This is a genomic window from Paenarthrobacter sp. TYUT067, from assembly GCF_023656375.1.
Taxonomy (GTDB): Bacteria; Actinomycetota; Actinomycetes; order Actinomycetales; family Micrococcaceae; genus Arthrobacter.
This window is the reverse complement of sequence record NZ_JAMOIT010000021.1, coordinates 1-57,334: the sequence shown is the minus strand read 5'-3', so window position 1 is coordinate 57,334 and position 57,334 is coordinate 1. Positions and strand designations below refer to the sequence as shown.

55 protein-coding genes (1 of these 55 cut by a window edge) are annotated in these 57,334 nt (G+C 62.3%); 43 read left to right on the top strand and 12 right to left on the bottom strand.

All coding sequences use genetic code 11. From position 1 onward, the window contains the following. The 24 genes from MOD31_RS17850 to MOD31_RS17735 form a co-directional block, all read left to right on the top strand. Nucleotides 1-489, top strand: the 3' portion of a protein-coding gene (locus MOD31_RS17850) for a sugar phosphate isomerase/epimerase (protein ID WP_250821253.1). 372 nt of this gene lie to the left of the window's left edge; only the last 489 of its 861 coding nucleotides appear in the window; the start codon falls outside the window, past its left edge; it ends in the stop codon at nt 487-489. Between the two features lie 42 nt (nt 490-531). Beyond that, nucleotides 532-1,698: a Gfo/Idh/MocA family protein gene (locus MOD31_RS17845; RefSeq protein ID WP_250821252.1), complete on the top strand. Its 1,167-nt coding sequence runs from the start codon at nt 532-534 to the stop codon at nt 1,696-1,698. A gap of 75 nt (nt 1,699-1,773) precedes the next feature. Next, a complete protein-coding gene (locus MOD31_RS17840; RefSeq protein WP_250821251.1) occupies nt 1,774-2,820 on the top strand; it encodes a LacI family DNA-binding transcriptional regulator in 1,047 nt (348 codons plus the stop codon). A 92-nt stretch (nt 2,821-2,912) separates the two neighbouring features. Beyond that, on the top strand, nt 2,913-4,319 hold the full coding sequence (uxaC, locus tag MOD31_RS17835) for a glucuronate isomerase (RefSeq protein ID WP_250821250.1): 1,407 nt from the start codon (nt 2,913-2,915) through the stop codon (nt 4,317-4,319). Continuing rightward, entirely contained in the window at nt 4,316-5,680 is a 1,365-nt protein-coding gene (locus tag MOD31_RS17830; protein ID WP_250821249.1) for a mannitol dehydrogenase family protein, read from the top strand. The genes uxaC and MOD31_RS17830 overlap by 4 nt, the downstream gene beginning before the upstream one ends. Before the next feature lie 363 nt (nt 5,681-6,043). Next, nucleotides 6,044-7,402 (top strand): glucuronide transporter, encoded by a 1,359-nt coding sequence (gene uidB / locus MOD31_RS17825; protein ID WP_250821248.1) that lies wholly within the window; start codon nt 6,044-6,046, stop codon nt 7,400-7,402. A gap of 78 nt (nt 7,403-7,480) precedes the next feature. Next, entirely contained in the window at nt 7,481-8,710 is a 1,230-nt protein-coding gene (gene manD, locus MOD31_RS17820; protein WP_142936842.1) for a D-mannonate dehydratase ManD, read from the top strand. Between the two features lie 7 nt (nt 8,711-8,717). Beyond that, nucleotides 8,718-10,988, top strand: coding sequence for a gluconokinase, GntK/IdnK-type (locus MOD31_RS17815; RefSeq protein WP_250821247.1), 2,271 nt, complete (start codon nt 8,718-8,720; stop codon nt 10,986-10,988). A gap of 289 nt (nt 10,989-11,277) precedes the next feature. Beyond that, nucleotides 11,278-12,426 (top strand): multiple monosaccharide ABC transporter substrate-binding protein, encoded by a 1,149-nt coding sequence (chvE, locus tag MOD31_RS17810; RefSeq protein WP_142936840.1) that lies wholly within the window; start codon nt 11,278-11,280, stop codon nt 12,424-12,426. Between the two features lie 129 nt (nt 12,427-12,555). Next, entirely contained in the window at nt 12,556-14,085 is a 1,530-nt protein-coding gene (gene mmsA / locus MOD31_RS17805) for a multiple monosaccharide ABC transporter ATP-binding protein (RefSeq protein ID WP_142936839.1), read from the top strand. Nucleotides 14,086-14,090: 5 nt separating this feature from the next. Continuing rightward, on the top strand, nt 14,091-15,374 hold the full coding sequence (gene mmsB / locus MOD31_RS17800) for a multiple monosaccharide ABC transporter permease (RefSeq protein WP_250821246.1): 1,284 nt from the start codon (nt 14,091-14,093) through the stop codon (nt 15,372-15,374). 99 nt (nt 15,375-15,473) lie between these two features. Further along, on the top strand, nt 15,474-16,457 hold the full coding sequence (locus MOD31_RS17795) for a LacI family DNA-binding transcriptional regulator (protein WP_250821271.1): 984 nt from the start codon (nt 15,474-15,476) through the stop codon (nt 16,455-16,457). A gap of 5 nt (nt 16,458-16,462) precedes the next feature. Beyond that, the gene (pyrE, locus tag MOD31_RS17790; protein ID WP_250821245.1) at nt 16,463-17,035 is read left to right on the top strand and encodes an orotate phosphoribosyltransferase; all 573 of its coding nucleotides are present in this window, start codon (nt 16,463-16,465) and stop codon (nt 17,033-17,035) included. A 15-nt stretch (nt 17,036-17,050) separates the two neighbouring features. Then, nucleotides 17,051-18,175 carry an alpha/beta hydrolase gene (locus MOD31_RS17785; protein ID WP_142936836.1) on the top strand — a complete coding sequence of 375 codons (1,125 nt, stop codon included), beginning with the start codon at nt 17,051-17,053 and terminating at the stop codon, nt 18,173-18,175. Nucleotides 18,176-18,284: 109 nt separating this feature from the next. Continuing rightward, a complete protein-coding gene (locus tag MOD31_RS17780; RefSeq protein ID WP_223941654.1) occupies nt 18,285-19,259 on the top strand; it encodes an ABC transporter ATP-binding protein in 975 nt (324 codons plus the stop codon). Then, on the top strand, nt 19,256-20,170 hold the full coding sequence (locus MOD31_RS17775) for an ABC transporter permease (RefSeq protein WP_142936834.1): 915 nt from the start codon (nt 19,256-19,258) through the stop codon (nt 20,168-20,170). Before MOD31_RS17780 ends, MOD31_RS17775 begins: the two co-directional genes overlap by 4 nt. A gap of 187 nt (nt 20,171-20,357) precedes the next feature. After that, on the top strand, nt 20,358-21,467 hold the full coding sequence (lxmK, locus tag MOD31_RS17770) for a class V lanthionine synthetase subunit LxmK (RefSeq protein WP_142936833.1): 1,110 nt from the start codon (nt 20,358-20,360) through the stop codon (nt 21,465-21,467). Further along, on the top strand, nt 21,464-22,465 hold the full coding sequence (locus tag MOD31_RS17765; RefSeq protein WP_166841243.1) for a T3SS effector HopA1 family protein: 1,002 nt from the start codon (nt 21,464-21,466) through the stop codon (nt 22,463-22,465). Before lxmK ends, MOD31_RS17765 begins: the two co-directional genes overlap by 4 nt. A 112-nt stretch (nt 22,466-22,577) precedes the next feature. Beyond that, on the top strand, nt 22,578-22,751 hold the full coding sequence (locus tag MOD31_RS17760; RefSeq protein WP_165450138.1) for a hypothetical protein: 174 nt from the start codon (nt 22,578-22,580) through the stop codon (nt 22,749-22,751). Nucleotides 22,752-22,843: 92 nt separating this feature from the next. Beyond that, nucleotides 22,844-23,017, top strand: coding sequence for a hypothetical protein (locus tag MOD31_RS17755; RefSeq protein WP_165450137.1), 174 nt, complete (start codon nt 22,844-22,846; stop codon nt 23,015-23,017). A gap of 109 nt (nt 23,018-23,126) precedes the next feature. Continuing rightward, nucleotides 23,127-23,765 (top strand): flavoprotein, encoded by a 639-nt coding sequence (locus MOD31_RS17750; protein WP_243753164.1) that lies wholly within the window; start codon nt 23,127-23,129, stop codon nt 23,763-23,765. Continuing rightward, the gene (locus tag MOD31_RS17745; protein ID WP_166841245.1) at nt 23,762-24,640 is read left to right on the top strand and encodes a hypothetical protein; all 879 of its coding nucleotides are present in this window, start codon (nt 23,762-23,764) and stop codon (nt 24,638-24,640) included. Before MOD31_RS17750 ends, MOD31_RS17745 begins: the two co-directional genes overlap by 4 nt. Further along, complete coding sequence (locus MOD31_RS17740) at nt 24,637-25,890, top strand: pitrilysin family protein (RefSeq protein ID WP_250821244.1); 1,254 nt, start codon at nt 24,637-24,639, stop codon at nt 25,888-25,890. Before MOD31_RS17745 ends, MOD31_RS17740 begins: the two co-directional genes overlap by 4 nt. Continuing rightward, complete coding sequence (locus tag MOD31_RS17735; RefSeq protein ID WP_250821243.1) at nt 25,887-26,804, top strand: hypothetical protein; 918 nt, start codon at nt 25,887-25,889, stop codon at nt 26,802-26,804. The genes MOD31_RS17740 and MOD31_RS17735 overlap by 4 nt, the downstream gene beginning before the upstream one ends. A gap of 13 nt (nt 26,805-26,817) precedes the next feature. Here the strand turns inward: MOD31_RS17735 and MOD31_RS17730 are convergent, their stop codons facing one another. From MOD31_RS17730 to MOD31_RS17715, 4 genes are read right to left on the bottom strand one after another with little or no spacing between them, the layout of a single operon-like run. Next, nucleotides 26,818-27,501 (bottom strand): response regulator transcription factor, encoded by a 684-nt coding sequence (locus MOD31_RS17730; protein ID WP_166841248.1) that lies wholly within the window; start codon nt 27,499-27,501, stop codon nt 26,818-26,820. Between the two features lie 48 nt (nt 27,502-27,549). Beyond that, the gene (locus MOD31_RS17725; RefSeq protein ID WP_250821242.1) at nt 27,550-28,788 is read right to left on the bottom strand and encodes a sensor histidine kinase; all 1,239 of its coding nucleotides are present in this window, start codon (nt 28,786-28,788) and stop codon (nt 27,550-27,552) included. Between the two features lie 11 nt (nt 28,789-28,799). Beyond that, nucleotides 28,800-29,513 carry a tyrosine-protein phosphatase gene (locus MOD31_RS17720; protein ID WP_250821241.1) on the bottom strand — a complete coding sequence of 238 codons (714 nt, stop codon included), beginning with the start codon at nt 29,511-29,513 and terminating at the stop codon, nt 28,800-28,802. A gap of 17 nt (nt 29,514-29,530) precedes the next feature. After that, a complete protein-coding gene (locus MOD31_RS17715; RefSeq protein ID WP_035761154.1) occupies nt 29,531-30,352 on the bottom strand; it encodes an HAD-IIA family hydrolase in 822 nt (273 codons plus the stop codon). Between the two features lie 260 nt (nt 30,353-30,612). Between MOD31_RS17715 and MOD31_RS17710 the strand changes: the two genes are divergently transcribed. Both MOD31_RS17710 and MOD31_RS17705 read left to right on the top strand, forming a co-directional pair. After that, complete coding sequence (locus MOD31_RS17710; RefSeq protein ID WP_250821240.1) at nt 30,613-31,854, top strand: hypothetical protein; 1,242 nt, start codon at nt 30,613-30,615, stop codon at nt 31,852-31,854. Between the two features lie 83 nt (nt 31,855-31,937). Further along, nucleotides 31,938-32,609, top strand: coding sequence for a TrmH family RNA methyltransferase (locus MOD31_RS17705; RefSeq protein WP_142937107.1), 672 nt, complete (start codon nt 31,938-31,940; stop codon nt 32,607-32,609). Between the two features lie 35 nt (nt 32,610-32,644). Here the strand turns inward: MOD31_RS17705 and MOD31_RS17700 are convergent, their stop codons facing one another. Further along, a complete protein-coding gene (locus MOD31_RS17700; protein WP_166841252.1) occupies nt 32,645-33,775 on the bottom strand; it encodes a hypothetical protein in 1,131 nt (376 codons plus the stop codon). A 188-nt stretch (nt 33,776-33,963) separates the two neighbouring features. Here MOD31_RS17700 and fbaA point away from each other — a divergent pair, with 188 nt between their 5' ends. After that, the gene (fbaA, locus tag MOD31_RS17695) at nt 33,964-34,983 is read left to right on the top strand and encodes a class II fructose-bisphosphate aldolase (protein ID WP_142936822.1); all 1,020 of its coding nucleotides are present in this window, start codon (nt 33,964-33,966) and stop codon (nt 34,981-34,983) included. Further along, a complete protein-coding gene (locus MOD31_RS17690; RefSeq protein ID WP_142936821.1) occupies nt 34,983-35,405 on the top strand; it encodes a DUF3151 domain-containing protein in 423 nt (140 codons plus the stop codon). Before fbaA ends, MOD31_RS17690 begins: the two co-directional genes overlap by 1 nt. Nucleotides 35,406-35,478: 73 nt before the next feature. Here the strand turns inward: MOD31_RS17690 and MOD31_RS17685 are convergent, their stop codons facing one another. Then, nucleotides 35,479-36,111 (bottom strand): uracil-DNA glycosylase, encoded by a 633-nt coding sequence (locus MOD31_RS17685; protein ID WP_142936820.1) that lies wholly within the window; start codon nt 36,109-36,111, stop codon nt 35,479-35,481. Nucleotides 36,112-36,403: 292 nt separating this feature from the next. Between MOD31_RS17685 and MOD31_RS17680 the strand changes: the two genes are divergently transcribed. The 6 genes from MOD31_RS17680 to MOD31_RS17655 all read left to right on the top strand — a co-directional run bounded on the left by MOD31_RS17680 (nt 36,404) and on the right by MOD31_RS17655 (nt 41,800). Beyond that, entirely contained in the window at nt 36,404-36,589 is a 186-nt protein-coding gene (locus tag MOD31_RS17680) for a hypothetical protein (RefSeq protein ID WP_250821239.1), read from the top strand. A gap of 204 nt (nt 36,590-36,793) precedes the next feature. Then, nucleotides 36,794-38,083, top strand: coding sequence for an adenylosuccinate synthase (locus MOD31_RS17675; RefSeq protein ID WP_250821238.1), 1,290 nt, complete (start codon nt 36,794-36,796; stop codon nt 38,081-38,083). Between the two features lie 210 nt (nt 38,084-38,293). Then, nucleotides 38,294-39,685, top strand: coding sequence for an MFS transporter (locus MOD31_RS17670; protein WP_243753182.1), 1,392 nt, complete (start codon nt 38,294-38,296; stop codon nt 39,683-39,685). Between the two features lie 10 nt (nt 39,686-39,695). After that, on the top strand, nt 39,696-40,574 hold the full coding sequence (locus MOD31_RS17665) for an SMP-30/gluconolactonase/LRE family protein (protein WP_250821237.1): 879 nt from the start codon (nt 39,696-39,698) through the stop codon (nt 40,572-40,574). A 62-nt stretch (nt 40,575-40,636) separates the two neighbouring features. Then, entirely contained in the window at nt 40,637-40,870 is a 234-nt protein-coding gene (locus MOD31_RS17660; RefSeq protein WP_142936817.1) for a DUF6480 family protein, read from the top strand. A gap of 9 nt (nt 40,871-40,879) precedes the next feature. After that, nucleotides 40,880-41,800 carry an NADP-dependent oxidoreductase gene (locus MOD31_RS17655; protein WP_142936816.1) on the top strand — a complete coding sequence of 307 codons (921 nt, stop codon included), beginning with the start codon at nt 40,880-40,882 and terminating at the stop codon, nt 41,798-41,800. Nucleotides 41,801-41,826: 26 nt separating this feature from the next. Here the strand turns inward: MOD31_RS17655 and MOD31_RS17650 are convergent, their stop codons facing one another. Continuing rightward, nucleotides 41,827-43,575, bottom strand: coding sequence for an L-aspartate oxidase (locus tag MOD31_RS17650; protein ID WP_250821236.1), 1,749 nt, complete (start codon nt 43,573-43,575; stop codon nt 41,827-41,829). A 71-nt stretch (nt 43,576-43,646) separates the two neighbouring features. Between MOD31_RS17650 and MOD31_RS17645 the strand changes: the two genes are divergently transcribed. Further along, nucleotides 43,647-44,588, top strand: coding sequence for a LysR family transcriptional regulator (locus MOD31_RS17645; protein ID WP_223941683.1), 942 nt, complete (start codon nt 43,647-43,649; stop codon nt 44,586-44,588). Nucleotides 44,589-44,594: 6 nt separating this feature from the next. Here the strand turns inward: MOD31_RS17645 and MOD31_RS17640 are convergent, their stop codons facing one another. Continuing rightward, a complete protein-coding gene (locus MOD31_RS17640; RefSeq protein WP_250821235.1) occupies nt 44,595-45,581 on the bottom strand; it encodes a malate dehydrogenase in 987 nt (328 codons plus the stop codon). Between the two features lie 212 nt (nt 45,582-45,793). Next, on the bottom strand, nt 45,794-46,627 hold the full coding sequence (locus MOD31_RS17635; RefSeq protein ID WP_250821234.1) for an alpha/beta fold hydrolase: 834 nt from the start codon (nt 46,625-46,627) through the stop codon (nt 45,794-45,796). Nucleotides 46,628-46,722: 95 nt separating this feature from the next. On the opposite strand from MOD31_RS17635, the gene MOD31_RS17630 reads away from it, so the two are divergent. The 3 genes from MOD31_RS17630 to MOD31_RS17620 all read left to right on the top strand — a co-directional run bounded on the left by MOD31_RS17630 (nt 46,723) and on the right by MOD31_RS17620 (nt 49,856). Beyond that, nucleotides 46,723-47,286, top strand: a complete 564-nt coding sequence (locus tag MOD31_RS17630) for a TetR/AcrR family transcriptional regulator (protein ID WP_166841261.1) — start codon at nt 46,723-46,725, stop codon at nt 47,284-47,286. Between the two features lie 44 nt (nt 47,287-47,330). Next, entirely contained in the window at nt 47,331-48,632 is a 1,302-nt protein-coding gene (locus tag MOD31_RS17625; protein WP_250821233.1) for a sodium:proton antiporter, read from the top strand. Between the two features lie 81 nt (nt 48,633-48,713). Further along, on the top strand, nt 48,714-49,856 hold the full coding sequence (locus tag MOD31_RS17620) for an App1 family protein (RefSeq protein WP_250821232.1): 1,143 nt from the start codon (nt 48,714-48,716) through the stop codon (nt 49,854-49,856). Between the two features lie 87 nt (nt 49,857-49,943). Here the strand turns inward: MOD31_RS17620 and MOD31_RS17615 are convergent, their stop codons facing one another. Then, nucleotides 49,944-51,038, bottom strand: a complete 1,095-nt coding sequence (locus MOD31_RS17615; protein WP_142936808.1) for a LacI family DNA-binding transcriptional regulator — start codon at nt 51,036-51,038, stop codon at nt 49,944-49,946. Between the two features lie 180 nt (nt 51,039-51,218). Here MOD31_RS17615 and MOD31_RS17610 point away from each other — a divergent pair, with 180 nt between their 5' ends. From MOD31_RS17610 to MOD31_RS17590, 5 genes are read left to right on the top strand one after another with little or no spacing between them, the layout of a single operon-like run. After that, nucleotides 51,219-52,085, top strand: a complete 867-nt coding sequence (locus tag MOD31_RS17610) for an ABC transporter substrate-binding protein (RefSeq protein WP_142936807.1) — start codon at nt 51,219-51,221, stop codon at nt 52,083-52,085. Nucleotides 52,086-52,130: 45 nt separating this feature from the next. Beyond that, nucleotides 52,131-52,919, top strand: coding sequence for an amino acid ABC transporter permease (locus MOD31_RS17605; RefSeq protein WP_011773348.1), 789 nt, complete (start codon nt 52,131-52,133; stop codon nt 52,917-52,919). Continuing rightward, on the top strand, nt 52,916-53,716 hold the full coding sequence (locus MOD31_RS17600) for an amino acid ABC transporter ATP-binding protein (RefSeq protein ID WP_142936806.1): 801 nt from the start codon (nt 52,916-52,918) through the stop codon (nt 53,714-53,716). Before MOD31_RS17605 ends, MOD31_RS17600 begins: the two co-directional genes overlap by 4 nt. Continuing rightward, nucleotides 53,716-54,774 (top strand): Gfo/Idh/MocA family oxidoreductase, encoded by a 1,059-nt coding sequence (locus MOD31_RS17595; protein ID WP_250821231.1) that lies wholly within the window; start codon nt 53,716-53,718, stop codon nt 54,772-54,774. Before MOD31_RS17600 ends, MOD31_RS17595 begins: the two co-directional genes overlap by 1 nt. Nucleotides 54,775-54,834: 60 nt before the next feature. After that, nucleotides 54,835-55,947: an FAD-binding oxidoreductase gene (locus MOD31_RS17590; RefSeq protein WP_142936804.1), complete on the top strand. Its 1,113-nt coding sequence runs from the start codon at nt 54,835-54,837 to the stop codon at nt 55,945-55,947. 78 nt (nt 55,948-56,025) lie between these two features. On the opposite strand, the gene MOD31_RS17585 is transcribed toward MOD31_RS17590, so the two are convergent. Continuing rightward, nucleotides 56,026-56,460 carry a SipW-dependent-type signal peptide-containing protein gene (locus tag MOD31_RS17585; RefSeq protein WP_142936803.1) on the bottom strand — a complete coding sequence of 145 codons (435 nt, stop codon included), beginning with the start codon at nt 56,458-56,460 and terminating at the stop codon, nt 56,026-56,028. 111 nt (nt 56,461-56,571) lie between these two features. Further along, entirely contained in the window at nt 56,572-57,180 is a 609-nt protein-coding gene (locus MOD31_RS17580; RefSeq protein ID WP_142936802.1) for a TasA family protein, read from the bottom strand. Nucleotides 57,181-57,334: the final 154 nt, after the last annotated feature.

The window sequence follows — 57,334 nt, the reverse complement described above, 5'->3', positions numbered from 1 at the left end:
GCTGAACGGCTGCAGGAACACGGCATCAGCCTGTATTACCACAACCACCACATTGAGTTCGCAAAGTTTGACGGCAAATACATGCTGGACATCATCGCCGAAAACTCCCCCGCTATGGGCATGGAAATTGACGTCCACTGGGTGCAGCGTGGTGGCCTCGATCCCGTGCGGACCCTGGAAAAGTACGCCGGCAATACTGCCATGGTGCACCTCAAGGATTACAGGATCGGACAGATGCCTGAATCGTCCTTCGGGCTCCTGGAGAAGGGCGACTTCCCCGGGTTCATGGCCGAGTTCCGCAATGTGGTGCAGTTCGCCGAAGTGGGCGAGGGCAACCTGGACTTCCCCTCCATCATTCCGGCCGCCGTCGCCGCAGGAGCCCGTTACCTCTTGGTGGAGCAGGACGAACTCTATGGGCGGACCGTGTGGGATGCGCTCCAGACCTCGTACGACAACTTGGTGGCCATGGGCCACGCCGACCTTTTCTAGATTTCAGCCACTTCCCGGTTTTCAACACAGGAGATTGCATTCATGAGCAAGAAAGTACGCCTCGGCATCATCGGCCTGGGCCAGCAAGGCGGCGCCTACGCCAAGTTCATCACGGACGGCCTGGTGCCCAATATGGAGATCGGCGCAATCTGCGATGTTGATCCCGCCAAGAAGGAACTCGCAGCCTCGCAGTATCCGGATGTCCCGTTCTACGACGACTACATCACCCTGCTTGAGAGCGGATCCGTAGACGCGATTGTCACCTGCGTGCCGCACTTCCTGCACCCGGAGATGGGCATCGAAACACTCAAGCGCAACATCCACGCGCTCGTGGAGAAGCCCGCCGGCGTCTACACCAAGCAGGTCAAGGAACTGAACGAGTTCGCCGCCTCCAAGCCGGAGCTTTCCTTCGGCATCATGTTCAATCAGCGCAACAACCCGCTGTACAAGAAGCTGAAGGAAATCGTCGATAACGGCGAGATCGGCAAGATCCGCCGCTCCAACTGGATCATCACCAATTGGTGGCGCCCGCAGGGGTACTACAACTCCAGCGAGTGGCGTGCTACCTGGGGCGGCGAGGGCGGTGGCGTCCTGGTCAACCAGGCACCGCACCAGCTGGACCTGTGGCAGTGGATCTGTGGCGTCCCGCAGTCCGTGTACTCCAAGGTGGCGTACGGCTTCCGCCGCGACATCGCCGTCGAGGATGAAGTCACGGCAGTAGTGGATTATGGCGACGGCGCCACCGGCGTTTTTGTGACGGCCACCCACGACATCGTGGGAACCGACAGGTTCGAGATCCTGGGCGACCAAGGCAAGATCGTGGTGGAAGACAGCAAGGTGGCCACGGTTACCCGGCTGGTCAAACCTGAGCGGGAAATCAGTGATTCCATGGATATGGATGGCGTCCGCAAGCTCTTCATGGGCCAGCTGAACCGCGAAGAGCTGTACAGCACCGAAACCATCGAGTTCGAGTCTGCGTGGGGTGGCCAGCATGCCGGCGTCCTGGAGAACTTTGCGGCCAACATTTTGGACGGAACTCCTCTACTGGCTCCGGGTTCGGACGGTATCAACGGTGTTCGCTTGGCAAACGCCATCCACCTTTCCAGCTGGACCGGCAAGGAAGTGTCTTTGGACTTTGATGAGGATGAATTCCTGCAGGAGCTGAACAAGCGCATCGCTGAAGAGGGCAAGTTCCCCGAGCGTTCCTAAGCAGAGTGGGCCGGTTGCCGTGATCAATGGATGGCAACCGGCCTTTTTTGTTGCCAAGCGGTCTACGATGGAGCGGTGACTGACCTGACGAGCACTGGAACGGCAACCACCCCCACCAAACGAGGCCGGGGGGATAAGTCTTCTGCCACGATTTACGACATCGCGAAGCTGGCGGGCGTGAATCCCTCTACGGTGTCCCGCGCTCTGAGTAAACCGGGCCGCGTGAGTGCCAAGACGCAGAAGATTATTGAGGACGCTGCGGCGGAGCTGAACTACCAGGTGAATCCGTTTGCCCGCGCCCTCCCCACCGGCCGCACCCAGACCATCGGGTTGATCGTCGCGGACATCACCAACCCCACCTTCTTTGACATCATCCGCGGCGCGGAAACCACGGGATCGGCCCGCGATTACACCCTTGTCCTGGCCGAGTCCGCGGAGTCACCGGAGACGGAAGTTACGGCGGCCCGGCGCATGCTGAGCACGGTGGATGGCCTCATCCTGGCCAGCCCCCGCATGGACGATGACCAGATCCGGGCCTTGGCTGCGGACAAGCCTGTGGCCGTCATTAACCGTGAAATTTCCGGTGTTCCGTGCGTCGTCCCTGACGTCAACAAGGGCATCAGCGAGGCCGTGCGCAGCCTGGCCGCCAACGGCCATGAGAAGCTCGCCTACGTCGCCGGCCCCAAGCAGTCATGGATGACCGCCCGCCGATGGGAAGGCGTCAAATCTGCCGCGGAATGGTCCAAGCTCAGCGCGGTCCGCCTGGAGTCCTCCAAACCAACCGTCGACGGCGGCAGGCAAGTAGCGCGCGACGTCCTGGAAAGCGGGGCGACGGCGGTGATCACCTACAACGACCTCCTCGCCATTGGCTTGATGCAGGAGCTGCAGGCCGGCGGGATGAGAGTCCCGGACCAGATCAGCATTGTTGGCTTTGACGACATTTTTGGAGCCGATTTCACCACCCCCGCGTTGACCACCGTGCGCTCACCCTTGGGGGAGTGCGGCACCCGCGCCGTCACCATCCTGCTGGATATGCTGCAGGGCCAGGAGGCCCCGGACGAAGCGGTCCGGGTGGAGACGGAACTCGTGGTGCGAGGGTCCAGCGGACGGCTCCTCGCCTAGGCTCAGTACGCCGCTGCGCAACGGGATGCAACAGAGTGGCAATTTTTGGCAACCGGTTGACAAAGTGCCGAACCGGAACGCAAGATTGACCTATGTCACAGTCCATCGCCGCACACCCTGACAGGCTCCTGCCCGCAGATCCCGGGACGCGCAGCATCGCGCGCTCTTTGTTGGAGCGCGTCCAGGACCTGCCCATCATTTCCCCGCACGGCCACGTTGACGCCGCAGTCATCGAGCAAAACACGCCGTTTCCCGACCCCGCAGCACTTCTGGTCAGCCCGGACCACTACGTCACACGCCTGATCCACGCCAACGGTGTTCCGATGGATCAGTTGCTGGCCGGGACGGCCTCTGCGCCGGAGTCCCGGGAGATCTGGAGGCAGTTTGTCCAGTCATGGCCGCTGTTCGAGGGCACGGCCTCCGGGTACTGGCTGCGCACCCAGTTCAACGACGTTTTCAAACTCGGCGCAGACCTCAGCGAGATGCCGGCAGACGCCAGCTATGACGCGATTGCCGCGAAGTTGGTGGAGCCGGACTTCCGTCCCAGGCAGCTTTTCAAGGACTTCAACATTGAGGTCCTGGCCACCACGGACGACCCCTTGGACAACCTTGCCAGCCACAAGGCCCTCACCGAGGATCCCAGCTTCAACGGCCGCGTGCTCCCCACATTCCGCCCGGATGCCTACCTGAACGTGGCGCATTCGCAGTGGAGCAGCAATGTTGACCGTTTGATCGAAACTGCAGGCGACGGTGCCACAGGCTACGCGGGCTATATTGCGGCGCTTGAGAACCGCCGTCGGTATTTTGTGGAGCATGGGGCGGTATCGGCGGACCATGGAGTCCGCACGCCGGCCACCCTCAAACTTGATGCCGCGGATGCGGAAGCGCTTTTCGAAAAGGCGCACGCCGGAAAGGCAACTGCCCAGGACCGCGACGCGTTCGAGGCCCACATGATGTACCAGATGGCGCGCATGTCGGTGGCCGACGGTTTGGTCATGACCATTCACCCGGGCTCCTACCGGAACCACCATGAGCCCACCTTCAAGTCCTTCGGGGCAGACACCGGCCACGACATTCCGTTCGCCGTGAACTACACCGAGGCCATCCGTCCGTTGCTGCAGGACTTCGGCACGGCCAAGGATTTCCACCTGGTGCTCTTCACCCTCGACGAGACTGTCTTCTCGCGTGAACTCGCGCCCCTAGCCGGCTTTTACCCATCCGTCTACATCGGCGCGCCGTGGTGGTTCCTCGATGCACCCGACGCCATGCTGCGCTTCCGCTCAGCAGTTACGGAGACCGCCGGCTTCTCGCGGTCCTCGGGCTTCATCGATGACACCCGCGCCTTCTGCTCCATCCCCGCACGCCATGACGCCTCCCGCAGGATTGAAGCCTCGTTCCTCGCGCGCCTTGTAGCCGAGCACCGCGTCACGGAAGACCGCGCGCACGAGTTGATCCTCGACGTCGTCGATTCCTCGCCACGCAGGGTGTTCAAGCTATGACCGCCGAACTGCCGCGCCTTAGCCGCGCTGTTTCGCCTGCCGGCCAGGCGCCGATCAGGATGGTGCATCTGGGCCTCGGGGCGTTTCACCGCTCACACCAAGCCTGGTACACGCAGCATGCCGGCGACGCGGGGGAGTGGGGCATTGCCTCCTTCACTGGTCGCCGTCCTGACGCTGCCGAAGTCCTCGCCGCCCAAGACGGACTGTTCACAGTGGTGGAGCGATCCGACGCGGGCGATTCCTTCGAGGTAGTGGGCAGCATCGTCGAAGCCGTAGATGGCGCCAACGTGGGCCGGCTGGTTGAACTGCTCGCCGCGCCCCAGACCGCTGTGGTCACCCTCACCATCACGGAAGCGGCGTACGGCCTTGGCACCGACGATGCCCCGCTGCTGGTTTCCGGGGCAAAGCCCACGACGCCGTTGGGCCGCTTGGTTTTGGGACTCGCCGCGCGCAGGGACGCCGACGCCGGCCCTCTGGCCGTCGTTTCCTGTGACAACCTCTCGGACAACGGAAACGTCGCACGGGATGGCGTGCTGGGTATTGCCAGAGAGTTCGACGGCGGCCTGGCCGCCTGGATTGAGGCGAACGTGAGCTTTGTGAGCACGTCCGTTGACCGGATTACTCCGCGTACCACCGCGGATGACGTTGCCTTGGTGCGTGAAAAGTGCGGCTACCAGGACGACGCTCCGGTGGTCACCGAACCTTTCCGCAACTGGGTACTCAGCGGAGATTTCCCCGCCGGCCGCCCGCGGTGGGAGGACGCCGGCGCGGTTTTCGTGGACGACATTGAGCCCTACGAAAACCGCAAGCTCTGGCTTCTTAATGGTGCTCACTCGATCCTGGCGTACGCCGGGCAACTGCGTGGACACTCCACGGTGGCCGAAGCTCTGGCCGATCCGTTGTGCTTGCAAGCTGTTGAAGATTTCTGGGAAGAGGCGTCGAGGCACCTATCCGGTGATGATCTAGGCATTCCCGAGTACCGGGCGGCATTGCTGGATCGCTTTGGCAACTCCCGGATTGCGCACCACTTGGCCCAGATCGCCATGGATGCCAGCACCAAGCTGCGCATGAGGGCCGTCCCTGTATTCCGCGCCGAACGCGCAGCAGGGCGAACCGGCGAGGCTGCGGCAAGGATGATCGCCGTGTGGGCTGCCTACGTGGAGTCGAACCCCGGGTTACAGGACCCCCAGTCCGGAGCGGTGGCCGAGGCTAACAAAGAGGCGGGCTCTGAGCGCATCGCTGCCCTCGTAGCGTTGCTGGATGCTGAGCTCGCCCGGGATTCCGCGGTGCTGGAGCTCGTTCATAAGCTCAGCAGTAGCTTTGCGCCCGAAGTTTCAGCTAACGCTGGTACTGCGGCGTAGGAATCTATATGCGAGGTGGTCCGGGCCCTGAGGTTTCAGGTGCCCGGGCCACGGTCGTTTAACGTGGTCGACTGGCACCCTTAGCGTCCAACACCGCAAACCCATGCGTTGTGGGGCCCACTCTGCGTGCCTCGACGCGATCTTGGGGCGCAGAGCGGGCCTCACAAGGGAAGAGATTTGGTGTAACTTTCAATGAAATATGGCGGCAACCGATTGCCAAACGCTTGCCAAGGTGACTAGAGTTACATCAGCTGCACAAGCCGGTCCCCTTCCAGTGATCGCCCTCGGGGATCCAATCCCCGTGCGAAGTCCACTGTCGAGTCGGCTCGGACCGCAATGACGCGAAGGGTAAAGGAGCCCGCATTGAAAAAGCTCAGCAAACTCAGCATCGCCGGCTATGGTGCCGGCGATGCCGCCAACAATCTTGCCTTCACCACCGCCACGATGTTCCTGCTGGTGTACTACACGGACGTCGCAGGAATTTCGGCGGCCGCAGCCGGCACACTGCTCCTGGTGGTGAGGATCTTTGACGCGTTCGCCGACGTCTTCGCCGGACGTATGGTTGACCGCTCCTACAGCAAACGCTTTGGGAAATTCCGGCCGTTCATTATGTTCGGCTCCATTCCGCTCCTGCTCCTCAGCGTGGCCACGTTCTCCGTGCCGCAGTGGGGTGAGGCGGGCACCTTGCTCTACGCCTATGTGAGCTACGCGGCCCTGGGGTTGGCGTACTCCCTGGTCAACATCCCGTATGGCTCGCTGGCCGGGGCCATGACGCAGGATCCCGGGGACCGTGCCAAGCTGGGCTCCGCCCGCACGGTAGGGGCACTGTTGGTCGGCTCCGCCCTGGGCATCTTCGTTGCGCCACTGATCAAGCCCGGCGCTGACCTCCAGACTACGTTCACCACCATCACACTGGCTTTTGTGGTGATCGGCGCGGCGCTCTACTTCTTCACGGTTCTCACCGCCAAGGAGCGCGTTCACCGCACGGTCCCCAATGTTTCCTTCAAACAGAGTATGGACACGTTGAAGACCAATCGTCCGCTGCTGATGCTGTGCCTGAGCTCCTTCCTTTTCCTCACCGGCTACATGGCGTTGTCCTCAGTTCAGCTCTACTACCTCCGCGATGTCCTGGGCCGCTTGGATCTCTTTCCGGTGCTTGCCATCGTCCAACTGGCCATGACCCTGGCCCTGGCACCTTTGATGCCGCGAATGGTCCGCAGGATCGGCAAAAAGAACGTCTATATCGCTGCCGGAACGCTGTCCATGGTGGGCGGAATTGTTGTCTTCCTCGCCCCACCTTCCATGGTTTGGGTTGGATTCTCCGGGTTGGTGGTCAGTCTGATGGGCGTCATGGCGGTGAACATCGTGGTGTGGGCCCTGGAGGCCGACACCGTTGAGTATGGCGAATGGAAAACCGGCGTCCGCACCGAGGGAATCACCTACGCGCTGTTTTCCTTCACCCGTAAGACCGGCCAAGCCGTGGGCGGCGCCCTGGCCGCCTATTGCCTCGCCGTGGGCGGGTACAAGTCGGGGGCGGCTCAGAGTGCGGAAGCCATGCAGGGAATCCAATTCGCCGCCGGAGCGCTGCCGGCCATCATGACCATCCTGGCGATAGCGGTGATGGCCAAATACAAGCTCACGGACGCAGTGCATGCGCAGATTGTGGGGGAGATCCGCGCTCGCCGTTCCGAGGAGGCCTTGCAGCTCAGCCAAAAAAGCTAGGCAACCGGTTGCCACTGGATGCAATCCAACCTAAAATCGTACTTAATCTCAACCAGCCACATCCCGAAAGGAAAAGCTGTGAAAATCATTGCCGCTGAAGTCTTTGTGACCAGCCCGTCCCGTAATTTTGTTACTTTGCGCATCACCACGGAGGACGGTGTAACGGGCATCGGTGACGCCACGCTCAACGGCCGTGAACTCGCCGTCGCTGCCTACCTCAAGGAGCACGTGGCGCAGCTGCTCATCGGCAAGGATCCGCACCGGATCGAGGACACCTGGCAGTTCCTCTACCGCAGCTCATACTGGCGCCGCGGCCCCGTGACCATGGCGGCGATTGCCGCCGTCGACATGGCGCTGTGGGACATCAAGGGCAAGATCGCCGGGATGCCGGTGTACCAGCTGCTGGGTGGCGCTTCCCGCAACGGTTTGCGGGCCTACGGCCACGCGTCCGGCGCTGACATTCCCTCGCTGTTCGACTCCGTTCGTGAGCACCTGGAACTGGGCTACAAGTCCATCCGCATCCAGACCGCCATCCCCGGCATCAAAGCCGTATACGGTGTGGCCGCACAGGCGCAGGCCTCGGGCGAACGCTATGACTACGAGCCCGCCGGCCGTGGCGCGTTCCCGCAGGAAGAGGACTGGGACACCCGCGCCTACCTGCGCCACCTGCCCACCGTGTTTGAAGCCGTCCGGAACGAGTTCGGCCCGGAAATCCCGCTGCTTCACGATGGCCACCACCGTATGACGCCCATCCAAGCCGCCAAGCTCGGCAAAGCCCTGGAGCCTTACGACCTCTTCTGGCTGGAGGACTGCACCCCGGCCGAGAACCAGGAAGGCTTGCGCCTGGTCCGCCAGCACACCACCACGCCGCTGGCCATCGGTGAAATCTTCAACACCGTGTTCGACTTCCAAACCCTCATCAAAGAACAGCTGATCGACTACGTTCGTGCTGCATCCACCCACTTCGGCGGCATTTCACCGCTGAAAAAGGTCATGGACTTCGCGGCCCAGTACCAGATCAAGTCAGGCTTCCACGGCCCCACCGATATTTCGCCCGTAGGTTTCGCCGCCCAGCTCCACGTGGGCCTGGCCATCCATAACTACGGCATCCAGGAATACATGCAGCACTCGGACAAGACCAACGAGGTCTTCCAGCAGTCCATGACCTTCAAGGACGGCTACCTGCACCCCGGCGACGAACCCGGCATCGGCGTCGAATTCAACGAAGAAGCCGCCGCCGCGTTCCCGTACCAGCAGGCCTACCTGCCGTACAACCGCCTCGTGGATGGCACGGTTCATGACTGGTAGAGAGGTCATGACTGATATAGCGCAACCCCGCCACCACATTGTGGTGATGGGTGTTGCAGGCTGCGGCAAAAGCACGATAGGTGCCGCCTTGGCCGAGCGGCTTGGTGCTGGATTCCTCGACGGCGATTCGCTGCACCCCCAGGCGAACATCAGCAAGATGGCCTCGGGTATTCCGCTGAACGACGACGACCGCGCACCGTGGCTGGCCGAAATCGGCAGGCGATTCCCGGCGTCGAACTCTGCTCTTGTCATCGCGTGCAGCGCGCTCAAGCGCTCCTACCGGGACATCATCCGCAGCGCCGATCCATCCGTGGTGTTCGTGCACCTGCACGGCACCCGGGAGTTGCTAAATGCCCGCATGACTGCCCGTCCCGGGCACTTCATGCCGGCCTCGCTGCTGGACTCACAGCTGGCTACGCTGGAACCGCTCGAGGACGACGAAGCCGGGATCGTTGTGGACATCGCACTGCCTGTGGAGGACATCGTGAATGACGTACATGCCGCACTGGCAGGCAAGTCCGCTGCGTCTGCCGGGCCGCACCTGGTGGACTTGACGGCTGCTCCCTACAACCTCGACGACGCCGCGGTGGAGTGGGTGGAGGCGACCATCGGTTCCATGACGCTGGAAGAGAAAATCGGCCAGCTCTTCATCAACCACAACAACGATTACTCCCCGGAGTACCTCGACGGCGTGCTGGAGAACTTCCACGTAGGCGGCATGCGGTATCGGCCGGGGCCCTCTGCAGCCGTGCAGGAACACATCCGCTACGCCCAGTCCAAAACCCGCATTCCGCTGCTGATCGCCTCCAATCCGGAAATGGGGGGCTCCGGCAGTTGCGACGACGGCACGTTCGTTTCCACGCACCTGCAGGCAGGCTCGCACCCGGACAAGACCATTGCACGTCAGATGGGCCAGGTGGCTGGCGTCGAAACTGCTGCGCTGGGCTGCAACTGGGCCTTCGCGCCGATTGTGGACATCCACTACAACTGGCGGAACACGGTCATCTCCACGCGGGCCTTCGGAAACACCCCGGACATAGTGGTGGAACGGGCAAAAGAGTACTTCGACGGCATCAGCGAATCACCCACCGTCTGCGCCATGAAGCACTTCCCCGGGGATGGCATTGATGAGCGGGACCAGCACGTGGTCACGTCCTACAACACCCTGGGCTACGACGAGTGGAACGCCAGCTACGGGCACGTGTACCGCGAAATGATCGGGCACGGCGTGCAGTCCATCATGGTGGGCCACATTGGTGCGCCCGAGGTGTCCCGGCATTTCCGGCCGAGCTTGTCGGACGCTGAAATTCTGCCTGCCACGCTGGCGCCGGAGTTGTTGCAGGACCTCTTGCGTGGGGAACTCGGGTTCAACGGGCTGGTCCTGACGGATGCGTCCCTGATGGTGGGCCTGACTCAGACCATGAAGCGCAAGGACCTGGTTCCTGCCACCATCGCAGCGGGCTGCGACATGTTCCTGTTCTTCCGGAACCCCGAGGAGGACTTCGGGTACATGCTGGATGGCTACAAGTCCGGGGTCATCAGCGAGGGACGTTTGCAGGATGCCCTGCGGCGGATCCTTGGCCTGAAGGCGAGCCTGGGCTTGCATCTCGCTTCGCGGGAACGGTTGGTTCCGGCGGCCGAAGCCTTGGCTGTTATCGGCAGCGAGGCCCACCGGGCCATAGCTGCCGACATCGCTGACAAGACCGTCACGCTGGTGAAGGACACTGCCCGCAACCTGCCGATCACGCCTCGGACCCATCCGCGAATCCGTCTCTACGGCATCTCCGGGGGCGCCGACTTCACCCGCGCAGATCCTCTGGCTTACCTGGATACCGTCCGGGAAGAACTGGAAGCCGCAGGTTTTGAGGTCAGCGTCTTCCAGACCGCTGAGCAGCGTGAGGCCGCGGGAGAGGCCGGCATGAACTTCATGCGGGTCCTGTCCGAGGAAGCCACCGGCGACTATGCGGAGCGATACGACGCCGCCTTCGTCTTTGCCAATGTGAAGGGCTTCGCGCAGGAGGCCTCCATCCGGATCAAGTGGTCCTCGCCCATGGCCGCCGAGATCCCTTGGTACGCCACGGAGGTTCCCACGGTGTTTGTCTCACTGAACCAGCCGAACCACTTGATCGATGTGCCTATGGTCAAGACCGCCATTCACGCCCACGCAGCAACACGCGAGGCCATTCGCGCCACGATCCAAAAGATCCAGGGTGAGTCCGGATTCCAGGGGACGTTCAACCAGAACGTCTTCTGCGATTCGTTCGACACCCGCCTCTGACAGCAAGCGTTAGCCCGGTACTGCCCACAAGGCGGTGCCGGGCCTTTTGCGTTATTCGGTGAAAGCGCCAATTGTGAACGCTAACAACGTTTCATGTCAAGAGTCTTGGGAGCGGTTCTAGTCTGCAATCATTTCGTGATCCACGGCACTTGACCAGCGGTATTGTTAGCGTTCACAATGGCATTCGCATTACATATTCGTGGCATGCGGCATTCAACTGGCCGCAGACCATATAACGCTTCACCGTGCCGGACGCGCAGATGCTCCGGCTGCATCAGAGTTCGCGGCAATGCTGCCGCGGAAGGAGAGCATCGTGAGATTGAAGAAACTCCTGGGCGCCGTAGCGGTTGTCCTTACCTTGACTGTTGGAGCCACCGGCTGCGGTAGTCGCGGGGGCTCGGCCGAGTCCACCAGTAGTGCAAATCCCAGCGATTCGCTGGTTGGCATTTCGATGCCCACCCAGACGTCCGAGCGTTGGATCGCCGATGGCGCCAACGTTGAGAAGTCCCTGAAGGACCTTGGCTACAAGACGGACCTCCAGTTCGCCAACGATGACATTCCCACACAGGTTTCCCAGATCGAGAACATGCTGACGAAGGGTGCCAAAGCGCTCATCATCGCAGCGATCGACGGCACCACCCTGACAGACGTCCTGGCCAAGGCCAAAGAGCAGAACGTCAAGGTGATCGCGTACGATCGCCTCATCAACGGAACGCCGAACGTTGACTACTACACCACCTTCGACAACTACACCGTGGGTGTTCAGCAGGCCACTTCCTTGCTGACCGGCCTGGGCCTGGTTGACGCCAGCGGCAACAAAGTTGAAGGCAAGGGCCCGTTCAACGTTGAACTCTTTGCGGGCAGCCCGGATGACAACAACGCCAACTTCTTCTGGACCGGTGCCATGGACACCCTGAAGCCCTACATGGATGCAGGCACCTTGAAGGTTCCCAGCGGCCAGACCAAGTTCGAGCAGGCAGCCATCCTGCGCTGGCAGGCACCTGTTGCCCAGAAGCGCATGGAAGATATCCTCACCTCCGCTTACAGCTCCGGAACCAAGCTGGACGGTGTGCTTTCCCCGTATGACGGCCTGTCCATCGGCATCATTTCCGCGCTGACCAGCACCGGCGGCTACTCCACCGGCAACCTGCCCGTAGTCACCGGCCAGGACGCGGAGAAAGGCTCCGTGAAGTCCATCATCGCCGGCGAGCAGTACTCCACCATCTTCAAGGACACCCGCCAGCTCGGCGCACAGGCCGTGAAGATGGTTGACGCCGTCCTCAAGGGCACCGAACCGGAGACCAACGACACCAAGACCTACAACAACAAGGTCAAGGTTGTCCCGGCCTTCCTCCTGAAGTCCGTCATCATCACCAAGGACAACTTCCAAAAGGAACTGATCGACTCGGGCTACTACAAGGAAGCCGACGTCAAGTAATCACGTCCCCGGTCTGTGGCCCCAAACCTCTGTGTTGCTTTACGCAGTGCGGCGGGGCCACAGCCTCCCATAGAGCCTGCCCGAGTCCTCGGCCCGGGCCAAGTTCCAACCAGTCAGCGGGAATTGACGATGAACGTACCCATTCTTCAAATGCGAGGAATCACCAAGACCTTCCCCGGGGTAAAAGCCCTTCAGGACGTCACCCTGGACGTCAACCGTGGTGAGGTTCATGCCATTTGCGGCGAGAACGGAGCAGGGAAGTCCACCCTCATGAAAGTGTTGTCCGGGGTCTACGCCCACAACACCTTCGACGGCGACATCCTCTTCGAGAACGAACCCTGCGAATTTTCGAGCATCACCGATAGCGAGAAGCGCGGCATCGTGATCATCCATCAGGAACTGGCCCTGAGCCCGTACCTGTCGATTGCCGAGAACATCTACCTCGGGAATGAGCTTGCCAGGAACGGCTGGGTGGACTGGCGGAAGACCAACCTTGAAGCCGCCAAACTGCTGGCACGTGTTGGCCTCAGTGAAAACCCGGTCACCCCCATCCAGCACATCAGCGTGGGCAAGCAGCAACTGGTGGAAATCGCCAAGGCGCTGTCCAAAGAGGTGAAGCTCCTCATCCTGGACGAGCCCACCGCTGCGTTGAACGACGAAGACTCGGACCACTTGCTGGACCTCATCCTGCACCTCAAGGGCCAGGGCGTCACCAGCATTATCATCAGCCACAAGCTCAATGAGATCCGCAAGGTGGCTGACGCCGTCACCATTATCCGCGATGGCAAATCCATTGAGACACTGCGCCTGGACCAAGGCCAGATCACCCAGGAACGCATTATCCGGGGCATGGTGGGACGCGACCTGGAGAGCCTGTACCCGGACCGGAACCCCAACATCGGCGAGGAAGTCCTCCGCATCGAAGACTGGACCGTCCAGCACCCCCAGGACCATTCCCGCATGGTGGTGAACAACGCCAGCCTCAACGTCCGCAAGGGTGAAGTGGTAGGCCTGGCCGGCCTCATGGGTGCCGGCCGGACCGAGCTGGCCATGAGCGTCTTCGGCCGGACTTACGGGCGGGCAGTATCGGGCAAGGTCTACAAGTACGGCCAGGAAATCGACACCTCCACTGTCTCCGACGCAATCGACCACGGGATCGCCTATGCCACCGAGGACCGGAAGCACTACGGCCTGAACCTGATCGAAGACATCAAACGGAATATCTCCATGGCTGCACTGAACAAGCTGGCCAAACGAGGTTGGGTGGACGGCAACAAAGAGACCACCGTCGCCAACCATTACCGGAAGAGCATGAACATCAAGGCTCCTTCCGTTGCTGCCATCACCGGCAAGCTCTCAGGCGGAAACCAGCAAAAGGTGGTGCTGAGCAAATGGATGTTCTCAGACCCCGACGTCCTCATCCTCGACGAGCCAACCCGTGGAATCGACGTCGGCGCCAAATTTGAGATTTACACCATCATCGCGGAGCTTGCAGCGGCAGGAAAAGCCGTCATAGTGATCTCCTCGGAGCTTCCGGAGCTCCTGGGCATTTGCGACAGGATCTACACCCTGTCCGCCGGCCACATCACCGGCGAAGTCCCCATCGCTGAAGCCACCCAGGAAACCCTCATGCACTTCATGACCCAAGAGAAGGAATAGCGAACATGTCCGCCCTACGAGAATCCCTTGGCTTCCTCACAAGCCGCCTCCGCCAGGTTGGCATCTTCGTCGCCCTGATCCTGATCGTCATCCTCTTCCAGGTGCTTACGGACGGCATCCTGCTCCAGCCGCAGAACGTCACCAACCTGGTGGTGCAGAACAGTTACATCCTGATTCTGGCCATCGGCATGGTGATGGTCATTATCGCCGGGCACATCGACCTCTCTGTCGGTTCCATCGCAGGCTTCATCGGCGCTGTTGCTGGCGTGATGATCGTCCATTGGGGCTGGGCGTGGTGGCTCGCCATCCCGGCCTGCCTCCTGGTGGGTGCGTTGGTGGGTGCGTGGCAAGGCTACTGGATTGCCTATGTAGGTATCCCGGCCTTCATCGTCACCCTTGCAGGCATGCTGATCTTCCGCGGCCTGACCCTCATTACCCTCAAAAACCAGCAGATCACCCCGTTCCCGAACGAGTTGCGTGCCCTGGGCGGCGGCTTCCTGCCTGACATCTCCGGCGGCACGTCCGTCCTGGAATGGCTGACAGTGATCCTGGGCGTCGGCGGTACGGCAGCTATTCTTTTCCAGGCCCTCAAGGAACGCCGGGTTCGCCGCAAGTTCAACCTTGAAAATGAACCGATGGCTTGGTTTGCCGTCAAGAACGGGTTCATCGCAATCCTGATGCTCATCATCACCTTCCTCCTGGCCAGCTACCGTGGCACCCCGATCGTCCTGATCGTCCTTGCTGTCCTGGTGATCGTGTACTCGGCACTGATGAACAACAGCATCTTTGGCCGCCACACTTACGCGATCGGCGGTAACCTCCACGCAGCCGAGCTCTCGGGCATCAAGACCAAGAAGGTCACCTTCCGCCTCTTCGTCAACATGGGTGTCCTCGCGGCCTTGGCAGGACTGGTCTTCACGGCCCGCCTGAACTCGGCGCAGCCCGCCGGTGGTACCGGGTTCGAACTCGACTCCATCGCTGCGGCCTTCATTGGTGGCGCCGCAGTGCAGGGTGGCATCGGAACAGTAGCCGGAGCCATGATTGGCGGCCTGATCATGGGCGTCCTCAACAACGGCATGTCCATCCTTGGCCTGGGCACCGATTACCAGCAGCTCATCAAGGGCCTGGTGCTGCTGCTCGCCGTCGGCTTCGACATCTTCAACAAGAACCGAACCGGTTCCGGTGGAGGCTCCACCATGGGCCGCCGGTTCAAATGGAAGACCACGCCGCCGGCAACCGCAACGTCCACGCCCGCCAAGGCGGAGCCCGTGGGCGTTGACGCTAAGTAGGAACCCATGTCACGCGGCGAACATCCGCCCCCAGCGGGGCTCCGGGCACAGTCCGGGGCCCCGCTGGGCTCGCCCGCGCTGCCAGCCAGGCCTCCCGTCATGGGGGACGTTGCCAGGATGGCGGGAGTTTCACATCAAACCGTTTCCCGCGTCCTGAACAACCACCCGAACGTCAGTCACCAGACCAAGCAACGCGTGGAATCGGCCATCTCCCAATTGGGCTACCGCCGCAACACCGCAGCCCGCAGCCTGGTCACACGCCGGTCCCGGACCATCGGAGTGCTTGCCTGTGAGACAGGCCAGTTTGGGCCCGCGAATACCCTCTTGGGAGTAGAACAAGCGGGCCGGGAAGCAGGGTACTTCGTCAGCATTGCGAACCTCCGCGAAGTGACCGACCACAGCGTTGAGGATGCCATGGCGCATTTCCGGAACCAGTCCGTTGACGGGATTGTCATCCTGGTCCCGCATCCGGATGTCCTGGCCGCCTTGCGCGAGGTTTCCTTTCCCGTGCCGATCGTCGCCGTCGGGGCCGGTGCCGGAAACCAGTTGACGGGGGCATCCCTGAACCAGCGGCTGGGAGCCCGCCTCGCGGTTGATCACCTGATCGGCCTGGGCCACCGCCGTATTGCGCACATTTCCGGCCCGCCCCACTGGATCGACGCCGCCGAGCGCATCACGGGATGGCAGGAGTCGCTGGAAAATGCCGGTTTGGACGCCGACGTCCTGCTGCGGGGTGGCTGGGATGCGGCCTCCGGCTACCGCGCCGGCCTTGAACTCATACAGCAGCGCAGCGTCACTGCCGTGTTCGTCGCCAACGACCAGATGGCGGTGGGTGTACTCCGTGCTGTCCAGGAATCCGGCCTGCACGTCCCTGGGGATATCAGCGTGGTGGGCTACGACGACCAACCCGAGGCTGAGTTCTTCATGCCGCCGCTCACCACCATCAAACAGGACTTCGAGGAACTCGGCCGCCGATGCATGGAGGCCGTGCTGCAGCAACTGGACGGGGACGGGGGAGCGGGCGACCAGATCGTCAACCCCCGCTTAGTGATCCGCGCAACTACGGCGGCCCCACTAAACTAGGAGCCATGACTTCCACGCCTGATACTGCTGCAGCCCGCGCCCGCCTTCTTGAACTCATCAAAGAACTGGCGGTGGTCCGCGGCAAGGTGATCCTCTCCAGCGGCAAGGAAGCGGACTACTACATCGACCTCCGCCGCATCACCCTGCACCACGAGGCCTCCAAGCTGGTGGGTCAGGTCATGTTGGCGATGATCGAGGACGCCGGCGTTTCAGTTGAGTGCGCCGGCGGGCTCACCATGGGTGCCGACCCCGTGGGTACCGCTGTGATGCACGCTGCTGCCGACGCCGGCCGTGCCGTGGACGCCTTCGTTGTCCGCAAGGCCCAGAAGTCCTACGGCATGGGCCGCCAAGTGGAAGGTCCCTCGGTTGAAGGCCGCAACGTGGTGGTCCTCGAGGACACATCCACCACCGGCGGGTCCGCACTGACCGCCGTCGAAGGTGTCCGCAAGGCGGGCGGCAACGTAGTAGCTGTAGCGGTAATCGTTGACCGCAACACCGGCGCCAAAGAGAAGATTGAAGCCGAAACCGGAGTGCCGTACCTCTTCGCCTTCGGCAAGGATGAACTGGGCCTCGACTAAGCCTATGCTTGCTGCGTGGACGTTCAGGTAGGGAAGCTCCCGGCGCCGCCGGAGGTGACTGAAAACCTCCCCGCACCGGTGAGCGAGGAACCGGAGAAGGCAGCGGATCCGGGCTCATGGGCCCGGATCCTTCCCTACGCTGCCCGGTTGAAGAAAACGTCCCGCCGTAACTTCCTCATCACCGCCGGGGCTTCGGGGGCGCTCGCAGCGGACATGCTTTTCACCCGTCGTGTGCAGGCCGAGCGGCGAGCCACCAAGATCCTCCGTGTGCCGGATCCGTACTCGGACGTTTACTTTCCCAAAGCCAGCTGGATCCTCTTCCCTGGTTACAAAACCAGTTGGGAAGAGGCTCAATGGATCCTCAACTCGCTGCGCCCCGCCCTGCATCAGCGGGGCCGCCTTGCCGCCGTCGGATATTCCAACCTGGGACTGGACGTGGACGAAATTGTCCGCGAAATCATCCTGCACGTCCGTGAGCTGAAACTGGAGAAGCTGTACTTTTATGGCCACAGTTTTGGCGGCATGCTCGCCACCCAGGTAGCTGCCCGCCTGCTGGAGCTGCACGGCGTCGAGACGCAATTGATCGTCCTGGATTCGAGTCCCTTCAGCCGCGCCGACGTCCTGGACCAGAGCTGGTTCGACGGCGTGGTGTTCCTTTACGAGAATGGCTTCCGGATCCCGTCGGTCCTGCGCGGGGGCTATGAACTGGGGGAGCGCGTGGCGCATAAGGATGAGCGGACGTGGCGGCAAATCCTCGATCAATCCCTGGAGCAGCTCTCGCCGATCGCCCCCTCCAGCGTGCTGATACAAACGGAATCGGCGTACATTTACCATTTCGACGGCCTCCGGCTGGCAGGAAAAATCGGTGGGGCCAAGATGGCCTTCATTGGCAATGCCAAGGACGCCACCGTGGATTATGAGTCGGCGCGTGCGGGGTGGAGCAAGGTCTTCGGGCCAAACATGGTGATGCCCACGCTCAGCACGGAAGGCGCCCGGCCCGCCCACGCCAGCCCGCAGTGGAACGGGGGCATCTACCGGCCACTGCTGGAACGCGTGCAGGATGAGCTCCAGCCGCTCCCGCCTGAGCCCCGGGAACCGTCATACCAAGAACCGAATGGCAAGGTCATCCGCCCGGCCTAGGTGAACTTTTGTACAAGTGAGCTCTGTACTCGAGTACAGGGTGGATATACCCGATCCTCCGTAGCGTCGTTCTTGACAGGAAATAAGAACGAATTTCGAGGAGCGAAGTATGAACGGCCTACAGCTCACGGGCATCAGCCGCAGCTTCGGTGACCGCAGGGTCCTCCACGATGTGGACCTCACGGTCCATCGCGGGGAGATCGTGGGATTCATCGGCGGCAACGGTGCAGGTAAGACCACCACCATGCGCGTGATCCTTGGTCTGCTGACCCCGGACCACGGCGAAGTCACCTGGGAGGGCTTGCCCATCACGGCCAGGGACCGGAGGCGCATCGGGTACATGCCCGAGGAACGCGGCCTCTACCCCCAGATGCCGGTGAGGGATCAGATCATTCACTTCGCCTTGCTGGAAGGGCACCAACCCGAAGCCGCGCGTGGGGTTGCAGACGAACTCATAGCCTCCCTTGGCCTCCAAGGCCGTGAGCAGGCACTGGTTCAGGACCTCTCCTTGGGAAATCAGCAGCGCGTCCAGCTGGCGGTCGCCCTGGTTGGTAACCCGGCCCTGCTGGTGCTTGACGAGCCATTCTCGGGACTGGATCCCCTCGCCGTCGAAACGATGTCCCGCCTTATCCGGGAGCAAGCAGACCGGGGCGTCGGAGTTCTGTTCTCCTCGCACCAACTGGAGCTCGTAGAGCGCCTGTGCGACAAAGTATGCATTCTGGACCGCGGTCGAGTGACGGCAAGCGGCAGCGTCGTAGAGCTGCAGGATGACGGAAAGAGCCGCTGGAAACTCGGTTTCTCCCGGGCGGCAGATTCATTCGCCGCCGAAGTGTCCATGGCCCGCGGCGTCAACGTGGAGATCTCTGCGGCCGACCGTACTACGGTGCTCGTCTCCGTGGGCGGCTCAGGGCGGGATGTGCCCGGCGAAATCCTCGCAGCAGCGCAACGGCACGGCGGGCTGAAGAGCATCGTGTCCGCGCAGAGGTCTTTGGCAGATCTGCTTGCCGGCAAATTCATGCTGTCCCATCCAGGTACCACCCCGGGGGCGGAGCGCTCCCTCGACAAAGTTGGAGTATCGCAATGAGCACAACAACATTTGATCGCACCACCCGCAGCGCCGCTCCCTCGTCCGGCAGTGGGCTACGCGAGACGCGCCTGATCATACGGCGCGAGGTCCTCACCAGGCTGGGTAACCGCACAATACTCACGGCAACAGGACTCCTGGCACTTTTCGCCGGCGCGGCTGCCGGGATCGGCGGATGGTTCCTGGTGGATTCGCTGGGTGGGGCTGGAGCAATGGACTTTGATCCTCGGGCCATCTTCGCCACCGCCATGATCAGCGCATTGCTGGCCTCCCTGGTCTACTCGGCATCGAGCCTGACCTCCGGGGTGGTAGAGGAGAAGTCATCCAGGATCGTGGAGATCCTCCTCACCAAGATCGGCATTGTCCCGTTGCTGGCCGGAAAGATGATCGGCATAGGGCTGGTCACCCTTGTCCAGCTGCTGGCGATCGGCGGAACCGCCGTGGTGGGGTTCAGCGTGGTGGGGGGCTGGTCCCTGATCAACGTCGCCGTAGGCCCGAGCCTGCTGTGGTTCCTCCTCTGGTTCCTCCTGGGCTACGTGATATTCGCAGCTTTGAACACCACGCTGGCTTCTACTGTGTCCCGGCAAGAAGACCTGGGCACGGCGGTCATGCCGCTGTCCGTCCTGCAGATGGTGCTCTTGGTGGTCTCCCTTTACGTCCTGCCCATGAACATGGGGAACCCGTGGCTGGAAGGACTGTCCTTCGTGCCGCTGTTCTCCTCCTACCTCATGCCGATGCGCTTCGCACTGGAAGACGTGTCCGCCTGGGAGATGGTGCTTGCCGCCGGCGTATCGGTGGCAGCGATACCTGCCCTGTTCTGGTTGGCCACCGTGATTTACCGGAACAACGCCCTGCGCACCGGCTCCCGTGTCTCGCTCCAGCAATCCCTGACCTCCGACGAGATGGCCTAACCCCCACCCCGTCACTTAGTCCACAAGCCCGAATCATTGGGTCTCTCCAGATAGGAAAAACCATGTCTGACAACAAGCGCAACCAGTCACTGGCCACCAAAAAGCTTCTCCGCAACGTGGCCCTTCTGTTGATCGGTGTCCTGGCCGCATACGCGGTAACCGCCCTGCTGCTCTGAAGGAGACCCTCATGATGATTGACACAGCCCCGCACCCGCAGTCCATCACGCCGGCCGCCCTCCGCGCGGCCGATGTGGCCACCACCGTCCTTGCACGCCACGGCAGGGAGGCAGTGGAAGAGATTACCCCGGCCGCCTTTGCAGGCCGCAACGGCACCTGGAACATGAAGCTGCGGAGTGGGGAAAAGGTCTTCGTCAAGCAGATCTCCGCACAGGCCTCCGGCCCGGCGGCCTTTGACCGCTCGGTAGCCTTCGCCGCCTTTGCAGAGCAGTCCCCCCACTTCGCGCCGGCAACGCCACAGCTCATTGGAAGCGACACCGGGAACGGCCTCCTGGTTTTTGAGCACTGCCCAGGAACCAGCCTGGCGCAGCTGCTGGTGGAGGAGACCATGCCGGACAGCTTCCCGGAGGAAGCCGGCGCGTTGCTCGCCCGGCTCCACTCCGGGCCCGCAGCCGGATTGGAGCGCTCCGCACCTCCCAGCCCGCCGGTGGAAATGCTCGCAGTAGGCGTTCCGCACGCTCGCTACCTCGACTTCACCATGGCGGAGATGGCCCTCTGGGCTGAACTGCAGAACGATCGGGAACTGGTCGCCGCTGCGGGGCTGCTAAGGGCCACGGAACGGAAACACCAGGAACGTCCCATCCATGGCGACCTGCGACTTGACCAGTTCCACGTCCACAGCGGAGAGCTATGCGTCCTCGACTGGGAAGAATTCGGACTCGGCGATCCCGCCCGGGACCTGGGAATGCTGGCAGGCGAATGGATCTACCGGGCGGTCCTGGACACGGTCACCACCCGCGGAGGAGCCTCCGCACCCCCCGCCAGGTTCGACGACGAGAGCGCCTCGGCACGCATCGCCGAGCGGATGGCAGCCATTGTTCCGTCAATCCGACGGATGTGGACCTCGTATGCCGATCATGCCAACTACCACGATCCGGAGCTGCCGGTTCGGGCTACCGCCCACCTGGGATGGCATCTGGTGGACCGAACCATCACCCGGGCCCCGATGGTGTCCCGGCTACCCGGCATCGAACGGGCTGCTGCGGGTGTTGGGCGCGAGGCACTGCTAACACCTGGCCACTATGTCAAAGCCCTCGGTTTCGAAAGGACACCTCGATGACGGTCATGCTCAACGCTCCCACACAGACTACATTCGAGCAGGTCTCATTCGAACAGGTACTGCAGGTCCTGAAACACCGGATTTCCATCGATGTTCGCGAGCTCACCGCCACCATAGACGCCACCAGACTCAGAGCAACCAGCCACACCGAGCTGCGCTCGCAACTGGCCGGAGCGATCTACACCCATCTGCACATCGGGCACCCAGGCATCGAGGCGGTGCCGGGCACTGGACACCAGGACCTGGCCGCGGCGCTGATTGCAGGCATCCCGCACCGCACGGTTGTTCAGGCAGCGACAGGACAGGCATCCGTTCAGGCAGCGTCGAAGAGGACGCAGCTGGGGACTTCGGTCCAAGGCGTTCCGCACCAGGTGGTGGAGCTATCCGGAGTGAAGGTCCTCTTTCCCGAGGAGGCACTGGTACGCAACCCCCTGGATGAGATCGTGGGGGTGCGTGTTCCCAGTTGGCGAAGCCGCACCACCCCCGGATTCCTCCTTGCACTCGGTGCCCACGGATCCATGAACCCTGCGGCCGCTTCAAGGCTCTATTTGTCCTGTTCCACGGCAGCAGAAGCTCTTGAAATGTGGCCGAAGATTCTTGGAGCCCTTGCCGCCAGCGGGCTAGGCCATCAGGTCAAGACCCTCTCCTCATCCCTTGCTTTCCCCCGCAGTGACGCGATGGTCATTTACATGTCAGCCAAACATGCGGACGCCGTGGCTTCCCTTGTTCGTCCTGCCCTGAGGTCCTTGTCCGGGCCGGACGCCCCTGCCTCGGTTTTCACCCATAGCGTCCACGACCGCCTGGCACTTGCCATGGAACCAAACGATCCGCGGCCGGGGTACCGGGGGCTCAGCTTCGGACAACACCGCTCGCGGGTACTGACGGACGCGCTACTCCGTGCGTCTGTGGAAAAGACCGACCTCCAAGCCGCCTGGGTTCTGGAAGCCCATGCGGCCTGCATCAACCCTCACCAGCCCGGATACAACGCCGGCCAGTGATGAAACCGGGCAGCGGCCCGCCGCTGCCCGGCACCCAAAAACCTCCCATGAGGAACCCAAAAAGAAAAAACCCATTCCCACTGAGTGGGAAGCAAAGAAAACAGGAGACACCATGTCCAACGCAGTTGTTAACTTCCACCAGGCCAACCTGACCGATCTGGCACGCGCCCACAGCACCTTCGCGGCTGCCGACGAGCTCGGCGGCGACGCTGCCACCGAAGCTCCGGCAACCTCACCGCTGTGCATCGGCATCATTGTTGGCGCCACCCTCGGTGCCGGCTGCTAAGTCACCCCTGGCACCACCGCAACAAAAGCTTTCACCCAGTAGCAACCCCGGACGCACCCAACCACGTGGTGCCATCAAAAGGAGACACCAGCATGACTCACGCCATCACCAACATCCCGCAGGCCGACCTCACGGACCTGGCCCGTGCGCACAGCACCTTCACGGCTGCTGACGAGCTCGGCGGCGACGCTGCCACCGACGCGCCGGCCACCACGCCGTTCTGTGCTGGGGTGATCATCGGCGCAACCCTGACCATGGGCTGCTAGGCAACTCAAACACGGGGAAGGCGCCGGCGAGGTGGTGGAAACATCATCACGCGGGCGCCTCCTGACCCATAACTGACCCACCCACCCCTCGTGAATGCTGAGACCTGCCATGACAACCACTGACAGCAGTCCTCGTCCAATATGGGCGGACCTCACCCTCGAAGCCTTCGGATACTCCAAGGTTGCCCTGATTCTCACAGGCTCGGCAGTCACCCAAGTTATGCCGTTCTGGATTGAGTGGGCGGTTTCAGCGGCGCCGGAAACGGAATTCAAGGTGGTCATGCGGGATTCCGCACAGCGTTTCATCACCCGTCACAGCATTGAGTCCCGCTTGAAATCCCGTGTACAGGCCGATATCTGGGGGGAAGAGCTCATTGCTGCACACATCGATTTGGCAGAGTGGGCGGACCTGATCCTGGTCTACCCGGCAACCCTTGACTACTCATCGCGCCTGGCTCACGGCATAGCCGATTCGCCGTCCTTGCTGGCAGCAATGACAACGGAAGCCCAGGTCTGCATCGCTCCGGCCTTGCCGCCCCGGGCCTTGGCGAACCCTATCGTCGCCGAGACCCTCGGGAAACTGCGCATGCCGGAAAACTTCCTGGTCATTGACCCCGTCCCTGGCCCCAGCGAGTCCAGCGACGTCGCCCTGGCCTGGGTGCCGCCGTCGTTCCCATCCGTGCTGCGCCGGCTGGAAGAGGAACGGCTCCTCCGTGCGGGGATGACCAAAGAGGCGGCTACTGTATGAGCGCCGCGATGGATTCCCGGCAGAAACCAGTCATCCACTCCACCCGGACCGAGTTGCTGTCCACCGGTGTATACGAGGTAGGCGGGGCTTATGAATGGGTCCACAGCCTGGGCGTCGGAGCGCCCATCCCTTTCTCGTCCCTGCCCATCAGCATCGATCCCGCGCCCGGCGCTGACCTCTTGGTGGTAGGCATCGGGGGTGATCGCCACCGTTCATACTCGACGCCGGCAGGGTCAACGGTCTTCGACCTCATCACGGCGGGGGTGCCCGCAAACCTCCGGGCGGCAGGGCGGGCATGGGGCACTGCCCTGAGCGTTCTCCATGAAAATGCTTCCCTCATCGACTTTCCGGGAAGTACTCCACGAACCGTCCAGCGGGCGGAGGTATGGCTGGGAGGTGCATGGGAGCCGGCCCGCGAAGTTTTGGGCGACCCCGGCCTGCAAGAGATCCGTCGATGGATCAAACGCGTACTTTCCGGCCCCCGCCAAGTCATAGCTCACGGATATCCGGGGATGGCCCATTGGGTGGTGACCCCTGATGGTGCAACGGGGTCGCTCCTCACCGGCGAGGACGTGGGGCTTGCCCACCCGGAATATGACATTGCTTGGGTGCTGGGGGAGATGGCGGAGCTGCATGCATTCCACCCTGTTCTGCGTCCAGCCCTTGAAGAACTGCGCGCAGGGTTCCTTGAGACCTGCGGAGAAGCTCCCGGACCGTCCGAGATTGGCCCGGCATTGGCCTTCAGGATCGCCCAGCATGCCTACGACTGGCACCACTATGCCGGCGCAGGAGAGGCCCAAGCGAAGGCGCTGCTTCACTTGGCTGGCTGGTACCTGGCCAGCCCGGCTGCGGACACCACCCCGGAGATGCGATGACTACCCCTACGATTCTTGGCACATTGGACGGCCGGGCCGTGCACGGCATGCAGCTGGACAGGGGAACACAGCTGATCGCGGTTCACGATCCCTCCGCGCGCATCCTCTCCGTCAGTCTGGGCGTGCCAGCGGGAATGCGCCATGAAAGGCCGGGGGAGGAAGGCATGCTGCACCTCCTCGAACACATGGTCTACCAAGACAGTGAGAACACCACGGCGTCCGAACGGCAGGCTTCGGTTCAGAAAGCCGGCGGAATCCTGGGCGGGAACACCCACATGGACTACTCCGAATTTTACGAGTCCGGTCCCACGGGACACCTCGAACAGATCTCACGTCGCTTGGTTGAGCAAGTCTTCCAGCCCGCACTGACCCAGGAGCAGATTGCGGAGCAGATAGACGCCGTGGCCACAGAACGGGCGCAGCGTTTGGCTCCGGCACCCGGGGGCATCCTGCCCTGGCCGCACCTGACGGCGCAATATTGGGCGGACCACGCCAACGGTCATGACGGCACCGGAGATCGTGATCTGGCATCCCGGGTCACCAGTGAAAAGCTACACGCACTTCATCGCCGCCTTTATCCTCCCTCGGGGGCGGTTTTGACGGCCGTGACATCTGAAGACCCTCTGAAGACGCTCCGGTTTCTGGCGGCACCGTTCTCTGGAATTTCAGACCAAGCGCCCGTCGTCCCTGTGGTGCAGGAGTCCGTGCGCAGGGGTGGTTCGGCGTCCAGGATCTGTTCCGGCGGAGCCACCTCCACTCGTTTACTTTCCGCCACGGCTGCAGCGTTGGGTCACTCCGCAGGCCCGGATCTCCTCGGTGACCTTGTGGCAGCTGAGCTGCTGTCCCAGCAGGATGGCCTGGACGCCAGCGCCGGCTTGTTTGGCCCGGGGGACCTTACCCGGGATGATCTATTCGTCCTGGTGGACGACACCGGACAGGCCATAGACCCTTCCGAGAGATTCCGGGCGCTCGCGATCGCCGATGATGCGGTGATGATCCTTGCGGCCCGTCGCGCCGTTCTCCGGATGGAAAGGTTCACGCACGATGACCAACGGCTCGCCCGGACCGTCACCCGCGACGTGCTTCTGAGGGGGACGCCGACGTTCGCCGTTGAGCTGGCGGATACACTCGCCAAAATATCCGACGACGCCACGCGGCTCAGGCCGTTGGTCACCGCCGCGGCATGGCGTCTCGCCGAGCAGGAGTCCGTGTCAGTCATCGTCCAGCCTTCCGAGGAGGTTCTCCGATGATCATCACTCGCCGCTATCTGGCCCAGGTTGACCGGCGTTCCCGCTTCACCACGGTGTCCATGGGCTGGCGAACCGCTTCCGACGGCGTCCCGCACCTGCGTAGCGCCGTTTCCACGGCAGGTGAACGCTGCGGGCCGGCCAAGCAGCCGGTTGCCTTGACGTGGACGCCCGGCGATGGGGCCGTGGTCATGACTGCCACCCTGCCGGAGGCGGCGGTAGGGAGCTGGCTTGACCATGTCATCAATACCGAACACCCGGGAAGAGGGGAAGTGGGTGATCCCGTGCTTGCTGTGGTGGGTTCTTCCGGCGTTCTGGAAGAGCTTGAGGACAGCGTGTTGGAGCGGGAGGGAGAAGGGCCTCCAGTCCCGCAGTCTGCCTTCCGGAGCACCATGAGGCAGACAACGGCCCAGGGATTTGAGCAGACCTTTGTCATTGGGCAGGATCCCGCAGGCGACGTTGGGTTCGCTGCTACTTTTCTTGCCATCTGCCTGGTGGCCGGAGGACCGGGAACCTTGCTGCCAAACGCGATTCAACAGTCCGGGCACCAGGCTGTACTCCAAGCCAGCCGGGGGCTGCAGGCCTCCACACCGACAGTGATGTGGCAGGTCATCACGTCCCGGCCCAACAGTACGGCCATTCTGGACACAGCGCTTTCCGCAGTGGCGGACTACAGGATTGCGGACCACTGGGAAGCAGTGGAGCAGGCAAGGGAGTTTGCGCGGACAAATCTGAACCGGGCGTGGCAGTCCCCGCTTGAACTGGCACGGTCCCTCGCCCACTACGAGGTGATGGGGTGGGGTGGGGAGCTTATCCGCAACCCGGACACGTCCCTCGATGGGGTGGGTTCCGCTGCCATCGAAAAGGCAGTCGAGGGCTTGGTTCGGCCCATCAAGGAGGTCCTTGGACGCAGCTAGTGCGTGGTGATCCTCAGGAATCCAGCCTTGACCGCGAACCGGGGCTAAGGTCCACCAGCCCGCCCTCAACGGCCGCAACAAGAATCTGTACCCGGTCCCGCACGCCGAGCTTCTCCATGACGTTCACGAACCGTGCTTTGATGGTGGATTCGGTCACGAAGAGCTCCGCAGCCATCTCGCGGTTACTCATTCCCCGTCCAAGCAGCTGGATTACCTCCAACTCCTTCTTGGTCAGCGCGTCCACGAGCTTGGGGTCCGGAACAACTTCGGCAGGGACGGACTCCGCCAGCCCTGTCACCACATGCCGTGTCACTTTGGAGGACAATACGGACTCACCTGCCATCACATTATGGATGGCGGCGGTAATTTCTTTGGGCAACGTGTCCTTGACGAGGTAACCCGACGCTCCGGCACGCAGTAAATCCACCACGTAGCGATCGGTGGAGAAGGTGCTCAACCCCAGGATGGCAATTTCCGGGAATTCTGCATGAATTTGCGCTGTTGCAGCCACGCCATCCATGACCGGCATCTGCATATCCATCAGAATCACGTCCGGACGAAGCGCAGCTGCCTGGACCACGGCCACGCGCCCATCAGATGCCTCGCCGACAACCTCGATGGACGGGTCGGACGAGAGATAGTCCCGCAGGATCTCCCGGGCCAACAGCTCATCATCCACCAACAAAACCCGCGTCATACTGATCCCCCAATGTCAGTCACGGAGCCCATCTTCCCACAGATGTGATCATGCATTCGAAGAGGCTAATCCTTCCAACGGGATGGACACCGCGGTGGTCCAGCGCTCCTCGCTAAGGCCCACGTCCATGAACCCGCCAAACACTTCGCAGCGGGCACTCATCGCCTCAAGCCCAGTCCGGGAAGACATGATCGGCTCGGCTTTGGAAACTGTATTCTCCGATGTGAGCTGCACACGATCAGCCCCTACGGCCAACCGCAGGTCCACCACCCCGGACGGGTCCGCGTGTTTAAGCACGTTGGTCCCCATTTCCCGTACCGTCCGGCGAAGCGCCTGGCGCAGGCTGGCCGGGATGCGGGCTACTTCACCTTCGACCACCAAACTAACCTGGAAGCCCGCACGGTCCAGTGCTTCCACAACTCCGTCCAGATCGTGAACCAAGCCAACCGCAGTAGTGGTTTCACCGGACATGGCAGGAGCGTCCAGAAACCCAGCGGTTTGTCCTTCACTGCCCGGTATCTGTGGGAGGCCTCCCGGCTCGTCCCTTTCTTCGTCCTTGAGGAGGGTCACCAGGCTACGCAGATCCTGAAGGGTCTGCTGCGCTGCAGTCCCTATGCCTTCCAGGATTTGGGATGTCTTGGCTGGGTCGTTCACGAACTCGGCGCGCCGCGCCTGCATGGCGATGATGGTCACGTCGTGGGCCACGATGTCATGAAGCTCGTGGGCGAGGCGGGTCCGTTCCTCACTCCGGACTAGCGCCTGTTGCTCCTGCAAATCACGGATATGGTGTGTGCTTTGCTCATAGCGGTGCCGGTAGACGTTGACGCTGCGCCATGCCGCGGCCGCAAGGAAGACCACCAGCGCCAGCAGAACCGCCGGTTGGTCAGCCATCTCCGGAGTTGATATGTACAAACCCAGCAAGACACTGGGCACGAACAGCGAGAAATTGATGGCAAGCTTCCACGGAAGAAGGAAGGAACAGAAGGCCACCACCACCATGGTGGGGAAGATCATGGCCACCACAAGGGACGCGTCCCCGCCCAGCGCCGTGATGACGGCCAGAGCCAGACACCAGGCAACAGCGGATTGCACGGCGCCGAGGAGGAGCGCCAGGAGCGGCAGGTACGGGACTACCAGCTCCAACCAGCCCTGGAACGACGAAAGATCGTGCTGTTGCCAGCGGATCCCCAACACCAGGAAAAGTATGGTTGCCAGGACGATAGCCGAGCGAAGAACCCACCCACCGGGAAGGGGTTTGACGTCAGCGAGCCAGTTCGTCCTACTCATCCACCCAAGTATTACAGAGCCAGCGATTCGACCTCGACGGCGGTGAGGCCCGCCTCGCGCAGAAAGCTCCGCGCGTCGCCGAACTCCTGCGCAAAGCCGGCCAGGAAGTGCTGCATGGCAGCTTCCGGGCTCTGCAGGATCATCAGCTCGGGGCTGAAGTACTCTGCCGGTGTTGCGGGAACGCTGAGCCGCCACGTTTCTGCCATAACTTCCAGGACGTCCGGCAAGTTGGCTGTGGTGGCGGCATAATCCGCCACTACCTGGTCCTCGGTTCCACCGGATGCCAGAAGAGCTATCGCTGACACCACACCCGTCCGGTCCTTGCCCAGTGAACAGTGCACCAAGGTGCGTTTGCCACGAGCCACCGGTCGCAGGGCGTCGGCCACCCACTCGGGACGCAGCCGGATCCACCCCAAATACAGCTCGCCAAGGTCCTGGGGCGTCTCGACGGATTGGAGTGATCCGGCAATGGCGTTCGGGTCCAGCGGGTTATGGATGAGCTCGACGGCGGGCGGGACGACGGCGGCCCTCACGCCTACGCCGTCGTTGTTGTTCTGAACCATCCACGGAACCAAAGAGCGCTCAAGCTCACTCCGCAGGTCCACAATGGCCTGGATGCCGTGCTCCGCCAGGAAATTCGACGTCGCCGCGGCATCCAAACCGAACGGCTGGCTTCCCCTGAGAATCCGGCCACCGGCCAAAGGACGCAGATTGAGCACAGCCATTGTCTGTCCTCGTTGTCTTAGATTTGGCTCTTGAGATCGGCCACGGAGTTCAGGATCTGGTTGGGCCGGAACGGGAAGGACACGATCTCTTCGCGTTGGGTGATGCCGCTGAGCACCAGGACCGTGTGGAGGCCCGCTTCCATGCCGGCCACGATGTCCGTGTCCATGCGGTCGCCGATCATTGCCGTGGTCTCGGAATGCGCGTCGATCTGGTTCATGGCGGAGCGGAACATCATGGGGTTCGGCTTGCCCACAATGTAGGGCTCCCGGCCCGTGGCCTTGGTGATCATGGCCGCTATGGCACCGGTTGCCGGCATGGGGCCGTCCTTGGAGGGGCCGGTGGCGTCCGGGTTGGTGGCGATGAAACGGGCGCCGGCCAGGATATGGCGGACGGCCATGGTGATTGCTTCGAACGAGTAGGTGCGGGTCTCGCCGAGCACCACGAAATCGGGATCGGTGTCAGTGAGGATGAACCCGGCCTCGTGAAGGGCAGTTGTAAGACCGGCTTCGCCGATGGTGTAGGCGCGGTTGCCCGAGTCCGAGGACTGGACCTGGTCCTTCAGGAACTGTGCGGTGGCCAGCGCAGAGGTCCAGATGTTTTCCTCAGGGACTTCCAGGCCGGACGCGCGAAGGCGGGCTGCGAGGTCGCGAGGCGTGAAGATGGAGTTGTTGGTCAGAACCAGGAAGCGCTTGGACGTGTCCACCCAGCGCTGGATGAGCTCAGCGGCACCGGGAATCGCCTGGTTTTCGTGAACCAGGACGCCGTCCATGTCCGTGAGCCAGCATTCGATTTCGTGGCCATTCCGGTACACCGATGTGGACGTGGTTTCTTCTGCCATATTTGCCTCCGGCTGGGATTGTTTGTGCACTGCCACCCAGTCTTTCACCAATCTGCTGCCCCAACATCCTGAAAGCCCCCTTATGTGGGAAGTTCTGCCCATGTGGATAACCCTTTTGACTTGTGTCGTGCGCGTTGGGCTGGTCTACGCTGGTTGCGGCGCTGGTGTGCCACCACCTTGGGTCGGGGGATCGACATGGTGGATTAGTATGTCGCCGCGCTCCCGCAGGTCCCCACTTACCGCATGTGAAAGGGCCTGTCATGAGCAACAACAACGGAGCACCGCAGCCTCCCTATAACCCGGACGGTGTGCCGCAGCCGCGTTACGACACCGGCAAGGACCAGCACAGCCAGTACCAGCCGGGCCAGACGCAGCCCATGTACCAACCGGAAGCCCAGACTGAGGCGTTCCCGACGCAACCTGCCGCCACCCAGGCATTCCCGGCGCAGCAGCCACAGAACCAGCCCGGGCAACACCCCGACGGCGAGTACGCCGAAACCGTGCACCGCTATCCCCAAGGGCAACAGGGGCAACAGGGGCAGCCAGGTTATCCAGGTCAGCCGGGCTTCCCGCCGCCGGGCGGCGGCTACCAGGTCCAGCCGGGATACCCGGGTGGACCTGGTGGATCCGGCGGACCCGGCCAGAACCCGGGCGACCACAACAGGAAGTCGTTGTTCTTCATCCTGGGTGGTGTGGCCGTCGTCGTGATCATTGCCCTGGTGGTGACATTCACGTGGCTGGTTCCGTCCATGACCAAGCCCACGGCGGTGGATAGTCCGGTGCCGTCGGTGACTTCCTCCGACGAGGCGTCCGAGGCGGCAGCGGAGCCTTCTGCCGAACCTTCCGGCGAAGCCTCCGCTTCCTCTGAAATCCCCGCTGAAGCCATCCCCCTGCCTGAAGTTTGGAACGAACTTGCCGGACCCAGCAACGTTCCGGCAGACGGTGATCCGCTGTTCAGCAAGTGGGTCACAGGCGAATCGTCCTTCCAGTACTTGGCCGAGTGGACCCACGACGAGTCGTTCGGCATCACCAAGGACCCCACTACCGGTGAGGAGATCCAGAAGAAAGCACAAGGGACCGTGGAAGCTGACGGGGACGGGATTGCGCTCGCCTACGCGTTCTTCGCTGAGTCAGAAGAAGGCAAGTACGGCAAGGATCCCGCAGAGGTCAAGAAGGCCATCCAGGACATCGAAGCCCGCTTCAAGGGGATGACCGCAAGCGAGCTGCCCCAGAACCTGGTGGGCCATAAGTGCACGGCCGACTTCAAGACCAGCATGCCGGAAATCCGGGAGTTCCGGCGCGGTGCAGCCGTAGTAATTGGCTTCACCTGCACCAATGCCCGCGGCGAAGCGATTCAGGCCGTGAACCTGTTCTCCGTGACACCGTGGGGAACCCCGCAGATGCTCGGCGTCAGCGGGCACAAGGAATACTGGGACGCCCACCCCGGACTCTTTGAGCAGTTGGGCAACTCCTACCGCATCAATAAGTGGAAGATGGTCTAAGGGCCGCCCAACTCCGCGCGCTCAGGCAGGCAACGGGGCAGGGCTAAAGTTGAGGGGTGACTGACCTTCCCCCCAACTCAGCCCTGCCCACGCCTGCCGTGTCTCCTCTGGAGATCGCACCGGAAGGTGAGGCAGAACCGAAAGCCGAGGTCGGCGTCGGGCCTTGGGAGGGTGCCTGGCCGGAAGGCGAGCACTGGGATCCGGACCTGTTGAGGGATGGTGACCGCCGCAACGTGGTGGACCAGTATCGCTACTGGAAGCACGAGGCGATCGTGGCGGATTTGGATTCCAAGCGTCACGATTTCCACATTGCGATCGAGAACTGGCAGCACGACCTCAACATCGGCACAGTGGTGCGAACCGCTAACGCCTTCCTCGCCAAAGAAGTACACATTATTGGTCGACGCCGGTGGAATCGTCGCGGCGCCATGGTCACCGACCGCTACCAGCACGTCCGCCATCACCCCACTGTTGAGGACTTTGTCCAGTGGGCTGAGGCGGAGGGCCTGGCGGTCATCGGCATCGACATCTTCCCGGATTCGGTGCCGCTGGAAACCTACGACCTTCCCAGGAACTGTGTGCTGGTGTTCGGACAGGAAGGCCCGGGGCTGACGCCCGAGGTGCACGATGCCGCCGTCGCCACGCTGTCCATCGAGCAGTTCGGCTCTACCCGCTCCATGAATGCGGCTTCCGCCGCGGCCATTGCCATGCACGCGTGGGTCCGCCGGCACGTGTTCCAGCAGCCCGTCAGCTAGCCGAGCTGTCAGTATCGCCCCGGGCAGCTGCGGTCCTAATTGTCTTTGAGAGTCGCTTTTCCGTCGACGATCTGGATCTCACCTGAGACGCGGGCTTCCCTCACCTCAACATGGGGCTCCCATTTGGGGGTGGCCTCGTTGCCGCGGTTTACTTCGTAGCTAACCGTAGCTTTGCCCTTATCCTCTGACTGGATGTACCAAACGTCCTTGGACAGGGAGAGCGTGAAGGTGGGCTCTTGGTCGATGGTCCACTTAACATTGCGGGTGGGGCGGGACTGGTACAGATTGAATCCGGAACAACCGCTGCTGAACGACTGTGTGGTAGTAGCCGGAGCTGACGCGATGCATGCATCCCGCTTCTTTTGGAGAAGGGCCTTTGTCTCGTCCAGGAGGAGCTGGCTGGGCAGTACCTTCAGGGTTTCGGAAGTGTCGGAAATCCTCCGGTCGATGCTGACCAAGGCTTTCTTCTCTTCAACTGTTGTGTATTTGTCCCCGGATATACCGAGTTTGTACTCACCGGGAAAAGCCGGCAGGAGCAGCTGGGAACCCGTCAGTGAGCTTCCTGACTCAGGGGCCGCTACGTCTACGCCGTTAACGGTGAACGTCTTCACTGGGCGGTTGGAACTGAGCCGGATTTTCTGGAAGTTCTTGGCCCCTACCTTCCATTCGCCGTCAGGTGACTTGGTCATCATCAGGATGTTCTCCTGCTTTCGGCCGTTCTGGGTTACCTCGGCCCTGACGTACTCGCCCTTTGACTCAAGGATCCGGAAGCCGTCAATGTGCTGGCCCGCTTCCTTGTAGACGTTGTCCTGCAGGAGAACCGCCTCATTCTCCGGGACACCCGGATCCGATACGCTCAACGCCTTCTTGGCATCCCCGTCTACAAGGGCCTGGAAGTACGTAGTAGCAGCCGTGCCACCGTCTTTAGCCGGCGTAAACAGGAAGACCAGCCCGACTGTGGCGGCCGCCAGGACTACCGCTGCTCCGGCTGCGATGGCAATGATCACCGTACGGCTCAGTGTGCGTTTCGGCTGAGGTGGGAAGGTGCCCGGCTGCTGGTAAGGGCCGTTTGGATGCTGGTAGGCGCCGTAGGCCGGGGGAGGAGGCGGGCCGGATGGGGCCGACATGGGGCGCGGTTCGTTGTTGGCGTTCGAGGGGTTCTCCATCCGAGAAGTATATCCATCGTGTGGATGAATCGGGGTTGCCGTGCTGAACGCCGACTCGGCGGAAGTGTTAAGAGCCCCCAGTGACCCGAAACACGGCGTCCCGGCGGATATCGATAGGATGGGTGCTAGCCGTAAGCGGTCTACTCCAGGGTTACCAACCCACAGACGAATTCAGCATAGGAGTCACCATGCCCATTGCAACCCCAGAGATTTACTCCGAGATGATCGACCGCGCAAAGGCTGGCGGATTCGCTTTCCCCGCAGTCAACGTCACGTCGTCGCAGACTCTGAACGCTGCGATACGCGGTTTCGCCGAGGCAGAATCCGACGGCATCATCCAGGTTTCCACCGGTGGCGCAGCCTACTGGTCCGGCGCCTCGGTCAAGGACATGGTTGCCGGTTCCCTCGGTTTCGCCGCGTTTGCCCGCGAAGTTGCCAAGAACTACAACGTCAACATCGCCTTGCACACGGACCACTGCCCGCAGGACAAGTTGGCAGACTTCGTCCTCCCGCTGCTTTCCGCTTCGGAGGAAGCAGTCAAGGCCGGCAAGGACCCGATCTTCAACTCGCACATGTGGGACGGCTCGCACGAGACGCTCTCCGAGAACCTTCGCATCGGCCGCGAACTGCTTGAACGCGCTGCGGCCGCGAAGATCATCCTCGAAGTTGAAATCGGCACTGTTGGTGGCGAGGAAGACGGCGTTGAGAACGAAATCAACGAGAAGCTCTACACCACCACCGAAGACGCCCTCGCCACGATTGAGGCCCTCGGAGCCGGCGAAAACGGCCGTTACCTCACAGCCCTGACTTTCGGCAACGTCCACGGCGTGTACAAGCCGGGCAACGTCAAGCTCCGTCCGGAACTGCTCAAGCAGATCCAGTCCGAGGTTGGCGCCAAGATCGGCAAGGAAAACCCGTTCGACCTCGTGTTCCACGGCGGCTCCGGTTCCACCGAGCAGGAAATCGCTGACGCCGTTTCCTACGGTGTGATCAAGATGAACATCGACACCGACACCCAGTACGCGTTCACCCGCCCGGTTGCCGGCCACATGTTCTCCAACTACGACGGCGTGCTGAAGATCGACGGCGAAATGGGCAACAAGAAGACCTATGACCCCCGTGTCTGGGGCGCTTCCGCCGAGGCCGGCATGGCCGCGCGCATCGTCGAAGCCGCCCAGCAGCTCGGATCGGTTGGCAAGACCTTCTAATGTCCGACGAATTCCGGAAGAACCTGATGGGGCCGGAGCCCACGCTCCTGCCCGCCGAATCCGAGATCTACCAGCATCTGGCACTCGGCCACGAAGCACTGGACCTGGTGGCGAAGAACCCCACGTCGTCTCTTCTGTGGGCCATCCTTGCGGAGGAAGCCTGGGCCGAAGGCCGGACTATCGAGTCTTACGCCTACGCCCGCGTTGGCTACCACCGCGGCCTGGATTCCCTGCGCCGCAACGGTTGGCGCGGGGTCGGACCCATCCCGTGGGAGCACGAGCCCAACCAGGGCTTCCTGCGTGCTCTGTACGCGTTGGGCCGGGCAGCGTCGGCAATTGGCGAAGCTGAGGAGCCGGAGCGGATCGAGAAGTTCCTGAACGACTCGGACCCGAAGGCCAAGGCGGCGCTCGAAGCCCGCTAGGGATTCAAGCACATAACAACGGCGACCCTCACCGAAAGGTGGGGGTCGCCGTCGTAAATGCGTTGTGAGGCTGCTAAGCCTTGCGGGGGATTCCCGTGCGTGCCATGGCCTCGGCGTAGGCGCCGTGGATGGCGTCCAGGTATTCCTGCTGGCGGGCAGGTGTGCCGGCGAAGGAGCGGCCACCGAGCGAGCGGACCTTGAAGGTCTTGAAGCCGCGGCGGGCGATGCTGGCCGGGGCAGCCTTCATGAGCTGATCGGCAAGGCGGTGTGCCTCGTTGCCGTGCGCCACCAACGCGGACGTGCGCGGAAGGAGCTGCAGAAGGCGCAGGAGCGGCTTGAGGCCCTCGGTGATGTTGGCCGGCGTGAGCTTTCCCGGTTCCTCGTTGGGTTCAATCCACGGGTAGGCGTTCCAAGGCATCATGAGCTCGGGACGGAGGCCCAGCTGCCACTGCATGCCGAGCATGCGGGTGGTGGCTTCCTCGTCACCCGGGTTGATGAACCCTTCGCCAGTGTTGGTGCGCTGATTGGAGAAAAGGCTGACGATGCGGCAATCATCCATGCTGTGGGCGGGGTCGATGTAAAGGACCTCACTGCCCGGCTTCTGGACCTTGATGGAGTCGCACAGCTCGTTGACCTCGGCGATGTGCGGTTCGTAGCGGCGGTTCCAGAGGATTTCTTCGGGTGATTCAGTCGCCAGTTCTTGCATCAGGGGTTAGGTCTCCTAGGTGTTACAGCGCACCGTTCCGAGGTGCCGCGGGCATGCCGCAGCCGAACCTCAAAGGGTGCTGTTGGGGGCTAACTAACCTTACCGGACTATGGACGTGAACGGGGCCCGCTTCGGCGCGCCCTCTGAATGCGGCGCGGCGTGTTGCCTGGAAGTGTGTGCGGCGTCATCACTATTAACCCTAAAGTGCAGTCCAGCCCGAGGCGGTTTTTCTCACGCAGATAATGACTGTGAAACTACCGTCGGGCCTGTCCTGACGGCAGTCCGGACCTTGGTGGCCATCAACGTCAACGTTCAACCGGACAAGAACTGGCCCGGGACCAAACCGGCCGATGTTACGGCAGCGGCGGGGGAGTACAAGGTCTCGGCCATCAGAGTGGGGCTGGTGAACAGTGCCGGCTTGCTGAGCCTGCAACTGGGCAGTTCCTCGGCCGGTCCTGTGGCGCTCGCCGTTCCTTGACTTATCCACAACGGCACCCCAACGCCGGCCAAACACCAGAGAAAGCGTTGTCATCGGCTAAACTTGGCTGGTAAGAGCCCCGAAACTCTTGCGCATGCCGTGCCTTTGGTCCGGCTGCACCAGCTACGTCGGGGCATTCTCATGTACGGCGCCTGACTCTGGTGATCCAACCGGAGCAAGCCCGAAAGAATGGGGGAGGATCCCATGCCCGCTATCGTGATCGTCGGAGCCCAGTGGGGCGACGAAGGTAAAGGCAAAGCAACCGATCTGCTCGGTGGCCGTGTTGACTATGTGGTCAAGCCCAACGGCGGTAACAACGCCGGGCACACCGTGGTTGTTGGCGGTGAGAAGTATGAGCTGAAGCTCCTTCCCGCGGGCATCCTGAGCCCCAACGCAATCCCTATTATCGGCAATGGCTGCGTGGTGAACCTGGAGGCCCTCTTCCAGGAAGTCGACGGCCTTGAAGCCCGCGGTGCGGATACGTCCCGCCTCCGTGTTTCGGCTAACGCCCACCTTGTTGCGCCCTATCACCAAGTCCTGGACAAGGTCACTGAGCGCTTCCTTGGCAGCCGGGCAATCGGTACCACTGGCCGCGGCATCGGTCCGGCGTACATGGACAAGGTGGCCCGCCTCGGCATCCGCGTCCAGGACGTCTTTGACGAATCCATCCTCCGCCAGAAGGTGGAAGGCTCACTGCGCCAGAAGAACGAGCTCCTGGTCAAGGTGTACAACCGCCGAGACATCGTGGTGGACGAGATCGTGGAGTACTTCCTGTCCTTCGCTGAGCGCCTGCGCCCGCTGGTCATCGACAGCACACTGGTCCTCAACAACGCCCTGGATGAGGGCAAGGTTGTGCTCATGGAAGGCGGCCAGGCAACGTTCCTGGACGTTGACCACGGCACCTACCCGTTCGTCACGTCATCCAACCCCACCGCCGGCGGCGCGTCAGTAGGCTCGGGCATTGGTCCCACCCGCATCTCGCGGTCCATCGGCATCATCAAGGCCTACACCACCCGTGTTGGCGCCGGCCCGTTCCCCACGGAACTGTTCGACGACATGGGTGTTTACCTGCAGAAGACCGGTGGCGAGTTCGGTGTCAACACCGGCCGTCCCCGCCGCTGCGGTTGGTACGACGCCGTCCTGGCCCGCCACGCTTCCCGCGTCAACGGTTTCACGGACTACTTCGTCACCAAGCTGGACGTCCTCACGGGCATCGAGCAGATCCCGGTCTGTGTTGCCTACGAGGTTGACGGCGTTCGTCACGACGAGATGCCCATGACGCAGACCGAGTTCCACCACGCGGTCCCCATCTTCGAGTACTTCGATGGCTGGACCGAGGACATCACCACGGCCCGCACCCTGGAGGACCTCCCGGAGAACGCCCGCAACTACGTGCTGGCACTGGAGAAGCTCTCCGGTACGCGCTTCTCGGCCATCGGCGTCGGTCCGGACCGCGACCAGACGATCGTTGTCCACGACCTGATCAACGACTGACTTAGAGCTCGACGACGGCGGGTCACCTTGGTTCCCTACGGAACCACCGGGTGGCCCGCCGTCGAGGTTTGAAGGACTAATTTACTGGGGAGTGAGGTTACGCACCTCGGAAGCAGACCAGTGAAGCAACGCGAAGGGGATCAGGTGAGCATAGCGACTGACGACGGCGTCGGATTCCGCTCCCAACGGGGACCCATCCTGATTGCGCTGATGTTGGCCACGGGCCTGGTAGCGATCGATGCCACCATCGTTGCCACGGCGGTGCCGTCAATCGTGGCGGACATCGGCGGTTTTTCCTCGTTTCCTTGGCTGTTTTCCGCGTATCTGTTGGCACAGGCAGTGTCCGTGCCCGTGTACGCCAAACTCTCGGACGTCGTAGGCCGAAAGCCAATGATTTTGGGCGGGATTGGCCTGTTCCTGCTTGGCTCGATTCTCTGCGGGCTGGCCTGGAGCATGCCGGCGCTCATTGCGTTCCGTGTGCTCCAGGGGCTTGGGGCCGGCGCGGTCCAGCCCGTTGCTATCACCATTGCGGGCGATATCTATACCTTGGCGGAACGGGCCAAGGTCCAGGGGTATTTGGCGAGTGTCTGGGCGGTTTCTTCCGTTGTGGGACCCACTCTTGGAGGGGTCTTCGCATCTCTGGGAATCTGGCGCTGGATCTTCCTGATCAACATCCCGCTGTGCCTGCTGGCTGGTTGGATGCTCCTGCGTACTTTCCACGAGAACGTGGAGCGGACCAAGCACCGCATTGACTACCTGGGTGCCGGACTGCTGACGATTTCGTTGAGCCTGCTCATCCTCGGAGCCCTTCAGGGTGGTCAAGCGTGGCCTTGGGACTCCGCGATCAGCATCTCGGTTTTTGCCGGCGGAGCGGTGTTGTTCCTTGTGTTTCTCCTGGTGGAAAGGAGGGCCGCTGAACCTGTCCTCCCACCGTGGGTTGTCTCCCGCAGGCTGCTGGCGACCACGGCCATGATCTCTTTCGGCGTTGGTGCCGTCATGCTCGGGCTTACCAGCTACGTCCCAACGTTCCTGGAAGGGTCACTGAAGACCTCACCCCTGCTGGCCGGGCTCGCCTTGGCGGCCTTGACCATTGGCTGGCCCATCAGCGCGTCCCAAGCCGGCAGGTTCTACCTCCGCATCGGCTTTCGGAACACGGCCCTCATCGGCATAGCGATCACAGTGATCGGAGCTGCCGTCCTAGCCCTCACGGCCCCCACCCCCAATATCCTGCTCGTGGCGGCGGCTTGCTTCATCGTCGGGCTCGGGCTTGGGCTGGTGGCAACGCCGAGCCTTATTGCCGCGCAAACCAGTGTTGAATGGAATGAACGCGGCGTAGTCACCGGCACCAACCTCTTTGCACGTTCAATTGGCAGCTCCATTGGTGTGGCCGTTTTCGGTGCCATTGCCAACGCCATCTATGCCAACGGTCCCCATGGTGGCCCGGATCCGCAAACCACCGTGCAAGCCTCATCAGCCGTTTTCCTGGCGGTACTCGTCAGTGCCGCCCTCACTGTAGTGGCGGTTCTGGTGATGCCCGCCGACGGAAAGCTCAGCGCTAAGGAACGGACACGCAAGCCCAGCTCGGAACCTGCGAACGATTAGTCTCGAACCCATGGATGAACTGATCACCGGAACCCTGGAAAAGTTGTTTGAAGGAACCGTCTGGGCTGAGGGCCCACTATGGATTCTGACGTCGCAGACCCTTCGCTGGAGCGATATCCCCAACAACAGGATTCTCGAGTTCTCTCCCGGCACCGGCGCGACGCGCGAATACGCCACTGGCGTTGAGTACACCAACGGGCGAACGCTCCACCACGACGGCAGCGTGGTGCAGTGCAGCCACGGCCGCAGGCGCGTCGAGAAGGACCACGACGGCGTGGTGACGCCGATCGTTGATGCGTTCGGTGAGTATCGGCTCAACTCGCCCAACGATGTTGTGGTGGCAGGGGATGGGACGGTCTGGTTTACCGATCCTCCTTACGGAATCCTGCCCGGGACGGTGGAAGGACATGAGGGCGAGCAGGAATACGGCGGTTGCTACGTGTTCCGCTTCGACCCCGCCAGGGACGAACTGACTCCTGTGGTCACTGATTTGGTGCATCCCAACGGCCTCGCGTTCTCCCCGGATGAATCGCTTCTCTACGTTGCGGACACGGCGGGCCCTGGCCACGGAGTACCGTTCCGCATTGCCGTCTACCCGGTGGTGGGTGGCTCGTGCGGGACGGGCAGCACGTTCGTTGAGCTCGAAGACGACGCGGCCTCGGACGGATTCCGCGTAGACGTCGAGGGACGGGTATGGACGTCAGCGGGCTCGTCAGTTCGTGTCTATGCCCCCAACGGTGCGCTGCTGGCCGCCGTCGAGGTCCCTGAAAAGGTTTCCAATCTCTGCTTTGGAGGGGCCGACGGTGCAGATCTCTACATCACGGCCACCACGTCCCTGTACCGGCTGCGTACTTCCACGAGGGACGCGCACCGACGCACTGACCGCTAGGCTTGCCCGGCTCCGCCCGATACCCTGAACACAGCACCAGCACTGCGATCGAGGGAGTGAATGTGTCCGGAAGCAACCCCGACCCGTATGAAGACAAGATCACCGGCTTGGAGCCTGGCGGGGGAGTGCCCCCTGGCGAGACACCTCCCGGCGAATCTTCAACAGCCGGCCCCCAAGGCCACGACGAAGGCGGCCCCAGGAAAGGTACGCAGGTCCTGTGGCTGGGAGCCATCGGTGCCGGTGTGCTGCTCACTCTCCTGTTCTTTATCGGCTACATCGTGGGTTTCTTCGACTAGGAGGCGGGCATGAAGGCGATCACTTACCAGCGATATGGAAGCCCGGAAGTCCTTGAACTAACGGACCAGCCCATGCCCAAGGTTGGGCCGGGCATGGTGCTGGTTAAAGTGAAGGCCACCTCGGTCAATCCCGTGGACTGGAAGATCATGGCCGGGTACTTGGACTCGTTCATGGACCTTCAATTCCCGGCGATCCCCGGCTGGGACGTAGCCGGCGTTGTCGAAGCTGTCGGAATTGATGCTCCGCACTTCAAACCTGGTGACGAAGTGATTTCCTACGGCCGTAAGGACTACGTCCACGGGGGAAGCTTTGCAGAGTATATTGCCCTCCCCGAGCGGCTGCTCGCCCGAAAGCCACAATCCTTGGAATGGAACGAGTCTGCCGGGCTCCCCTTGGCCGGACTTACAGCCCTTCAGGTCCTTAACCGATTGGGTCTGACGTCGGGAGAGACTGTGCTGATCCACGGCGGCTCCGGCGGAGTGGGCTCCCTGGGTATTCAGATCGCCGTCGCGCGCGGCGCCAAGGTGATCGCCACGGCGTCGGAAAGGAACCATGACTTCCTGCGGTCCCTGGGCGCCGAGGCCGTTGCCTACGGTGACGGACTCGCCGAAAAGGTGAAGGCGTTGCGTCCCGAAGGCGTGGAGGTGGTGGCCGACTTCGTGGGTGGCAATCTTGACACAACCTTGGAGGTCCTGGCCGGGAACGGCCGGCACGCCTCCATCGCCGACAGCGAGGTGGAAGCCCACGGCGGTACCTGGATGTGGGTCAATCCCGTGGGAGCTGAGCTGCAGCAGCTCGCTGACTTGGTGGACGAGCACAAGATGCGGGTGGAGGTGGCGCAAGCCCTTCCATTGGCTAAGGCAGTTGATGCTTTCCGGCTCAACATGGAAGGGCATACGCGCGGGAAGATAGTGGTCACAGTTCCCTAACCCCAGGATCCGCCCAAACAGGCTCCTTACTCCACGAGCTTACCGGCGACCGAATCGTCCGCGTTGGCCTCGGCGAGCGCCCGGAAGGAATCCGGAGCCGGAGGCAGGCTTTCGAAACTGACACCCTCATCTGTGGACCAGACAAAGTTCCCCTGCAGCGCGGGATCTGCCGTTGGGTAGTCAGCCCGGTTGTGGGCTCCGCGGGTTTCGCGGCGTTCGAGCGCGCACTCGAGGGTGGCTCGTGCTGCCAGCAGGGAGCCGAGGAGGTCATAGGCGTGGGCCAGATCATCGAAGCCTGCGATGTCCGGGTGGGCTGTGACTAGTTGGGCACGTTCCTCCAAGGCGGTCAATTTCTCCAGTCCTCGTTCCAGTCCTTGTTCCGTCCGCACAACTCCGGCGTGTTCGGTCATGAGGTTGCGTAGTTCACGCTGCAGCCTGCGGGCGGACTCTGTTCCACGTTCGCCGAGCAGTGTCTGCATTTCCCCGCGGGCTATTCCGATCGCCCCGGGATCCCGGACAATATGGGTGCGCGAATGAACGTAGTGGGCCACGTGTTCGCCGGTGATACGACCGTAGACGAGCAACTCAATCAATGAATTGCCGCCGAGACGGTTGGCGCCGTGAAGCCCGGAGGATGCCTCACCGATTGCATAAAGGCCGTTCACTCCCGTTCCGTGGTCCTCCGGTGCAACCCACACCCCGCCCATTGAGTAATGAGCGGTGGGCGCAATTTCGATTTTGGTGGTGGTGATGTCCAGCATCTGCAGGTCGATCATGGTGCGGTAGACCCGGGGCAGCTTTTCCATGATGGTTTCCCGAGGCAGGTGGGAGACGTCCAGGTAGACGCCGCCTTTCTCGGTCCCGCGACCTTCGGCGACCTCCGTGAATGCGGCCAGCGCAACCCGGTCACGGGTGGACAGTTCCATGCGCTCGGGATCGTAGCGTTCCATAAAGCGCTCACCCAGAGCGTTGGTGAGGATGCCTCCCTCTCCGCGCGCCGCCTCGGAGACCAGGGTGCCGGCGGCGTCGTCTGGCTCCAAGAGGCCGGAAGGGTGGAACTGGACCAGCTCGGCGTCGCGGATCCTGGCTCCGGCCAGCGCAGCCAGGCGGAAGGAATCCCCGGTGTTCTCATCGCGTCGGGAAGAGGTGTGACGCCAGATGCGTGTGTGCCCGCCCGCGGCCAGGATGACCGCATCAGCGTGGATCTGCACGGGGGTACCGTCTACGACGTCGAATCCGTAGGCTCCAAAGACGGTGCCGTCGGCAACAAGCAACCTCGTGATGTAGACGGTGTCTATGATGGGGACGTTCAACTCTGCCGCCCGGCGCATCAGGGTGCGCTGGATTTCCAACCCGGTGTAGTCCCCGGCGTAGGCGGTACGCCGATACTTGTGGGCGCCAAAGAATCGCTGGGAAATTCGTCCATCCGCCTCCCGGGCGAACGGCATACCCCACCGTTCAAGGTCCTCGATACCTTGTGCCGCGTTGCGGGCTACGGTCTCCACGATTGCGGGATCGGCTAGGAAGTAGGACTCCCGCAAGGTATCAGCGGCGTGCTGCTGCCAGCTGTCCTCAGGGTCCATGGTGCCCAGCGCGGCGTTGATGCCCCCGGCGGCCAGGCTCGTGTGGGCGTCGTGTTTGCGACGCTTACCCACAGCCAACACCTGGACCCCGCGCTGGGCGAGTTCAATGGAAGCGCGCAGACCGGCGCCTCCGGTGCCGATAACGAGCACCGAAGTGGACATAAGTCGTTCTGGAGTGGTGTTGAGGTTCATGACTTTCACGCTAAATGGCCTAACGTCATGTATCCAATGAATTATTTGAGTCACCGCGATGCATTTATGCTATGAGAATGAAGCTAGAGCAATTACGCTCCTTCGAGGCCATCGCCCGAGTGGGGCACTTCACACGCGCGGCGGAGCAGTTGTATCTTGCGCAACCTTCTCTGAGCAGGCAGATCGCAGCACTTGAGGCCGATCTTGGAATGGCCCTGTTCCATCGCGGACCCTCGGGAGCAACTCTGACGACTGCGGGAGAGCTCCTCCTGCCCATAGCCCGGCGCATGCTTGGAGACGCAGAGACTGCGCGGGAGCAGATGAACGAGCTAGCGGGATTGCGCCGGGGCCGCATTCGCCTGGGCGCCCCACCTACCTTGTGCGTCTCACTGGTGGCCGATGTACTGGCCGCCTTCCGAAGCGCGCACCCCGGAGTCGAACTGCACATCACCGAAGGCGGTTCGCGATTCCTGGTTGATGCCCTGAACGAAAGCGCGCTGGACCTGGCCTTGGTGGTAACCCGTGGATCGGATCCCGCCGTGCACGGCACGGAATTGATTCCGCTGCTGACCGAGGAGCTGGTGGTTGTGTCGGCCGCTGGATCTGCGCAGCGCGAAGAGCTCACCCTGGAAGAACTGGCGAACATTCCGCAGGTGGCCTTCAACAGAAGTTATGACCTGAGGGTGGCCACCGAGGCGGCCTTTTCCGCCAGAGGATTGGAACCGCTGATCGCCGTCGAAGGCGCAGAGATGGACGCCGTGCTGCGGTTCGTGGAACGGGGACTGGGCGTGGCGGTGGTGCCGGCAATGGTTGTCATCGGCCGGCCTGGGCTGCGTAGTGCCCGTTTGGTCAACCCGTCGCTGACACGGACCGTCAACCTGGCCCGACGCAACGACATCGCTCCTTCGGCAGCCACGGCAGCAATGCAGGACTTTATCTTCACCACGGTGGACCGGCTTGCCGCGCCAGGCACTGAGCTTGCACGCCTGGTCACGCCAACTCAGCGCCGCTGACGTATGTCAGATCAAGCCGAGTTCAGCCACGGCAGCCCGCTCGTCCAAAAGCTCACTGGCTGTAGCATCCATCTTCCCGCGGCTAAAGTCGTTCACTTCCAGTCCTTGAACAATTTCCCAGTTTCCGTCCGAAGTAGTCACCGGGTATGAGTAAATAAGTCCCTCGGGCACCCCGTATGAACCGTCGGAGGCTACGGCCATCGATACCCAATCGTCCTCGGGTGTGCCAAGGAGCCAATCGCGGGCTGCGTCCACGGTGGCTGAAGCTGCCGATGCCGCAGAAGAGGCGCCCCGGGCGTCGATGATCGCTGCTCCTCGCTGGGCAACCGTGGGGATGAAGTGGTTCTCAATCCAGTCCTGATCGTTCACCACCTCGGCCGCGTTCCGGCCAGCGACTTCGGCATGGAAGATGTCCGGATACTGTGTTGCGGAGTGATTGCCCCACACGGTCATCTTGCGGATGTCCCCCACCCGGGCGCCGGTCTTCCTGGCGAGCTGTCCAAGGGCGCGGTTGTGATCCAACCGGGTCAGCGCGCTGAACCGTTCTGCGGGGATGTCCGGGGCGTTGGTCATGGCAATCAAAGCGTTGGTGTTGGCCGGATTTCCCGTTACACCGATCCGGACGTCGTCGGCCGCGACCCTGTTGAGGGCCTGGCCTTGCGCGGTGAAAATCGCACCATTGGCACTGAGTAGCTCGCCGCGTTCCATGCCCTTGGTCCGCGGCCGTGCGCCAACGAGGAGGGCCAGATTCACGGCGTCGAAAATATGGTCGGCGTCGTCGCCGATCTCCACCGAGTCCAGGGTGGGAAAAGCGCAATCGTCCAGCTCCATCACAACGCCCTCAAGTGCCTTTAACGCGGGGGTGATCTCCAGGAGCCTGAGTTGCACCGGGGTATCGGGACCGAACAAGGCACCACTGGCGATCCGGAAGAGGAGGCTGTAGCCGATCTGGCCAGCTGCGCCGGTCACAGCGATCTTGATGGGCGTTCTCACGTGTGGTTCTCCTTGCTGATCTGACGTATCCGATGGACTTTGCAAGCTGTAAGTCATCGTGCCACAGAGCCGGCCAACGACTCATTGCGACATCGCCGGAACAAACACGAAACCGCTGGAACAACGCGAAATCGCCGGAAGGGCCCAGCGAACTGGAGCCCTTCCGGCGATTCAGGTGGAACGGGCGGCGAGTTGCCGCCGTCGTGAGTTCTTTACTTCGCCAGGAAGCGGAGCAGGACCTCGTTGATTTCGGCGCCATGCGTCCAGAGCATGCCGTGCGGTGCGTCTTCGATTTCCACGTACTCGGCCGAAGGGAGGCGCTTGGTGAATTCGCGTCCCGTTGCATCGATTGGCAGGATGCGGTCGTCGGTGCCGTGGACGATCAGTGAAGGGACGGTGACCTTCTCAATGTCGGAGCGGAAGTCGGTGAGCCAGGAATCCACCACTGCGAAGGACGCGTACCAGGACGAGCCTGCGGCCACATTCCAGGAATTCTTCAGGGCTTCTTCGCTGAGGCGGTTGCCCAGGAAGTTATCGGTGTTGAAGAAGTCGTTGTAGAAGTTGGTGAACCAGGCGTAGCGGTCCTCGATGGCGGCGTTACGGATGCCGTCGAAGACTGATGACGGAACGCCGGTGGGGTTGTCGTCAGTCTGGAGGAGGAAGGGTTCGAGGGAGGCCAGGAATGCGGCCTTGGCGATGCGGGCTTCACCGTAGGTGCCGAGGTAGCGTCCCACTTCGCCGGTGCCCATCGAGAAACCTACCAGCACGGCGTCCTGCAGGTCCAAGGTTTCAACCACGGTGTTCAGATCTGCTGCGAAGGTGTCGTAGTCGTAGCCGGTGGTCGGCTTGCTGGATTTGCCGAAGCCGCGGCGGTCGTAGGTGATCACACGGTATCCGGCGTTGAGGAGGGCTGCGGTCTGCTTCTCCCAGGAGCCGCCGTCCAAGGGGTAGCCGTGGATGAGGACTACGGGCTGACCTGTTCCGTGGTCTTCGTAGTAGAGCTCAATGTCCGTGGTGTTCTCGGTGCCAACCTTGATGAAGCCCATGATTTGTCCCTTTTCTCGAAGCGGAGAACGATCGTTCTCACTTGGTGTTTTCCATAGTAGAGAACGTTCGTTCTCAATGCAAGTAGAATGGGTACATGAATTCTTCCGAGGTTCGAGAACGCATCGTTGCCACCGCCGACGGGCTCTATAACGCCAAGGGAATCCAGGCCGTCGGGATGGACGAACTCCGCTCGGCGGCAGGAGTGTCGTTAAAGAAGCTCTACGGGGAATTTCCCTCAAAGAGCAGCATCATCATGGCCGTGCTGGAGCATCGGCATCAGTCCTGGACCGAAGGGCTGGACGCCACGGTGCAACAAGCCGGGACGCCCAAAACGCGGCTCCTCGCCATTTTTGACTACCTTGCGGGATGGTTTTGCCAGGACTCGTTCCGGGGGTGCGGCTTCATCAACAGCTTTGCTGAACTCGGTGCCATCAGCCCCGAGGTGGCCGAATATGCACGGAAACACAAGGAATCATTCCAGGAGTATGTTGCACGCCTGGCGGTAGAAGCCGGCGCCCCACCGTATTTGGCGCCCCAGCTCGCCATTCTCGCCGAGGGCGCCCAGACCACGGCGGCCATCGCGGGGACATCCGATGCCGCGGGGCAGGCGCGTCAAGCGGCCGAAGTTCTGATCGACGCAGCGCTGACTTCCAACTAGGCTTCTGAGACGAGTCGAACGGCTCGTCAGGAAGTAGACCATTCGTGTTTGAAGTCCCCAGCATCTTGTTCCTCTCGGCAGGCTTTGCGGTGTTGGCCGCCGCTGTCCTGCCAAAATTGTTGCGCCACATGCCTCTCTCAATGCCCATGGTCTTCCTGGGTAGCGGCATTCTGGCATTCACCTTGCTTCCTGATTTGCCGGACCCGGACCCTATTCTCCATGCGGACTTCGCGATGCATTTGACGGAAGTGTGCGTCATCATTTCACTCATGGGCGCGGGACTGGCCCTGGACAGGCCCTTCCATTGGCGGGGTTGGTTCACTACCTGGCGTTTGCTGGGGATCGTCATGCCATTGTGCATTCTTGCGATGACGCTGATGGGCTTGTGGGTGTTGGGGCTGGGTCTGGCCGCCGCCATCCTCGTTGGGGCCGCGATTGCCCCCACTGACCCGGTGTTGGCCTCCGAGGTCCAAGTAGGAAAACCCGCAGACACGGAAGAGGACCCGGATGAGGATGAGGTCCGCTTCGCCTTGACCTCAGAGGCCGGTTTGAATGATGGCCTGGCCTTCCCATTTGTTTATCTGGCCATCCTCATCAGCTTGGTGGGGGCATCTCCCAGCGCATGGTTGGGGGAGTGGGTTGGCCTGGATGTTCTGTGGCGAATAGCTGTTGGCGTGCTGCTCGGTTTCGGTACCGGCAAACTCCTGAGCCTGATTTTCTTTGCCGCCAAAGGAAAGAGCTTCCGGTTATCGGATCACTCTGAAGGTTTCGTGGCGCTCGCGGCCACCTTCCTGGCTTACGGCGTGGCCGAATTGGTGGAAGGCTACGGGTTCGTCGCCGTCTTCATCTGTGCCGTGACTATCCGTTCTGCTGAACGCCACCACTCGTACCACCAGGTGCTGCACGGTTATGTTGAGCAGCTCGAGCGGCTCATGACTGTGGTGATCCTGGTGCTCCTTGGAGGCGCCATTGCCCGCGGTCTCTTGGATGGGATCGGGTGGACGGAGGTGCTGGTAGCTTTGGTGTTCCTTTTGTTGGTCCGTCCGTTGGCAGGATGGCTCGGGTTGATGGGTGGCAAGACCGGGCCACGGGAACGCCTGGCCATCTCCTACTTCGGCATCCGCGGGATCGGCTCACTGTATTACGTGGGATACGCGCTGACCCATGGGAACTTCGACGCCGAGTCGGAGAAGCTTTGGGCCTTTATTGCGCTGGTGGTGGCGCTGTCCATCGTGGTGCACGGGGCCACCACTGCACCGCTGATGAACCGGCTGGATCGGCTGCGGCTGGCCGCGGCTCGCGAGCAGCATGGCGACGAAGGCCGGGCGCCGACAACCGCTGTTTAGCGTGCGAACGTGTGACCGGCGCCCACTTCACAGTGGACGGGCTCACTGCGGAAGGAGACCGGGCCATGGAAGACTGGTGGCATGTCTCCCCGTCCCATGAAACCGCGCCCCAAGTCCGACGCCGTTGACAATGATGGCCCCAGGCCGCTGAGTAAAGGGCGCCGTCACCTCGCTATGAGGCTCGACGACGCGTGGCTTGGTTTTCAGACGCGCCTCGCCATCCGGCGTGGCCGGGTGGAAACCGTCATCCCTTATACCGGGTACGGGAGCACCTCCTGGGTGCGGGTCCTTGCGCGGGTTGTCCGCAGTGACCCCCGGGACGCCGCGGGTCACGCCCGTCCATTGCAGGAAAGCATGCGCGGGTGGCGCAACTTCACCAGTGCGCCCGTGGCAAATGCTCGTGTGAACGTGACCATTGCCGGCACGGTTTTCGATGTGAAGGCTGACCGCGGCGGAGTGGTGGATGCGCGTATTCCAGTAGCCCTGGACGCCGGGTGGCACACCATCACCCTTCAGTCGGGGGAATCCGAAACCGTAGAGGCTCCTGTGGAGATCGTCGCGGATGATGCAGAGTTCGGCGTGGTATCTGACATCGACGACACCGTGATGGTCACGGCACTGCCGCGTCCTTTCCTGGCAGCGTGGAACACTTTTGTCCTCAACGAGCACGCCAGAACCCCCACGCCGGGCATGGCGGTGTTGTACGAACGGATTGCCCGGACGGCGCCTTCGGCTCCAGTGCTGTATCTGTCCACCGGGGCCTGGAACGTAGCACCGACGCTGTCCAGATTCCTGTCCCGCAATCTGTACCCCGCCGGGCCCAAGCTTTTGACCGACTGGGGTCCCACTCCTGACCGTTGGTTCCGCAGCGGGCAAGAGCACAAACGGACCTCGTTGGAACGCCTCGCGGAGGAATTCCCCAACATCAAGTGGCTGTTGGTGGGCGACGACGGCCAGCACGACGAAGCGATTTACTCCGAGTTCGCCCACCGTCATCCCGCCAATGTCAGGGCCATCGCCATCCGCCAACTCTCGGCCGGTGAAGCGGTGCTGGCGGGTGGTCGCTCCAAGTCAGGCGGCCAACCAACCCCCGGGGTTCCTTGGATCTACGCGCCGGATGGGGCGGGAATGTCTGCCAGGCTCGAAGAGCTGGGCGTCATCCGGAACGAGGTCCGCTCCGCCGACGATCCAGAGGAAGGCGACGTTCAAGCAGCCTCGGAGTAGTCACTACGCGACGTCGACAAACGTCGAAGCGGGCCCAAACTACCGGCGATCCGGCAGGATTCCAGCGATCTCGGCGCCGTTACCCTCTTAGCCGCCGGCCTGGCTGAGTACGTCCGCCTCTCTGGGTGCTCCGACGGATCCCCGGTGGATCAAGGTGGCCACCAACTCGCGAGCAGGCGCTGACGATCTCCTGCCCTCAATTTGCCGGATCAATGCCGAAGCGGCTGCAATTCCCATGTCGTAGACGGGCTGTGCGATCACGGTGAGCGGGGGAGTGGTGAGGCGCGTCCACGCGAAATCGTCGTACATGAGGAATGAGACGTCGTCCGGGATGGCAAGCCCGGATTCCTGGATAGCTTCCACCACGCTCAGGGCGATCAGGCCGTCCGAGGCGATGATCGCTGTGGCTGCGTCCGGCCCACTAAGAAGCTGGCGGGTGATCTCCTTGGTGGATTCGGCGTCTCCGGCGTTGAGCCGAACCAGGTCTGCCGGGAAGCTGAGACCCTGGTCGTCGAAGGCTCGGCGGATCCCGTCAAGACGGTCCGAGATCTGCGAGGAGTCCAAAGCCATCCCGTCCTGGTAGGGTCGGTCTGCCTTGAGGGTGGAAACGAAAGCGATGCGCCGGTGTCCGGCCTCGATCAAGTACTTGGTGGATTCATAGGAGATGCCGCCCATGTCCACGGCGAAGGTCTCAACGTCCAGACCTTCGGCTCCACGGTCCAACAAAACAAGTGGACGACCGGAATCGCGGACCTGCCGCAAATGCGAGGTCTCCACGGACGAGGCTGGCGCCACAATGAGCCCATCAACCCGCTTGTCCAACAGCACGCGGACGGCGTCCACCTCGGCGGTTTGTTCCTCGTCAGTGTTAATGAGGATGACGTTGAAGCCGCTCTTCTTGGCGGTGTCCGTGATGCCCCTGGTGGCGAGCCCGAAATGCGGGTTTTCGATATCGCCCACCACAACGCCAATGGTGTTCGATTTGCCCGTGTTCATGCTGCGCGCCAGCTCGTTGGGCCGGTACTCGAGCTTTTCGGCCGCGGCCAGGACGCGCTCGCGGACGTCGTCGCTGACCGCCCCGTAGTTGCCCAGTGCGCGGGCTGCTTGGGCCTTGGACACTTGCGCGGCCTTGGCGACGTCGGCAACCGTTACGTCCCGCCGTCGGGATCCTTCAGTGCTCATGTTCACCTTTCACGTGGGGTGTTGACGCGGCTTTGTGACTTCCGCTACATTCTAATCAATCGATGTGAGTCCGGTCTCAATCCTAGGGTCTGAGACCGGACTCAACAAGACCCCGCATCGAGCAATAACACTTTGCGGCTCCTGACAGCACCGCTCTCCCTCCCACGATTGGACAACGCTGTGTTCAAACTGAACTTCCGCCCGGCAGCCCTCGCAGCAGCGGCTCTGGCGGCCATCCTCGCCCTCTCGGGATGCGGCGGATCCTCCGCCAGCTCCTCGCCCTCAGCCGATAACCCCTACGGCCTGATCGAGCCCGGCACCATCCGCGTCGCCAGCCTCGGCGATTCCAAGCCCTACACCTTCACCGACGCCTCGGGTAACTTCACTGGCTTTGACGTGGAACTCTTCAAGGACGTGGCCCAACGGGCCGGCGTAGACAAAGTCGTCTTCACCGGACAGGACTTCTCTGGACTTCTGGCAGCGGTAGCCAACGGCCAGTTCGACGTGGGCGTGGCGGCCATCGGCATCACGGACAAGCGCAAGGAAACTGTGGACTTCTCCGACGGCTACCTCGCCGGATACCTGACAGTCATCACCACCAAGAACTCCGGCATCAACGACGCCGACGGCCTGAACGGCAAGCGCCTGGGCGTTGTCCAAGGCACCCTGCAGGAAGCCTACGCCGTGAAGAACTTCACCTCGGCGCAGTTGGTCCGCTTCCCGGACAACAACACCGCCATTTCAGCAGTCAACAGCGGTTCCGTGGACGCCCACTTCCTGGACTACGAGGCCGCCAAGGAATACCAGGCGCAGTTTGGACTGGTCAGCGCCGCGGACATTCCGTCCTTCGATGCTCCGGCAGGTTTCGCAATAGCCAAGGACAAGCCCGCCTTCAAGGAAGCCCTGAACAAGGGCCTGGCCGAAGCAATGGAGGACGGCACGTGGAAGAAGCTCTACGAAAAGTGGTTCCCGGGTTCGCCGATGCCGGAACAGTACCTCCCGAAGGCCGAGCGGACCTCCAGCCCTTCCCCGACGGCAAGTAAGTAAGCCAGTAAGTAAGCCACCCAACACCTAACGTCTGAGAGCATTTCAATGGATTGGCTCAATACCATCAGCCGCACGTTCTTCGACTTTGACGCCATGGTCGAAGTACTGCCCCAGCTCCTCGGAGTTGGCCTCCTCAACACCCTGATCATCTCCATCGCAGCAACCATCCTCGGCGTAGTGATGGGCATGGTGGTGGCGGTCATGGGAATCTCGCGGTCCAAGTGGCTGCGCATCCCGGCACGGATCTACACGGATCTCTTCCGTGGCCTGCCCGCCATCCTCACCATCCTGCTGATCGGCCAGGGTTTTGCACGGTTGAGCCAGTCTGTCTTCGGGCCATCACCGTACCCGCTGGGAATCATCGCGCTAAGCCTCATCGCCAGCGCTTACATCGGAGAGATCTTCCGGGCCGGCATCCAGAGCGTGGACAAGGGCCAAGGGGAGGCTTGCCGCGCTTTGGGCATGAGCTATTCCAAATCCATGGCCCTGGTGGTGGTGCCGCAAGGGATCCGCAGGGTCCTGCCGGCCCTGGTGAACCAGTTCATTGCCATCGTCAAGGACTCTTCCTTGGTCTACTTCCTTGGACTCCTGGTCAGCGAGCGTGAACTGTTCCGGGTGGGCCAGGACGCAGCAGTATTGTCCGGCAACCTCTCACCGCTGGTCATGGCAGGCATCTTCTACCTGATCATCACAGTGCCGCTGACCCATCTGGTCAACTACTTCGACAACAAGTTCCGCACCGGCCGCCGTCGTCCCACGGCACCCACCAGTGGGCTGAAGGAAGTCAAGGAACTCGATGCGGCCTCGCCGCTCATCACCGGGAGCAACACGTGAACCTCACAAGCAGCAGCGCACCAAGCAACAGTGCCACCAGCACCAGCAAGACCCAGGACATCGAAAAGTTCCACGGCTCCAGCTTGGAACTTCAGAACCTGACCATGGCTTACGGGGACGTCGATGTGCTCCGCAACGTCAGCCTCAACGTGGCTCCGGGAACCACCACCTGCATCATCGGCCCATCCGGCTCAGGCAAATCCACGCTCCTGCGCGGAGTCAACCGTCTGCATGAACCCAAGAGCGGCGATGTACTGCTGGCCGGTGAAAGTGCCCTCAAGGTCAAGCCGGACATTCTCCGTGCACGGATCGGTATGGTGTTCCAGCACTTCAACCTCTTCCCGGACCACACCGCCTTGGAAAACGTGGCGCTGGCCCTGTGGAGCGTCAAAGGAATGTCCAAATCCGAGGCCCGGGAACGCGCCCGGCGCCGCCTCGCCGAAGTAGGCCTCGCCGAACGCGCCGATCACCGGCCACGGGACCTCTCCGGCGGGCAGCAGCAACGCGTCGCCATTGCCCGCGCACTGGCCATGGAGCCCGAGGTCATGCTCTTCGACGAAGCCACCAGCGCACTGGACCCCGAACTCGTCAAAGGCGTCCTCAATCTCATGGCCGGCCTCGGCAGCCGCGGGATGACCATGCTGGTTGTCACCCACGAAATGGGCTTTGCCCGAAAAGTTGCGGACCAGGTGGTCTTCATGGACGAAGGCGAAGTAGTGGAAATCGGAACGCCCACCCAGCTCTTTGACAACCCACGCAGCGAACGCCTGCAGCGCTTTCTTTCGGAAGTGCTGTGATGGGCGGGCCCCCACTGGGCAAGGCAACAGCGGCACCCATCCGGACCGCCGTCGTCGGGTTTGGCGTCTCGGGCAAGGTGTTCCATGCGCCGCTGATCCACGCGGACCCGGACTATTCCCTGGACGTCATCGTGACGGCCGACCCGCAACGACAGGCCGAAGCCCGGCGGCTCTATCCGCAGGCAACTATCGTGCCGACGCCGGAGGATATGTTCACCCTTGCCGGGAAGCTGGACCTCGTTGTCCTCGGAACACCGCCGCTCACGCACCTTGAGCTCGGTTCCACGGCCATCGCCCACGGGCTCAACGTTGTGGTGGACAAGCCATTCGTCACTACCGTCGCCCACGGTGAGGAGCTTGCCGAGCGAGCGTCCGACGCCGGTGTGCAGCTCACGGTCTTCCAGAACCGCCGGTGGGATGCCGACTTCCTGACGCTGCGAAGGCTGCTGCGGGACGGCGCCTTGGGCGAGGTGCGGACCTTCGAGTCGCGTTTTGAATGGTGGCGTCCTGAAGGCTTCGGGAATTGGCGCGACTCGGCCACGTTGGCCGAAGGTGGCGGCATCCTCCACGATCTCGGCGCCCATCTGATAGACCAAGCGATCCAACTGTTCGGCCCTGTGGAGGACAGCTACGGCGAGACCGCCAACCACGGCCCGCGCACAGATGCTGCAGATACCGAAGCTTTCGTGTCGCTGCGTCATGAATCCGGGGTCCGGACACGGCTGTGGATGAACGGAATGGCCGCCCAAGTGGGCCCGCGCTTCCACGTACTCGGCTCAAATGCCGGCTACACCAAGTGGGGACTCGACAGCCAGGAACCAGCGCTCGCAGCCGGCATCACGCCGTCGGACGCTGCTTACGGCACCGAACCCCAGGAGTCTTGGGGGCTTCTGGGAGTAGCCGGATCAGCAACGCCTGTACCGGCGGAGAAGGGCGACTACCCGCAGTTCTACCGGGAACTGGCCTCCTCGCTCCGCGGGCACGGATCGCTTCCCGTGCAAGCGGCCGAGGCTCTGGAAACCCTCAAGATCATCGAAAAAATCCACGCGTTCGCGTAGGCAGCACGTCGCCTAAGCCAGGCGCATTTCAGAATTCACAACCCGAAAGAGAGATCACGCATGTCCTCCACCAAGCACGTTGCCGTCATTGGAGGCGGCATCCTGGGCGTTTCCACCGCCGTACACCTTCTCCGTCAAGGCGCCTCGGTAACCCTGCTGACCGAGCAAGGACTGGCCAGCGAAGCCACCGGCCGCTCGCTGTCCTGGCTCAACTCGGCGGGCGAACGCTCCACGCCGTATCACCAGCTGCGGGTGGCAGGCGTTGACCGGTACCGCACGCTCTTCGCCGCGGACCCCAGCCGTGAATGGCTGCAGTTCGGGGGTGGACTCATGTGGAACGCCGCCGGGCAGAGTGAGGTTACAGAAGCCCGTCACGCGTACGAGAAGTCCATTGGCTATGACTCCAAGCTGTTGGCCCCTGAAGAGATTGCCTCGGTGACGCCCGGTATCGATGCCAGTGCGGTCCCCGAAAACGCCATTTTCAACCCCGGCGAAGGATGGGTCAGTCTCCCGGATCTGGTGAACTTCCTGATGGAGGAATTCCATGCGTTGGGCGGACAGTTGGTCCTCAACGCCGGCAAGGCCTCAGTGACGGTGCACGACGGACGGGCCACCGGCGTCGAAACTGTCGGCGGTGAAACGTACACCGCTGATGCCGTGCTGGTTGCCTGCGGTGCCGCAACACCCGCCGTCGTCAAGCCGCTGGGCGTGGAGATTCCCAACGGTTCACCGGTTTCCATGCTGGTGGTCACCAAACCGGTGGAACACGGCGTCACGGCAGTGATGAATACACCGCGGGCAGCTGTTCGGCCGAATCCCGGCAACACATTTGCCTTGGATCACGACTGGTACGAGCACCAGATTACGGAGCACTCCGACGGTACTTTCAGCATCCCGGATGACGTTGTCCAGGAGCTGGCGGACGAGTCCTCCAAGCTCATTGCGGGCAATCCCGAGCTCAAGCCTGCCTCGTGGAAGATCGGCTACAAGCCCATCCCCGGCGACGGCGAACCAGTCTTCGGTGAACTCGGCCAAGTGCCGGGCTGCTTCGTGGCCTTCACGCATTCAGGTGCCACGCTCGGCCTCATCGCCGGTGAGCTTTTGTCCGGTGAGATCCTGAGCGGCCAGAAGCACCCCATGCTGTCCACGTTCCGCCCGGGCCGTTTCTCCTAAGCCCACTTAAACAGGCCAATGGCCCCGATACGCCATCTGCTTAACGTGTCGGGGCCATTGGAGTTTAAGGTGACCTGATCAGCAGGTCATGGTGCCCTTGAAGGGCTTGCCCGTCCAGAAATTGTTGGAGCCGGGAACCTTGTAGAACCCGCGGACTTCGTAGCTCCAGGTGCCGATGATCTCGATGCCCGAACTGTACGTCCTTCCAGAGGCCTGGCTGAGGTCTCCCGTGAACTCGAGGTTGCCGGAGCGGTCATAGACCTTCACCTCGTAGTGATTGGCATTGGCCACCGCTCCGTAAGAATTCACGGTAACTACGGTTTGCAGGCCGAAGGTGCATCGCATGGTGACGTTGGCGGTGGCCGGAGCGGGAATGATCGCGGCTGAGAACTGTGGGGTAGCGCGCTCACTGTCGGTGAAGGCAGCAAGAGCGGCCGTAGGCCCGGCTATCAGGCCAAGAACGACGACGGCGACGATCACCAAGGCACGGAGGAAACTGTTCCGCGGTGTCATGGTGATGGTTCTCCGTTCTGGTGAAGTGGCTGTGCTTGACGGGATACTCGCCGGGCCTGATCGGGCTGGGGGGAAGGAACCGATCAGACCCGGCGGGGCCGGTGGTGTTGTTTACTTGGTGGTTTCGGTGCGTTGGGTGCCGGTGAAGGCGAAGGCGATGGTGGAGGTGGCGCCTTGGAAGTCGTTGTTCGCGGTGGTGGGGAACGCGGTGGTGACTTTGAGGTTGTCGGTCTTGGCCGAGGTCAGCGAGGTGAGGTTGTTCAGGACCTTGTTCGCTGCGATGACCGGTCCGGAGGCCAGGACGGTGGTCTTGGTCCCGGTGCAGTTGTACGGGGCTGCGGCGCCGGTCCAGGCCACGGAGCAGTTTTCGATGGTCAGCTGCAGGCCGTTGGTCACGTCGGTGGTGAGCAGGGATGCGGTGGTGCCGGCGTTGGTGGTGAGGGTGACGTTGTTCAGGTCCGAGTTGCCGGTGTTGGCCAGGGTGACGAGTTTTTCGACCTTGTCGCCGGGCAGCAGTCCAGCGACCGGGACGTTGAGGGTGTTCGCGGGGCCGGGTGCGCCCAGGGCGATGGTGACCGTTCCTGCGGTGACGGCTTGGGAGGCGGAGGTCGAAGAGGTGAACGCGCCGTAGGTGCCCATGCCGGCGACGGCGGCTGCGGTGCCGACCAGTGCGACGGAAGCGAGGATCTTGCCGGAGGTGGTCTTGAGGCTGATGGCCATGGGGATCAGTTTCCTTTCGGGAGGCCACCGTGAGACCGGCCGGCCGTTCGTTTCCAGCCTGTGTGGCTGACAAGAACTACTGTGCCGGGCCCGGATCAAGAACAAATCCTGCATACCCGCAACACTTCCTCAGGAAAACCTCAAGACTCCCGCA

Excerpts from the sequence above, each read along its gene's own strand:
- MOD31_RS17665 (WP_250821237.1), top strand. The coding sequence starts at position 39,696 with ATGGATGAACTGATCACCGGAACCCTGGAAAAGTTGTTTGAAGGAACC.
- MOD31_RS17795 (WP_250821271.1), top strand. The coding sequence starts at position 15,474 with ATGGGGGACGTTGCCAGGATGGCGGGAGTTTCACATCAAACCGTTTCC.
- chvE (WP_142936840.1), top strand. The coding sequence starts at position 11,278 with ATGCTGCCGCGGAAGGAGAGCATCGTGAGATTGAAGAAACTCCTGGGC.
- MOD31_RS17830 (WP_250821249.1), top strand. The coding sequence starts at position 4,316 with ATGACCGCCGAACTGCCGCGCCTTAGCCGCGCTGTTTCGCCTGCCGGC.
- MOD31_RS17620 (WP_250821232.1), top strand. The coding sequence starts at position 48,714 with ATGTCTCCCCGTCCCATGAAACCGCGCCCCAAGTCCGACGCCGTTGAC.
- MOD31_RS17700 (WP_166841252.1), bottom strand. The coding sequence starts at position 33,775 with ATGGAGAACCCCTCGAACGCCAACAACGAACCGCGCCCCATGTCGGCC.
- MOD31_RS17745 (WP_166841245.1), top strand. The coding sequence starts at position 23,762 with ATGAGCGCCGCGATGGATTCCCGGCAGAAACCAGTCATCCACTCCACC.
- MOD31_RS17630 (WP_166841261.1), top strand. The coding sequence starts at position 46,723 with ATGAATTCTTCCGAGGTTCGAGAACGCATCGTTGCCACCGCCGACGGG.
- lxmK (WP_142936833.1), top strand. The coding sequence starts at position 20,358 with ATGATGATTGACACAGCCCCGCACCCGCAGTCCATCACGCCGGCCGCC.
- MOD31_RS17775 (WP_142936834.1), top strand. The coding sequence starts at position 19,256 with ATGAGCACAACAACATTTGATCGCACCACCCGCAGCGCCGCTCCCTCG.
- MOD31_RS17710 (WP_250821240.1), top strand. The coding sequence starts at position 30,613 with ATGAGCAACAACAACGGAGCACCGCAGCCTCCCTATAACCCGGACGGT.
- MOD31_RS17595 (WP_250821231.1), top strand. The coding sequence starts at position 53,716 with ATGGGCGGGCCCCCACTGGGCAAGGCAACAGCGGCACCCATCCGGACC.
- MOD31_RS17650 (WP_250821236.1), bottom strand. The coding sequence starts at position 43,575 with ATGAACCTCAACACCACTCCAGAACGACTTATGTCCACTTCGGTGCTC.
- MOD31_RS17715 (WP_035761154.1), bottom strand. The coding sequence starts at position 30,352 with ATGGCAGAAGAAACCACGTCCACATCGGTGTACCGGAATGGCCACGAA.
- MOD31_RS17590 (WP_142936804.1), top strand. The coding sequence starts at position 54,835 with ATGTCCTCCACCAAGCACGTTGCCGTCATTGGAGGCGGCATCCTGGGC.
- MOD31_RS17605 (WP_011773348.1), top strand. The coding sequence starts at position 52,131 with ATGGATTGGCTCAATACCATCAGCCGCACGTTCTTCGACTTTGACGCC.
- uxaC (WP_250821250.1), top strand. The coding sequence starts at position 2,913 with ATGTCACAGTCCATCGCCGCACACCCTGACAGGCTCCTGCCCGCAGAT.
- MOD31_RS17645 (WP_223941683.1), top strand. The coding sequence starts at position 43,647 with ATGAGAATGAAGCTAGAGCAATTACGCTCCTTCGAGGCCATCGCCCGA.
- MOD31_RS17730 (WP_166841248.1), bottom strand. The coding sequence starts at position 27,501 with ATGACGCGGGTTTTGTTGGTGGATGATGAGCTGTTGGCCCGGGAGATC.
- MOD31_RS17655 (WP_142936816.1), top strand. The coding sequence starts at position 40,880 with ATGAAGGCGATCACTTACCAGCGATATGGAAGCCCGGAAGTCCTTGAA.
- MOD31_RS17690 (WP_142936821.1), top strand. The coding sequence starts at position 34,983 with ATGTCCGACGAATTCCGGAAGAACCTGATGGGGCCGGAGCCCACGCTC.
- pyrE (WP_250821245.1), top strand. The coding sequence starts at position 16,463 with ATGACTTCCACGCCTGATACTGCTGCAGCCCGCGCCCGCCTTCTTGAA.
- MOD31_RS17725 (WP_250821242.1), bottom strand. The coding sequence starts at position 28,788 with ATGAGTAGGACGAACTGGCTCGCTGACGTCAAACCCCTTCCCGGTGGG.
- MOD31_RS17735 (WP_250821243.1), top strand. The coding sequence starts at position 25,887 with ATGATCATCACTCGCCGCTATCTGGCCCAGGTTGACCGGCGTTCCCGC.
- MOD31_RS17675 (WP_250821238.1), top strand. The coding sequence starts at position 36,794 with ATGCCCGCTATCGTGATCGTCGGAGCCCAGTGGGGCGACGAAGGTAAA.
- mmsA (WP_142936839.1), top strand. The coding sequence starts at position 12,556 with ATGAACGTACCCATTCTTCAAATGCGAGGAATCACCAAGACCTTCCCC.
- MOD31_RS17740 (WP_250821244.1), top strand. The coding sequence starts at position 24,637 with ATGACTACCCCTACGATTCTTGGCACATTGGACGGCCGGGCCGTGCAC.
- MOD31_RS17670 (WP_243753182.1), top strand. The coding sequence starts at position 38,294 with ATGTTGGCCACGGGCCTGGTAGCGATCGATGCCACCATCGTTGCCACG.
- MOD31_RS17765 (WP_166841243.1), top strand. The coding sequence starts at position 21,464 with ATGACGGTCATGCTCAACGCTCCCACACAGACTACATTCGAGCAGGTC.
- MOD31_RS17635 (WP_250821234.1), bottom strand. The coding sequence starts at position 46,627 with ATGGGCTTCATCAAGGTTGGCACCGAGAACACCACGGACATTGAGCTC.
- MOD31_RS17585 (WP_142936803.1), bottom strand. The coding sequence starts at position 56,460 with ATGACACCGCGGAACAGTTTCCTCCGTGCCTTGGTGATCGTCGCCGTC.
- mmsB (WP_250821246.1), top strand. The coding sequence starts at position 14,091 with ATGTCCGCCCTACGAGAATCCCTTGGCTTCCTCACAAGCCGCCTCCGC.
- MOD31_RS17760 (WP_165450138.1), top strand. The coding sequence starts at position 22,578 with ATGTCCAACGCAGTTGTTAACTTCCACCAGGCCAACCTGACCGATCTG.
- MOD31_RS17845 (WP_250821252.1), top strand. The coding sequence starts at position 532 with ATGAGCAAGAAAGTACGCCTCGGCATCATCGGCCTGGGCCAGCAAGGC.
- MOD31_RS17580 (WP_142936802.1), bottom strand. The coding sequence starts at position 57,180 with ATGGCCATCAGCCTCAAGACCACCTCCGGCAAGATCCTCGCTTCCGTC.
- MOD31_RS17685 (WP_142936820.1), bottom strand. The coding sequence starts at position 36,111 with ATGCAAGAACTGGCGACTGAATCACCCGAAGAAATCCTCTGGAACCGC.
- MOD31_RS17755 (WP_165450137.1), top strand. The coding sequence starts at position 22,844 with ATGACTCACGCCATCACCAACATCCCGCAGGCCGACCTCACGGACCTG.
- fbaA (WP_142936822.1), top strand. The coding sequence starts at position 33,964 with ATGCCCATTGCAACCCCAGAGATTTACTCCGAGATGATCGACCGCGCA.
- MOD31_RS17615 (WP_142936808.1), bottom strand. The coding sequence starts at position 51,038 with ATGAGCACTGAAGGATCCCGACGGCGGGACGTAACGGTTGCCGACGTC.
- MOD31_RS17780 (WP_223941654.1), top strand. The coding sequence starts at position 18,285 with ATGAACGGCCTACAGCTCACGGGCATCAGCCGCAGCTTCGGTGACCGC.
- MOD31_RS17815 (WP_250821247.1), top strand. The coding sequence starts at position 8,718 with ATGACTGATATAGCGCAACCCCGCCACCACATTGTGGTGATGGGTGTT.
- MOD31_RS17720 (WP_250821241.1), bottom strand. The coding sequence starts at position 29,513 with ATGGCTGTGCTCAATCTGCGTCCTTTGGCCGGTGGCCGGATTCTCAGG.
- MOD31_RS17750 (WP_243753164.1), top strand. The coding sequence starts at position 23,127 with ATGACAACCACTGACAGCAGTCCTCGTCCAATATGGGCGGACCTCACC.